Source organism: Pseudomonas sp. GD04158 (assembly GCF_029834875.1).
Lineage (GTDB): Bacteria > Pseudomonadota > Gammaproteobacteria > Pseudomonadales > Pseudomonadaceae > Aquipseudomonas > Aquipseudomonas hydrolytica.
Map to the genome: position 1 here is coordinate 1 of NZ_JAODYT010000041.1, position 42,067 is coordinate 42,067.

Annotated in this window: 34 protein-coding genes, 1 pseudogene and 1 riboswitch; of the genes and pseudogenes, 13 read left to right on the forward strand and 22 right to left on the reverse strand. The window is 65.8% G+C overall.

The window, feature by feature from the left end:
- The 7 genes from N7333_RS15625 to gshB form a co-directional block, all read right to left on the reverse strand.
- The coding region (locus tag N7333_RS15625; protein ID WP_279859061.1) for a dihydroorotase at positions 1–1,038 on the reverse strand (1,038 nt) is incomplete at its 3' end.
- Positions 1,038–2,045, reverse strand: a complete 1,008-nt coding sequence (locus N7333_RS15630) for an aspartate carbamoyltransferase catalytic subunit (protein ID WP_129481948.1) — start codon at positions 2,043–2,045, stop codon at positions 1,038–1,040. The genes N7333_RS15625 and N7333_RS15630, both read right to left, overlap by 1 nt.
- A gap of 11 nt (positions 2,046–2,056) precedes the next feature.
- The gene (pyrR, locus tag N7333_RS15635; RefSeq protein ID WP_129481947.1) at positions 2,057–2,560 is read right to left on the reverse strand and encodes a bifunctional pyr operon transcriptional regulator/uracil phosphoribosyltransferase PyrR; all 504 of its coding nucleotides are present in this window, start codon (positions 2,558–2,560) and stop codon (positions 2,057–2,059) included.
- Between the two features lie 30 nt (positions 2,561–2,590).
- Positions 2,591–3,028, reverse strand: coding sequence for a Holliday junction resolvase RuvX (gene ruvX / locus N7333_RS15640; RefSeq protein ID WP_129481946.1), 438 nt, complete (start codon positions 3,026–3,028; stop codon positions 2,591–2,593).
- Positions 3,025–3,594 (reverse strand): YqgE/AlgH family protein, encoded by a 570-nt coding sequence (locus N7333_RS15645; protein WP_004373137.1) that lies wholly within the window; start codon positions 3,592–3,594, stop codon positions 3,025–3,027. The genes ruvX and N7333_RS15645 overlap by 4 nt, the downstream gene beginning before the upstream one ends.
- 131 nt (positions 3,595–3,725) lie before the next feature.
- Positions 3,726–4,622, reverse strand: coding sequence for an energy transducer TonB (locus tag N7333_RS15650; RefSeq protein ID WP_096827606.1), 897 nt, complete (start codon positions 4,620–4,622; stop codon positions 3,726–3,728).
- An 88-nt stretch (positions 4,623–4,710) separates the two neighbouring features.
- On the reverse strand, positions 4,711–5,667 hold the full coding sequence (gene gshB, locus N7333_RS15655; RefSeq protein WP_129481945.1) for a glutathione synthase: 957 nt from the start codon (positions 5,665–5,667) through the stop codon (positions 4,711–4,713).
- A gap of 242 nt (positions 5,668–5,909) precedes the next feature.
- Between gshB and pilG the strand changes: the two genes are divergently transcribed.
- From pilG to N7333_RS15695, 8 genes are all read left to right on the forward strand, one after another.
- Entirely contained in the window at positions 5,910–6,317 is a 408-nt protein-coding gene (gene pilG, locus N7333_RS15660) for a twitching motility response regulator PilG (protein WP_004373132.1), read from the forward strand.
- Between the two features lie 46 nt (positions 6,318–6,363).
- Positions 6,364–6,729 carry a twitching motility response regulator PilH gene (gene pilH / locus N7333_RS15665; RefSeq protein WP_004373130.1) on the forward strand — a complete coding sequence of 122 codons (366 nt, stop codon included), beginning with the start codon at positions 6,364–6,366 and terminating at the stop codon, positions 6,727–6,729.
- Positions 6,730–6,774: 45 nt separating this feature from the next.
- Positions 6,775–7,308, forward strand: coding sequence for a chemotaxis protein CheW (locus N7333_RS15670; RefSeq protein ID WP_004373128.1), 534 nt, complete (start codon positions 6,775–6,777; stop codon positions 7,306–7,308).
- A gap of 84 nt (positions 7,309–7,392) precedes the next feature.
- Positions 7,393–9,429 carry a methyl-accepting chemotaxis protein gene (locus N7333_RS15675; protein ID WP_004373125.1) on the forward strand — a complete coding sequence of 679 codons (2,037 nt, stop codon included), beginning with the start codon at positions 7,393–7,395 and terminating at the stop codon, positions 9,427–9,429.
- Between the two features lie 60 nt (positions 9,430–9,489).
- Positions 9,490–10,350: a protein-glutamate O-methyltransferase gene (locus tag N7333_RS15680; RefSeq protein WP_129482042.1), complete on the forward strand. Its 861-nt coding sequence runs from the start codon at positions 9,490–9,492 to the stop codon at positions 10,348–10,350.
- 25 nt (positions 10,351–10,375) lie between these two features.
- Positions 10,376–17,734 (forward strand): Hpt domain-containing protein, encoded by a 7,359-nt coding sequence (locus N7333_RS15685; protein ID WP_279859062.1) that lies wholly within the window; start codon positions 10,376–10,378, stop codon positions 17,732–17,734.
- Positions 17,731–18,750 (forward strand): chemotaxis protein CheB, encoded by a 1,020-nt coding sequence (locus tag N7333_RS15690; RefSeq protein WP_129481943.1) that lies wholly within the window; start codon positions 17,731–17,733, stop codon positions 18,748–18,750. The genes N7333_RS15685 and N7333_RS15690 overlap by 4 nt, the downstream gene beginning before the upstream one ends.
- Positions 18,751–18,778: 28 nt before the next feature.
- The gene (locus N7333_RS15695; RefSeq protein WP_004373117.1) at positions 18,779–19,249 is read left to right on the forward strand and encodes a chemotaxis protein CheW; all 471 of its coding nucleotides are present in this window, start codon (positions 18,779–18,781) and stop codon (positions 19,247–19,249) included.
- Positions 19,250–19,319: 70 nt separating this feature from the next.
- On the opposite strand, the gene N7333_RS15700 is transcribed toward N7333_RS15695, so the two are convergent.
- The 3 genes from N7333_RS15700 to N7333_RS15710 all read right to left on the reverse strand — a co-directional run bounded on the left by N7333_RS15700 (position 19,320) and on the right by N7333_RS15710 (position 23,267).
- Positions 19,320–20,801, reverse strand: a complete 1,482-nt coding sequence (locus N7333_RS15700) for an alanine/glycine:cation symporter family protein (RefSeq protein WP_096827601.1) — start codon at positions 20,799–20,801, stop codon at positions 19,320–19,322.
- Between the two features lie 207 nt (positions 20,802–21,008).
- On the reverse strand, positions 21,009–21,734 hold the full coding sequence (locus tag N7333_RS15705) for a 16S rRNA (uracil(1498)-N(3))-methyltransferase (RefSeq protein ID WP_096827600.1): 726 nt from the start codon (positions 21,732–21,734) through the stop codon (positions 21,009–21,011).
- Between the two features lie 129 nt (positions 21,735–21,863).
- Complete coding sequence (locus N7333_RS15710; protein WP_129481942.1) at positions 21,864–23,267, reverse strand: adenosylmethionine--8-amino-7-oxononanoate transaminase; 1,404 nt, start codon at positions 23,265–23,267, stop codon at positions 21,864–21,866.
- A 238-nt stretch (positions 23,268–23,505) separates the two neighbouring features.
- On the opposite strand from N7333_RS15710, the gene N7333_RS15715 reads away from it, so the two are divergent.
- Together N7333_RS15715 and N7333_RS15720 are read left to right on the forward strand one after the other, a co-directional pair.
- The gene (locus N7333_RS15715; RefSeq protein ID WP_004373107.1) at positions 23,506–24,051 is read left to right on the forward strand and encodes a cytochrome b; all 546 of its coding nucleotides are present in this window, start codon (positions 23,506–23,508) and stop codon (positions 24,049–24,051) included.
- A 59-nt stretch (positions 24,052–24,110) separates the two neighbouring features.
- Positions 24,111–24,686 (forward strand): YceI family protein, encoded by a 576-nt coding sequence (locus tag N7333_RS15720; RefSeq protein WP_129481941.1) that lies wholly within the window; start codon positions 24,111–24,113, stop codon positions 24,684–24,686.
- A gap of 149 nt (positions 24,687–24,835) precedes the next feature.
- Here N7333_RS15720 and N7333_RS15725 read toward each other — a convergent pair whose 3' ends face one another.
- The 7 genes from N7333_RS15725 to ahcY form a co-directional block, all read right to left on the reverse strand.
- Entirely contained in the window at positions 24,836–26,722 is a 1,887-nt protein-coding gene (locus N7333_RS15725; RefSeq protein WP_177491052.1) for a DEAD/DEAH box helicase, read from the reverse strand.
- A gap of 189 nt (positions 26,723–26,911) precedes the next feature.
- Complete coding sequence (locus N7333_RS15730) at positions 26,912–27,670, reverse strand: transporter substrate-binding domain-containing protein (protein ID WP_129481940.1); 759 nt, start codon at positions 27,668–27,670, stop codon at positions 26,912–26,914.
- A gap of 50 nt (positions 27,671–27,720) precedes the next feature.
- Complete coding sequence (gene ppnN, locus N7333_RS15735; RefSeq protein WP_004373099.1) at positions 27,721–29,094, reverse strand: nucleotide 5'-monophosphate nucleosidase PpnN; 1,374 nt, start codon at positions 29,092–29,094, stop codon at positions 27,721–27,723.
- A 98-nt stretch (positions 29,095–29,192) separates the two neighbouring features.
- The gene (locus N7333_RS15740) at positions 29,193–29,957 is read right to left on the reverse strand and encodes a DUF3142 domain-containing protein (protein ID WP_129481939.1); all 765 of its coding nucleotides are present in this window, start codon (positions 29,955–29,957) and stop codon (positions 29,193–29,195) included.
- Positions 29,927–32,089: a hypothetical protein gene (locus N7333_RS15745; protein WP_129481938.1), complete on the reverse strand. Its 2,163-nt coding sequence runs from the start codon at positions 32,087–32,089 to the stop codon at positions 29,927–29,929. Before N7333_RS15745 ends, N7333_RS15740 begins: the two co-directional genes overlap by 31 nt.
- Positions 32,090–32,134: 45 nt before the next feature.
- Positions 32,135–32,980, reverse strand: coding sequence for a methylenetetrahydrofolate reductase [NAD(P)H] (gene metF / locus N7333_RS15750; protein WP_129481937.1), 846 nt, complete (start codon positions 32,978–32,980; stop codon positions 32,135–32,137).
- Between the two features lie 98 nt (positions 32,981–33,078).
- Complete coding sequence (ahcY, locus tag N7333_RS15755) at positions 33,079–34,488, reverse strand: adenosylhomocysteinase (protein WP_129481936.1); 1,410 nt, start codon at positions 34,486–34,488, stop codon at positions 33,079–33,081.
- Positions 34,489–34,510: 22 nt separating this feature from the next.
- A riboswitch (S-adenosyl-L-homocysteine riboswitch) is annotated at positions 34,511–34,602 on the reverse strand.
- 217 nt (positions 34,603–34,819) lie between these two features.
- Here ahcY and N7333_RS15760 point away from each other — a divergent pair.
- Both N7333_RS15760 and N7333_RS15765 read left to right on the forward strand, forming a co-directional pair.
- Positions 34,820–35,206: an MAPEG family protein gene (locus N7333_RS15760; RefSeq protein WP_004373092.1), complete on the forward strand. Its 387-nt coding sequence runs from the start codon at positions 34,820–34,822 to the stop codon at positions 35,204–35,206.
- Between the two features lie 156 nt (positions 35,207–35,362).
- Positions 35,363–35,809: a cytochrome c gene (locus N7333_RS15765; RefSeq protein WP_004373090.1), complete on the forward strand. Its 447-nt coding sequence runs from the start codon at positions 35,363–35,365 to the stop codon at positions 35,807–35,809.
- Here N7333_RS15765 and N7333_RS15770 read toward each other — a convergent pair.
- The 5 genes from N7333_RS15770 to N7333_RS15790 form a co-directional block, all read right to left on the reverse strand.
- Positions 35,803–36,210, reverse strand: a complete 408-nt coding sequence (locus N7333_RS15770) for a DUF1090 domain-containing protein (protein ID WP_129481935.1) — start codon at positions 36,208–36,210, stop codon at positions 35,803–35,805. The genes N7333_RS15765 and N7333_RS15770 overlap by 7 nt on opposite strands.
- Before the next feature lie 83 nt (positions 36,211–36,293).
- Entirely contained in the window at positions 36,294–37,973 is a 1,680-nt protein-coding gene (ligB, locus tag N7333_RS15775; protein ID WP_129481934.1) for an NAD-dependent DNA ligase LigB, read from the reverse strand.
- A 149-nt stretch (positions 37,974–38,122) separates the two neighbouring features.
- Positions 38,123–39,313: a methionine adenosyltransferase gene (gene metK, locus N7333_RS15780; RefSeq protein ID WP_004373084.1), complete on the reverse strand. Its 1,191-nt coding sequence runs from the start codon at positions 39,311–39,313 to the stop codon at positions 38,123–38,125.
- A complete protein-coding gene (locus N7333_RS15785; RefSeq protein WP_129481933.1) occupies positions 39,310–40,314 on the reverse strand; it encodes a metalloregulator ArsR/SmtB family transcription factor in 1,005 nt (334 codons plus the stop codon). The genes metK and N7333_RS15785 overlap by 4 nt, the downstream gene beginning before the upstream one ends.
- A gap of 72 nt (positions 40,315–40,386) precedes the next feature.
- The gene (locus N7333_RS15790; protein WP_129481932.1) at positions 40,387–41,271 is read right to left on the reverse strand and encodes a LysR substrate-binding domain-containing protein; all 885 of its coding nucleotides are present in this window, start codon (positions 41,269–41,271) and stop codon (positions 40,387–40,389) included.
- A gap of 109 nt (positions 41,272–41,380) precedes the next feature.
- Between N7333_RS15790 and N7333_RS15795 the strand changes: the two are divergent.
- Positions 41,381–42,067 (forward strand): annotated as a pseudogene (locus N7333_RS15795) (C4-dicarboxylate ABC transporter); the annotation flags it as partial.

Genomic DNA, 42,067 nt, shown 5'->3' on the forward strand with positions numbered 1-42,067 from the left:
ATCGAGCAGGCCGTCCTGTACCAGGCTCATGGCCAGCGGCAGCAGCAACTGCACGCTGCTGATGCCCGGCTCGGTGGCGGCGAAGGGCGCCAGCTTGGCGTCGCGCTCGTGCGGCTGGTGGTGGCTGGCGATGGCCGAGATCACCCCGGCCTTCACCGCCTCGCGCAGGCCGTCGCGATCAAAGCGCGAGCGCAGCGGCGGCTGCACGTGGTAGAGGCTGGAGAAATCGATCAGCGCCTCGTCGGTGAGGATCAGCTGGTACAGCGCCACATCGGCGGTCACCGGCAGGCCGCGGGCCTGAGCATTGGCGATCAGCTCGGCGCCACGGGCGCTGGTGATCTGGCTGAAGTGCGCGCGCACGCCGCTCTGTTCCACCAGCAGCAGGTCGCGGGCCAGGGCCACGGTCTCGGCGGTTTCCGGGATGCCGGCCAGGCCGAGGAAGCTGGCGGTCGGGCCTTCATGCGCCAGGCCGCCTTCGGCCAGGTCGGCATCCTGCGAGTGGAAGATCACCTGCAGGTCGAAGGTGGCCGCGTATTCCAGCGCGCGGCGCAGGGTGCGGGCGCTGCGGAAGTTGTCCAGGCCGTTGCCGAAAGCCACGCAGCCGGCATCGCGCAGGGCGACCAGCTCGGCCAGCTGCTCGCCGGCGAGATTCTTGCTCAGTGCGCCGATTGGGAAGACCTTGGTGTGCCCGGCTTCGCGGGCGCGATCGAGGATCAGTTCGGCCACCGCCGGGGTGTCCAGCACCGGCTTGGTCAGCGGCGGGCAGCACAGGCTGGTGACGCCGCCGGCCGCGGCGGCCAGGGTCTCGCTGGCAATGCTGCCCTTGCGGCTGTAGCCCGGCTCGCGCAGGGCCACCGACAGGTCGACCAGGCCGGGGGCGGCGATCAGGCCCTGGGCGTCGAGAGTCTTGTCGGCAGTGAAACCGGCCGGGGCCTGGCCGATGGCGGCCAGCTTGCCGCCGTCGATATAGAGGTCGGCGACCCGGTCCAGACCGCTGGCCGGGTCGATCACGCGTGCGCCGAGGATTGCGGTACGCATCAGTTGGCCTCCTCGGCGTTGAGTTGACGTTGGGCGTTCTGCCCGCTCATGGCCATCGACAGCACGGCCATGCGGATGGCGATGCCGTATGTGACCTGGTTGAGGATCACCGACTGCGGGCCGTCAGCCACCGCCGACTCGATCTCCACGCCGCGGTTGATCGGCCCCGGGTGCATCACCAGGGCATCGGGCTTGGCCAGCTTCAGGCGCTGCTCGGTGAGGCCGAACAGGCGGTAGAACTCGCCCTCGCTGGGCAGCAGGCCGCCCTGCATGCGCTCACGCTGCAGGCGCAGCATGATCACCACGTCGACGTCCTTGAGGCCTTCGTTGGCGTCGGTGAACACGCGCACGCCGTAGCTTTCCTCCAGGCCGATGGGTAGCAGGGTCTTTGGCGCGATCACGCGGATATCCGGGCAACCCAGGGTCTTCAAGGCCAGCATGTTCGAGCGCGCCACCCGCGAGTGCAGGATGTCGCCGACGATGGCCACCGAGAGGTTCTCGAAGTCGCCCTTGTGGCGGCGAATGGTGAGCATGTCGAGCATGCCCTGGGTCGGGTGCGCGTGACGGCCGTCGCCGCCGTTGATGATCGCCAGGTTCGGGCACACGTGCTCGGCGATGAAGTGCGCGGCGCCGGAGTCGGCATGGCGCACGACGAAGATGTCGGCGGCCATGGCCTCGAGGTTGCGCAGGGTGTCGAACAGCGTCTCGCCCTTGCTGGTGGAGCTGGTCGACACGTTGAGGCTGATGACGTCGGCCGACAGGCGCTGGGCTGCCAGTTCGAAGGTGGTACGGGTGCGCGTGGAGTTCTCGAAGAACACGTTGCACACGGTCTTGCCGCGCAGCAGCGGGACCTTCTTCACTGCGCGTGCGCCGACTTCGAGGAAGGAGTCGGCGGTGTCGAGAATTTCCGTCAACAGCTCGCGGGGCAGGCCGTCGAGTGAGAGGAAGTGACGCAGCTGACCTTGGTCGTTCAGCTGCAGCGGGCGCTTGGCGGCGAGTGGCGTCATCGCGGGGAGTCTCAGTTGGCGAGCGTCTGGAGTTCGAGGGTCAGCGGCGTGGGGCCGGACAATTTTACCCGCTCGTTGGCCGCCAGCGACAGGCAGGCGCCGACCACGTCGGGGCGGATCGGCAGTTCGCGGGCGCCCAGGTCGAGCAGGCTGACCAGGGTCACGCTGGCCGGGCGACCGTAGTCGAACAGCTCGTTCAGCGCGGCGCGGATGGTGCGCCCGCTCATCAGTACATCGTCGATCAGCACCAGGTGCTGGCCTTCTATCTCGAACGGCAGTTCGGACGGTTGCACCTGCGGGTGCAGGCCGTTCTGGGTGAAGTCGTCGCGGTAGAAGGACACGTCGAGCACGCCCAGCGCATCGTCGCGACCCAGGGCGGCAAGCAGGGCCTGAGCGACCCAGACGCCGCCGGTGCGAATGCCGATGAAACGCGGCTCAGCGATCTGGCGCTGGTTCAGGTGCTGGGTCAGGGCGCTGGCCATGGCCGGCAGCAGGTCGTTGGGGTTGGGTAGCATGGCGAAACTCCATGTGGCGGGCCGAGTCGCTCAGCCCGGACAGTTTTCCTCGAGCCAGCCCTGCAGCAGCAGAGCGGCGGCAATGGCATCGACGGGGCGCTCGCGGTAGCCGCCACTCTGGCCCTCGCGCAGGCGCTGGCCCTTGGCCTCGAAGGTGGTCAGGCGTTCGTCGTGGGTGTAGGCGGGCAGGTTGTAGCGGCCATTGAGGCGGCGGGCGAATTTCTCGGCGCGGGCGCTCATCTCGCTGGATGTGCCGTCCATGTTCAGCGGCAGGCCGACCACCACGGCGTCCGGCTGCCACTCCTTGATCAGCGCCTCGACGCGGTTCCAGTCCGGTACGCCGTTCTGCGCCTTGAGCACGCACAGCTCGCGGGCCTGGCCGGTGATCACCTGGCCGACGGCGACGCCGATCTGCTTGGTACCGTAGTCGAAGCCCAGCAGCAGGCGTAGCGGCTTGTCGCTCATCAGGCGTGCCCGGCCTGCGAGGTGAGCAGGCTGAGGTTGACCCCCAGGCGCGCCGCCGCCGCGTTGAGGCGTTGATCGTAGGGCAGGTCGAAGAGGATGCTGTTGTCGGCGGGGCAGGTCAGCCAGGCGTTGTCGGCCAGCTCCGCCTCCAGCTGTCCGGCTTCCCAGCCGGCGTAGCCGAGGGTGATCAGGTAACGGTCCGGGCCGATGCCGTCGGCGATGGCGAACAGCACGTCCTGCGAGGTGGACAGGCCCAGCTCACCCAGCTCCAGGGTGGCCTGGAACTGCATGCCGGCCGGATGCAGGACGAAGCCGCGATCGGTCTGCACCGGGCCGCCGGCGAAGATCGGCAGGCTGTGGCACAGCGCCGCCGGCTCTTCCTCGGGGCGCAGTTGCTCCATCACATCGGCCAGGTTGAGGCCGTTGGGCTTGTTGATCACCAGGCCCATGGCGCCCTGTTCGTTGTGTTCGACCAGGTAGGTGACGGTCTGCGCAAAATTCGGATCGGCCATGTGCGGCATGGCGATCAGGAAGTGGTGCTTGAGCGAGATGGGGGCTGAATTCTTCATGGCGCCTAGTTTGGAACGACAAGCCTCGGGCTACAAGCCATCCCGTAGGGTGCGCCGTGCGCACCGGCCACTGCTGTCGTTTGAAAAATGGTGCGCACAGCGCACCCTGCGTCGGGCCAGTGCCGTTGTCGCTAGTTGCTTGAAAGTCGATCGCCGCGCTCGAAGCGCCAGGTGCGGATGATTTCCAGACGGTCGATATCGGCCAGGTCGCCGGTGAAGGGGGCGTAGGGCGCGGCCAGGCGCACGATGCGCTGCGCGGCCTGGTCGAGTACCGCCTGGCCCGAGGACTCCAGCACCTGCACTTCATACAGCGAGCCATCGCGGTTGATCGACACCAGCAGGCGCAGGCTGCCGTAGATGCGCTGGCGACGGGCATCGTCCGGGTAGTTGAGGTTGCCGATGCGCTCGACCTTCTTGCGCCACTCGTCCTTGTACCAGGCGCCCTTGTCGCGCATGGTCGAGGCGGCGTTGAGGCGGTGGATCTTCGGGCGCTTGGCGTAGGCCTGAACTTCCTGCGCCAGCTCGGCTTCCAGGCTGGCGATTTCTGCCGACAGCTGGGCAGCGTCGAACACTGGCGCCGGGCGCGTTTCCGCAACCGGCTTGGCTTCCTCGCGCTTGACCGGTGTCTTCTGTTGCTGCGGTGCGCGCGTGGCGACGGCGGCCTTGGGCGCTTCCTGCCTGGTGGCCGGCTGCTGCGGGGTGGCGGGCGGCGTGACCTTGCGCACCTCGCTGTCCTGGAAGGGTGCCTGCTCGGTGGTCTTCGGTGCGGCGGCATGTTCCAGCGTGCCGCTACCCTGCTGGTTGTCCTGCGCGAGGAAGTCGGCCTCCTTGGGCTTTTCTTCGCTCTTGAAGGTGGAGAGGGTGATTTCCAGCGTCTTGCTGATTTCCGGCGGCGATTCCAGGGTGAATCCGACGCCCAGAATCAGCGCCACGTGCAACGCAGCAGCGAGAAACAGGGTGAACCCCAGGCGATCCGCCGGACGGACGGTGGCGGAGGACATGGTCGGTGGGGTGGCTGCTGCGTTCATCGCGTATCGGGTCTGCTTTCGAATGGGGCGCAGTCTGCCGGGTAGCGGTGGGCGCCGGCAAGTTGCAGGCGCCAGGCTGCCACCTGCGTCAAGCTTTTAGCCCGCGCTTGCTGGCAATGCAGTCCATCAGGCGTTCGCCGATGCGGGTGTTGAAGGCGGTATCGATCTCGCGGATGCAGGTCGGGCTGGTGACGTTGATTTCCGTCAGATGGTCGCCGATCACGTCCAGGCCGACGAAGATGAGCCCTTTTTCGCGTAGAGTCGGGCCGACTCCGGCGGCGATCTCGCGATCGCGTTCGGTCAGTGGGCGGGCCTCGCCGCGCCCGCCGGCGGCCAGGTTGCCGCGCGTTTCACCCATGGCCGGGATGCGTGCCAGGCAATAGGGCACCGGTTCGCCGTCTATCATCAGGATACGTTTGTCGCCATCCTTGATGGCGGGCAGGTAACCCTGTGCCATGATCTGTTGCCGGCCGTGTTGCGTGAGGGCCTCGAGAATCACCGACAGGTTCGGGTCGCCATCGCGGTGGCGAAATATCATCGATCCGCCCATGCCATCCAGGGGTTTGAGAATGATGTCACGGTGCTCATCGGCAAACTGGCGCAGAATGTCGGGACGCCGACTGACCAGGGTCGGTGGTGTGTATTGGGGAAACTGGGTGGCGAACAACTTTTCATTGCAGTCGCGCAGACTCTGCGGCCGATTGACCACCAGTACGCCGTCGCGCTCAGCCTGCTCGAGCAGGTAGGTGGAGTAGACGAATTCGTTATCGAAGGGCGGATCCTTGCGCATCAGGATCACGTCGAGTTCGGCGAGCGGCGTGTCCTGCTCAGCGCCCAGGGCGAACCAGCGTTGAGGATCATTGAACACTTCCACGGGGCGCATACGGGCATGAGCCACGCCGCGGGCCTGGTAGAGATCCTGCTGTTCCATGTAGAACAGCGACCAGCCGCGTGCTTGAGCGGCCAGCAACATGGCCAGCGAGCTGTCCTTCTTGAAGGAAATGCTGGCAATCGGATCCATGACGATTCCGAGACGAAGGCTCATGGGGGTAGAACTCCGCGAGATAGAGGGCGAAGGCCGGGCTGGCCGTGCCGAACGATAGCTGTCAGGGTGGCGCCGGCCGGGGCCTCGGTCAAGGGCTGGAGCTGCTCTGGCAGGCTTATAGATTGCATCTGGAGAGTGTGCTAAAAAGGCCCGACGATTGGGTCAAGCCCCATCGAAGACTGGGCCTCAGGCATACTGATAACGCGAATATAACGACTCACCGAGGCGATGGTAGGGCGAACATGGAACAGCATTCCGACGGTTTGAAAGTTATGGTGATCGACGATTCGAAAACGATTCGTCGCACCGCGGAAACTCTGCTGAAAAAAGTGGGTTGTGACGTCATCACCGCGGTCGATGGCTTCGATGCCCTGGCCAAGATTGCCGACACTCACCCCAGCATCATCTTTGTCGACATCATGATGCCGCGTCTCGATGGGTATCAGACCTGTGCCCTGATCAAGAACAACAGTGCTTTCAAGTCCACGCCAGTGATCATGCTGTCCTCCAAGGACGGCCTGTTCGACAAGGCCAAGGGGCGTATCGTCGGCTCCGATCAATATCTGACCAAGCCTTTCAGCAAGGAAGAGCTGCTCGGTGCGATCAAGGCTCACGTGCCTGACTTCACCCCGGTGGAACAAGCCTCCTGACGTTCCGGCCTGACGGCCGCACGCCACTTCTGTATTGGGAAACACCATGGCTCGAATTCTGATTGTTGATGACTCCCCGACCGAGATGTACAAGCTGACCGCCATGCTGGAAAAGCATGGTCATCAGGTGCTCAAGGCGGAAAACGGCGCCGACGGCGTGGCCCTGGCGCGCCAGGAAAAGCCCGATGCGGTGCTGATGGATATCGTCATGCCCGGCCTCAATGGCTTCCAGGCGACCCGTCAGCTGACCAAGGACGCCGAGACCAGCCATATTCCGGTGATCATCGTCACCACCAAGGATCAGGAAACCGACAAGGTCTGGGGCAAGCGCCAGGGTGCCAAGGATTACCTGACCAAGCCGGTCGACGAAGAAACCTTGCTGAAAACCCTCAATGCTGTGCTGGCCGGCTGATGCCGTGCTGGCCGCTAACTAAATAAAAAGAAGGCCAAGGCTGGCATGTCCGTGCAGACTCCTTTCCAGATTCTCCTCGAGATCGACCAGCGTTGTCGCGCCCTGGCGGCCGGCTTGCCGTCGCAACAGGCGGCGGTGCAGACCTGGAGCGGTATCGGTTTTCGCATGGGCGAGCGACTGTTCGTCGCTCCCATGGGGGAGGTGGGCGAAGTCCTGCACGAGCCGCGTTACACCCTGCTGCCGGGTGTGAAAAGCTGGGTCAAGGGGGTGGCCAACGTGCGTGGCCGCCTGTTGCCGGTGATGGACCTGTGCGGGTTCTTCGGCAATGAACTGTCGCCGCTGCGCAAGCTGCGGCGGGTGCTGGTGGTCGACCACCAGGAAATCTTCGCCGGCCTCACGGTCGACGAGGTTTTCGGTATGCAGCATTTCCCCGTGGATGCCTTTTCAGAACAACTGCCGCCCCTCGAGGCGAGCATTGCGCCGTTCATCCACGGTGTCTTTCAGCGGGAACAGCCCTGGTTGGTGTTCAGCCCTCGTGCGCTGGCTACCGATCCGGGCTTTCTCGATGTGGCTTACTAACAGATTTTCGGTTGGGTCGGTTCTGCCGACCCTTTGGCGTTACATGGGAACCGTAGTGCGGTCGGTCCAGGCGGGGGCCAGATAATGAAAAAACTCAATGCAGGCAATTTGTTGGCGGGGGCGCGCAGCAGTACGCTGATTGCAGCGCTGTTCGTCGTGCTCATCGTTTCCATCGTGTTGTTGTTCGCGAACTTCGCCTACATCAACACCCAGTCCAGCTACGATACCGAGTACATCAGCCACTCCGGTGAGCTGCGCGTACTGTCCCAGCGTATCGCCAAGGACGCCACCGAAGCGGCAGCGGGTACCGCCGCGGCCTTCGGGCTGTTGCGCGAAGCCCGTAACGACTTCCAGCAGCGCTGGGGCTATCTGACCGATGGCGATGCCAGCACCGGCCTGCCGCCGGCGCCGGCAGCCGTGCAGGCGCAGATGGCTGCGGTGCAGCAGGACTGGGATGCGCTGCGGCAGAACACCGACGCCATTCTTGCCAGTGAGCAGACCGTACTGTCTCTGCACCAGGTAGCCGCCACCCTGGCGGAAACCATTCCGCAGCTGCAGGTCGAGTACGAAGAGGTGGTCGACATCCTGCTGGAGAGTGGTGCACCGGCAGCCCAGGTTTCCGTGGCCCAGCGTCAGTCGCTGCTGGCCGAACGTATTCTCGGCTCGGTGAACAAGGTACTGGCCGGTGACGAAGACTCGGTCCAGGCCGCCGACATGTTCGGTCGCGACGCCAGCCTGTTCGGCCGCGTACTGGCCGCCATGCTCGAAGGCAATGCGGCGATGGAAATCAGCCAGGTGACCGACGAGGAAGCCCTCGAGCGTCTGGCGGAGATTTCCGAGCTGTTCGAATTCGTATCCGGTTCGGTGGACGAGATTCTCGAAACCTCGCCGGAACTGTTCCAGGTGCGTGAATCGGCGAACGCGATCTTTACCGTGTCGCAGACCCTGCTGGACAAGGCCTCGCAACTGGCTACCGGTTTTGACGACCTGGCCTCGGGGCGTGCCCTCAATACCCTGTTCGGCTACCTGCTGGGCGCCCTGGCGCTGGGCTCGATCATTCTCATCGGTCTGGTGATGGTGCGTGAGACCAACCGTCGTCTGGCCGAAACCGCCGAGAAGAACGAACGTAACCAGGCGGCGATTCTGCGTCTGCTCGACGAAATCGCCGACCTCGCCGACGGTGACCTGACCGTGGCCGCGACGGTAACCGAAGACTTCACCGGTGCCATCGCCGACTCCATCAACTACTCCATCGACCAGCTGCGCGACCTGGTGGCCACCATCAACCTGACCGCCGTTCAGGTAGCCGGTGCGGCCCAGGAAACCCAGGCCACGGCGATGCACCTGGCCGAGGCTTCCGAGCACCAGGCGCAGGAAATTGCCGGTGCCTCCGCGGCGATCAACGAAATGGCCGTGTCGATTGACCAGGTATCGGCGAACGCCTCGGAATCTTCCGCGGTAGCGGAACGTTCCGTAGCGATCGCCAACAAGGGCAACGAAGTCGTACACAACACCATCACCGGCATGGACAACATCCGTGAGCAGATTCAGGACACCTCGAAGCGGATCAAACGCCTCGGTGAATCGTCCCAGGAGATCGGTGACATCGTTAGCCTGATTAACGACATTGCCGACCAGACCAACATCCTCGCACTGAACGCCGCGATCCAGGCGTCCATGGCCGGTGATGCGGGCCGCGGCTTCGCCGTGGTAGCGGACGAAGTACAACGCCTCGCGGAACGTTCCTCGGCGGCGACCAAGCAGATCGAGGCGCTGGTAAAGACCATTCAAACCGACACCAACGAAGCCGTTATCTCCATGGAGCAGACGACTTCCGAAGTGGTGCGCGGTGCCCGCCTGGCGCAGGACGCCGGTGTGGCACTGGAAGAGATCGAGAAGGTATCGAAGACCCTCGCGGCCCTCATCCAGAACATTTCCAACGCCGCACGTCAGCAGGCCTCTTCGGCCGGCCATATTTCCAACACCATGAATGTAATCCAGGAAATCACCTCGCAGACGTCCTCGGGTACCACCGCCACCGCCAAGAGCATTGGTAACCTGGCCAAGATGGCCAGTGAGATGCGCAAGTCGGTGTCCGGCTTTACCCTCCCGGACGCCTGATAAAGGAGTGCGCTGGCTGCCGGCAGTCAGCGCAACACAGCCATGACCCAGGGCGAAGGTATGCAGTCAGCGGGCGTGTGGGCTTTGCGCCCGGTGACCGATATGTCGCAGGCCGATTTCCACGACTGGCAGGCGCTGCTCGAGGCGCGCACCGGCGTGGTGATCAGCGAGCAGCGGCGCGCCTTCCTGCAGACCAACCTGACCGCGCGCATGCGCGAACTGGGCGTGGCGGATTACGCCAGCTACTACCGCCAGGTAACCGATGGCCCGCGTGGCGCGGTGGAGTGGTCGACCCTGCTGGACCGTCTGACCGTACAGGAAACCCGCTTCTTCCGCCATCCGCCGTCCTTCGAAGTGCTGTCGCAGTATCTGCAGGAACGGTTGGCGACTGGTCTGGATAAACCCTGGGAACTGTGGAGCGTGGGTTGCTCCAGTGGTGAAGAACCTTACTCGTTGGCGATTCTGGCCGCCGAGGCTCTGCAAGGCACCGAGTCGCCCGAGCATTTCGCGGTGACCGGTACCGATATCAGTCAGGGCGCACTGAGCAAGGCCCGCGAGGGCTGCTACTCGGCACGGCGTCTGGAGCAGGTGAGCAGTGAGCTGCGCGAGCGCTACTTTTTCGCCCAGGCCGATGGACGTTTCAAGGTGGTACCGAGCCTGGCGGCGCGCGTGTGCTGCGCCAAGCTCAATGTGCTGGAACTGGCCAAGGCGCCAATGTCCGGCATGGATGTGATTTTCTGTCAGAACTTGCTGATCTATTTCCGCCGCTGGCGTCGCCGCGACATCCTCAACCGCCTGGCCGAGAGCCTGGCGCCGGGTGGCCTGCTGGTCGTGGGCGTGGGCGAAGTAGCCGGTTGGCAGCACCCGCAGTTGGTGCCGGTGGCCGACGAGCGAGTTCTGGCGTTTACCCGCAAGGGATAAGGCCAAGTTTATGAGTGGAGTGGCTATGGGTGATCGGCATGATTATGTCGCCCTGGAGTGGGTCAAAGGCGAGATAGGGGAAACCCTGAAGCAGGCGCGGCAGGCCCTGGAGGCGTTCGTCGAGAACCCGCAGGACCCCACGCGCATGCGTTTCTGCCTGACCTACGTGCACCAGGTTCACGGCACCTTGCAGATGGTCGAGTTCTACGGCGCCGCATTGCTCGCCGAGGAAATGGAGCAACTGGCCAAGGCGTTGATGGAAGGTCGCGTGGCCAACCAGGGCGAAGCCCTGGAAGTGCTGATGCAGGCCATCCTGCAGTTGCCGGTGTACCTCGACCGCATCCAGACCGCCCGCCGCGACCTGCCCATGGTGGTGTTGCCGCTGCTCAACGACCTGCGCGCCGCCCGCGGCGAGAAGCTGCTGTCGGAAACCAGCCTGTTCTCCCCGGACATGTCCGCGCGCCTGCCCGCGCTGCCCTCGGACAGCCTGGCGCGCCTGCGCACCGCCGAATTGCCGGTGCTGCTGCGCAAGCTGCGGCAGATGCTGCAGATGGCACTGGTCGGCGTGATCCGCAATCAGGATCTGGCCACCAACCTCGGCTACATGGCGCGTGTTTTCGCACGCCTGGAAACCCTGTGCAAGGACGCTCCGCTGGGCAGCCTGTGGCAGATCGCCTCCGGTATGGTCGAAGGCCTGGCCAACGGCAGCGTGGTCAACGGCACCTCCGTGCGCACCCTGCTGCGTCAGGTCGACAAGGAACTCAAGCGCCTGGTCGAACAGGGCGCCGATGGCATCAACCAGTCTGCGCCGGATGAACTGACCAAGAACCTGCTGTTCTACGTGGCCAAGGCGCCGGCGCAGTCGCCGCGTATCCGCGCCCTCAAGGAACAGTACCGTCTCGACGAAGCGCTGCCGGACACCGAAGTGGTGGACGAAGAGCGTGCCCGTCTGGCCGGCCCCGACCGCGACGCCATGCGCTCGGTGGTCGCCGCGCTGTGCGAGGAGCTGGTACGGGTCAAGGACAGCCTGGACCTGTTCGTGCGCAGCGATCGCAGCCAACCCGGCGAGCTGGACGCCCTGCTGGCGCCGCTCAAGCAGATCGCCGATACCCTGGCGGTGCTGGGCTTCGGTCAGCCGCGCAAGGTCATCCTCGATCAGATCGACGTGGTCCACAGCCTGTCCCTGGGTCAGCGCGAGCCCAACGACGCGGTGCTGATGGACGTCGCCGGTGCGCTGCTCTACGTCGAGGCGACCCTGGCCGGTATGGTCGGTCCGAGCGACGACAGCCAGAACGAACAGAGCCACCTGCCGACCACCGACGTGGCGCAGATCCACCAGCTGGTGATCAAGGAAGCGCGCAATGGCCTGGAGCAGGCCAAGGACGCGATCATCGAGTTCATTGCCTCGCAGTGGAACCACGAGCACCTGGCGCGCGTACCCGAGCTGCTGACTCAGGTCCGTGGCGGCCTGGCGATGATTCCGCTGCAGCGCGCTGCCGACCTGCTCAACGCCTGCAACCGCTATATCCAGGAACAGCTGCTGGCGCGCAAGGCCGTGCCCAACTGGCAGAGCCTGGACACCCTGGCCGATGCCATCACCAGCGTCGAGTACTACCTCGAGCGTCTGGCCGAAGACCATGGCACCCAGGGCGATCTGATTCTCGACGTGGCCGAGGAGAGCCTGGAGGCCCTGGGTTACCCGCTCAAGGAGAAGCCTTCGATCCTCGACCGCGTCGAACCGCAGGCAGAACCCCTGGCACCGCTGGCCGACCCGCTACAGGAGATCGAGCTGCTGAGTGCCGAGGACGAGCATCTCGAAGAGCCCCTCGCCGAGATCGAGCCGCTGGCCTTTGAGCCGGGCGAGACGTCCGGCGAAGCCGTTGCCGATCTCGCACTGCCCGATGCCGAGCCCGAACTGCCGGCCGCCAGCGAGACGGCCGATACCTTCACCTTCGAGCTGGAAGAGCTCGAGGAGCTGCCGGCGCTGCAGGCTGAGGAGAGCGTTGCCGCGCCCTTGCTCGATGCCGAGTCCGAGCCTGCGCTGGAACTCGAAGAACTGAGCCTGGATCAGCTGGCTGCAACGCCACAGTGGGACGAGCTTGAGCTGGCGGAGCTGGAATTGCCGGAAGTCGAACTGCCCAGCGCCCCCGAGCCCGAGGTCGAGGCGCCGGCCGCAGAGAAGCCGCTGTCGATGGCCGATGTGATGGCCGCGCCGGTGCAGGCGATCAACCCGCCTGCCGCCGATGTGCCGCCGAGCCTGCTGCCGCCGCCGGCGGACGAAGAGCCGGTGGATGAAGAGCTGCTGGAAGTCTTTATCGAAGAAGTTGGCGAGGTGCTGGAAACCATCGCCGAATACCTGCCGCAGTGGCAGGCCGATACCGACAACAAGGATGCGCTGATCGAAGTCCGTCGCGCCTTCCACACCCTCAAGGGCAGCGGGCGCATGGTGCGTGCGCTGATCATCGGCGAGCTGGCCTGGTCCATCGAGAACCTGCTCAATCGCGTGCTGGATCGCAGCATCGCTGCAAGCGAGCCGGTGCAGCAGGTGGTGCTCGACGTGGTGGCGTTGATGCCGGCGCTGGTCGAAGAGTTCGCCGCCAAGGCGCAGCGCCAGCGCGACGACGTCGACCTGTTGGCCGCCACCGCGCATGCCTTGGCCAAGGGCCTGACGCCCCCAAAATCTGACGCCCCGGCCGCCGAGCAGGTAGCCGAGCCCGCGGGCGTTGCCGAGGCTACCGCTGCCGTCGAGGAGGGCGAAAGCCTCGTCGACGAACTCACCGACGTCGGGCTTCACGGGGGTGAGACCCTCGATGGCGAATCCCTCGAGGGTGAGCCCCTCGACCCGCAGTTGCTGGAGATCTTCCGCAACGAAGCGGAAACCCATCTGGACACCCTGGTGGGCTTTCTCGCCGACTGCGCGCAGGAATTGCCGCAACCGGTGACCGATGACCTGCAGCGCGCCCTGCATACGCTCAAGGGCAGCGCTTACATGGCCGGCATCCTGCCGGTGGCGGAAATTGCCGCGCCGCTGGAGAAGCTGGTCAAGGAGTTCAAGACCAACCTGATTCAGGTGGACCTGTCCGCTGCCGAGCTGCTCAGCAGCGCCGAGCGGCTGTTCCGCGCCGGTCTGGAGAATCTGGAAAGCCAGCCATTGGCTGCCATCCCCGGCGCCAGCGAGTTTCTCGCCCGCGTCCAAGCGCTGCATCAGGAGCGGCTCGCCAACCTCGAAGACGAGCGCATGGCGCAGCACGGCGAAAGCCGTGACCCGCAACTGATCAGCATCTTCCTCGCCGAAGGCATGGATATCCTGCTGGACGCCGAGGACCTGCTGCGCAAATGGCGCGAGCATCCGTCCGAGCGCCAGGAACTGTCCGCGCTGCTGGAGGAACTGACTACCCTCGGCCGTGGCGCCGAGATGGCCGAGCTGCCGCAGATCGACGAGCTGTGCGAGGCTCTGCTGGACCTCTACGGCGCCGTCGAAGAGGGCAGTCTGGCGGTCAGCGAGCGCTTCTTCGACGAGGCGGAAAAGGCCCATGAAGCGCTGATCGGCATGATGGATCAGGTCGCTGCCGCGCTGCAGGTCAGCGCCCAGCCCGAGCGCGTTCAGGCGCTGCGCGACCTGCTTGCCGAAGCCATCGACCCGGCGACCCTGGCGTTGCTTGCCCCTGGCTCGGAAGGCTTCGAGGTCATCGAGCTGGACCAGGCCACCGCCGCGCTGGAGCACAGCGAGGCGATGCCGGAGGCGCAGGAGCCGACGCTGGAGCTTGTCTCGTTCGAGCAGGCGCAGGACAGCATTGCCGAGCCCGAGCCCGAGCCCGAGCCCGAGCTGGAAGCGGGTTTCGATCCCGTCGAGTCCGACCTCGATGAGGAAATGGTGGAAATCTTCCTCGAAGAGGCGGTGGATATCCTCGAGAGCGCCGGCCAGGCCCTGGAGCGCTGGCTAGGCGAGCCCGACAACACCTTGCCGCTGTCGTCGCTGCAGCGCGACCTGCACACCCTCAAGGGCGGTGCGCGGATGGCGGCGATTCGTCCGATCGGCGATCTCGGGCACGAGCTGGAGTCGCTTTACGAAGGGCTGGTCGACCGTCGTTACAACTATTCTGCTGCGCTGGGTGACCTGCTGCAGCGTAGCCATGACCGCCTGGCGCAGATGCTCGATCAGTTGCAGGCGCGTCAGCCACTGGTTTCCGGTGATGACCTGATTCAACAGATCCGCACGTTCCGTCAGGGCGGTTCGGCCGCCGTGGTCGAGCCTGTTCACGAAGCGCCAGCGGCGCCGGCGGTTGTCGAGCTGGACGAGTTCGAAGTAGAAGAGCTGCCACCTCTGGCTCTGGTCGAGGATGAAGACGTACTCGACGAGATTGCCGAGGTGCCGCTCGACGACGAGCCGACGCCAGCCGAGCCTGTTGCGGAGCTGCCGCTTGACGCATGGGTGGTGGAAGAACTGCCAGCGCTGGAGGACGCTTCCGTCGAACCCGAACCCGAACCCGAACCCGAACCCGAACCCGAACCCGAACCCGAGCCCGAGCCCGAGCCCGAGCCTGCGGCGCCGGCCAGCTGGCACGAGGAGCGCGACCCGGAGCTGGTGGAGATCTTCCTCGAGGAAGGTTTCGACATCATCGACAGCGCCGGCGGTGCCCTGCAGCGCTGGATGGCCGACGTCGACAACAGCCTGGAGCTGGAAGCCCTGCAGCGTGACCTGCACACCCTCAAGGGTGGTGCGCGCATGGCCGAGATTCGCGAGATCGGTGATCTGGCGCACGAACTGGAGTTCCTCTACGAAGGCCTCTGCGGCGGTCGCCTGCGCGCCAGCCCCGAGCTGTTCGCCCTGCTGCAGACCTGCCACGACCGCCTGGCTGAGATGCTCGATGCCGTGCGCGGCCAGCGCGCGGTGCCCTCCGGCGATGCGCTGATCGAGACCATCAAGCGTTTCCGCGCCAACCCCGACGAGCAACTGAGCATGCCTTCGGCCGTGCAGCTGAAGGCCGTGGTCGAGAGCGACGACGCGGAAGAGGCCGACAGCGATATCCTCGATATCTTCCTCGAGGAGGGCGACGACCTGCTCGAGGCGATGGAAGCCGCCATGGGCCGCTGGGAAGCTCAGCGCGACGATAGCGCGGCGGTCGATGAAATGCTGCGCATCCTGCACACCCTCAAGGGCGGGGCGCGACTGGCCGGGCAGAAGCGCCTGGGCGACATGAGCCATGACCTGGAGCAGCACCTGAGCGAAGCGCTGCAACAGGGCGCTCCCTGGCCGGAAAGCCTGTTCCTCGACGTGCAGTCCGGCTTCGAGGGCCTGCAGAAGGAGCTCGATCAGCTGCGTCAGCGTCTGAGCACCAGCCTCAACGAAGCGGCGCCAGCGCCTGAGCTGCCCGTCGAGCCGCAGCCGGCAACGATGCCGACATTGGTCAACCCGATCATCGCGGCCAGCGAACAGCCTGCCCAGGTACAGTCGCCCAAGGTGTTGCCGTTCGTACGGCGCGCCGAAGAGGCGGCTGCCGAGGCCGCGTCCCGTCGTGCTCCGCAGGAGCTGGTCAAGGTTCCGGCCGAGCTGCTCGAAGGCCTGGTCAACCTGGCGGGTGAAACCTCGATCTTCCGGGGCCGCGTCGAACAGCAGGTCAGCGACGTCAGCTTCACCCTGAGCGAGATGGAAGCCACCATCGACCGGGTGCGCGATCAGCTGCGCCGCCTCGATACCGAGACCCAGGCGCAGATCCTCAGCCGCTATCAGGCCGAGGCCGAGCGCGCCGGCTATGAGGACTTCGACCCGCTGGAAATGGACCGCCATTCGCAACTGCAGCAGCTGTCGCGCGCGCTGTTCGAATCGGCTTCCGACTTGCTCGACCTGAAGGAAACCCTGGCGGCGAAGAACCGCGATGCCGAGACCCTGCTGCTGCAACAGGCGCGGGTCAACACCGAGCTGCAGGAAGGCCTGATGCGCACCCGCATGGTGCCGTTCGACCGCCTGGTGCCGCGTCTGCGTCGCATCGTGCGGCAGGTGGCCGGCGAGCTGGGCAAGCAGGTCGAGTTCGTCGTCGGCAACGCCGAAGGCGAGATGGACCGTACCGTGCTCGAGCGCATCGTCGCGCCGCTGGAACACATGCTGCGTAACGCCGTCGACCATGGCATCGAGCCGACCGAGGTGCGTCGCGCGGCCGGCAAGCCCGATAGCGGCACCATCCGCCTCGATCTCGGCCGCGAGGGCGGCGACATCGTTCTCACCCTGGTCGACGACGGCGGCGGTATCCGCCTGGAGGCCGTGCGGCGCAAGGCCATCGAACGTGGCCTGATGGATGCCGACAGCGACCTGAGCGATCACGAGGTGCTGCAGTTCATTCTCGAGGCTGGGTTCTCCACCGCCGAGAAGGTCACGCAGATTTCCGGGCGCGGCGTCGGCATGGACGTGGTGCATTCGGAGGTCAAGCAGCTCGGCGGCTCGATGAGCATCGACTCGACGGTCGGCCAGGGCACCCGCTTCACCATTCGCCTGCCGTTCACCGTGTCGGTCAACCGCGCGCTGATGGTCTACTCCGGTGAGGATCTGTACGCCATCCCGCTGAACACCATCGAAGGTATCGTGCGCGTGTCTCCGTACGAGCTGGAGGCCTACTACGCGCCGGATGCGCCGCGTTTCGAGTATGCCGGGCAGGCCTACGAACTGAAGTACCTGGGCGACCTGCTGAACAACGGTCAGCAGCCCAAGCTGGTGGGGCAGAGCCTGCCGCTGCCGGTGATTCTGGTGCGTTCCAGCGAGCACGCGGTGGCGGTCCAGGTGGACAGCCTGGCCGGCTCGCGCGAAATCGTGGTGAAGAGCCTCGGTCCGCAGTTCGCCGGGGTGCACGGCATTTCCGGTGCGACCATCCTCGGTGACGGCCGCGTGGTGGTGATTCTCGACCTGCTGGCGACCATCCGCGTGCTGCATGCGCACCTGCAGAACCAGCTGACCCCGCGCCTGGCTTCGCGCCAGCTGGCGATCAGCGAGGAAGTCGAGGTCGACCGGCCGCCGCTGGTCATGGTGGTGGACGATTCGGTCACCGTGCGCAAAGTCACCAGTCGTCTGCTCGAGCGTAACGGCATGAACGTGATGACTGCCAAGGACGGGGTGGATGCCATCGCCCAGCTGCAGGAGCACAAGCCCGACATCATGCTGCTGGATATCGAGATGCCGCGCATGGACGGCTTCGAGGTGGCCACCCTGGTGCGCCACGACGAGCGCCTCAAGGATCTGCCGATCATCATGATCACCTCGCGTACCGGTGAGAAGCACCGTGAGCGGGCCATGACCATCGGCGTCAACCAGTACCTCGGCAAGCCCTATCAGGAATCCTTGCTGCTCGAAACCATCGCGCAGTTGGTCGATAGTCAGCGGGGCAAACGGACATGACAGACAAATCCGCGGCACGTATCGCCGTAATCGCCGACACCTCGCTGCAGCGCCATGTGCTGCAGCAGGCATTGGCCGGTGGCGGTTACCAGGTGGTGCTCAACAGTGACCCGGCGCGCCTCGACGAGGACGCGCTGGCGGCCTGCGACACCGACCTGTGGCTGGTGGACCTGGCCCAGTCGGAAGACTCGCCGCTGGTCGACAGCCTGCTGGAGCGCGCCAGCGCCCCGGTGCTGTTCGGCGAAGGCCACGCGCCGGAGCGTCATTCGGAAAACTATCCGCGCTGGGAGCGCAGCCTGTTCGGCAAGCTCAAGCGCCTGGTCGGTGACCCGACCCAGGCGGTCGGCCCGAGCCTGCAGGCGCTGCTCGACGAGACGCAACGTCCGGCGCGTTTGGAGTTGCCGCAGGCATTGGCCGACACGCCTTTCAAGGCGGGTGAGCCGGCGCGCCAGGTCTGGCTGCTGGCCGCCTCGCTGGGCGGTCCGGCGGCGGTCAAGGCATTCCTCGATGCGCTGCCGGGCGGGCTGCCGATCGGCTTCCTCTATGCCCAGCATATCGATGCCAGTTTCGAGGCGGCGCTGCCGCAGGCCGTGGGCCGGCACAGCCAGTGGCACGTCAATACCGCGCGCCACGGCGATCCGGTGCGTTGCGGCGAGGTGGTGGTGGTGCCGATCGCCCATGAGATGGGCTTTGCCGACGACTGCGCGATGCAGATCAGCGAGCGCGGCTGGCCCGAGCCCTACAGTCCTTCCATCGACCAGATGATGCTCAACCTGGCGCAGCAGTTCGGCGCCCAGTGCGGGGTCATCGCCTTCAGCGGCATGGGCAGCGACGGCAGCGCGGCCGCGGCCTACGTCAAGCGCCAGGGCGGGATCATCTGGACCCAGCGCGGCGACAGCTGCGCCTGCCCGAGCATGCCCGACAGCCTGCGCGAGGGTGGTTACAGCAGTTTCAGTGCCGATCCGCGCGAGCTGGCCGTGGCTCTGGTCAATCACCTGGCCGAACATTGCAGTTGATCGGGCCCTGCCCGCCTAGGACGTTTTCATGAGTCAAACCGTCGCTACCCAGAACAGCGCTGCCAGCCTGACCGGCTTGCTGGTTCCCCTGGCCGACCGCACCCTGCTGCTGCCCAACGTGGCGGTGGCCGAGCTGATCCCCTACCGCGCGCCGCAGACCAGCGATGGCGCGCCTGACTGGTTTCTCGGTCAGATCGCCTGGCGTGACCTGCGTCTGCCGCTGCTCTCGTTCGAGGCCGCCAGCGGCGGCCAGGCGCAGATCGCCAGCGGCGCGCGGGTGGCGGTGATCAACGCCCTGGGCGGACGGCCCAAGGTCAAGTTCCTCGCCTTGCTGGTGCAGGGCATTCCGCGTTCGTTCAAGGTGGCCAGCGATCTGCCCGCCGCCGACGTCGAGCTGGCGCCGCTGGAGCTGGGCGCGGCACGTGTCGGCGACGAAGTGGTGCGCATCCCCGATCTGGCCGGGCTGGAACAACTGCTCGCCGATGCCGGCCTGATCTGAGCCCGCTTTCGACAGGAGAATAAAAAAGCCCCGGCATTGGCCGGGGCTTTTTCATGTCAGCGATGGGGTATCAACGCTGCGAGGTTTCACCTGAGAGCTTCTCGACTTCCAGATTGTCCTCGGAGGTGTGGCCGCCCCAGTAGTCGGCATTCTTGATGCCGAGCTTCTCCGGGTGGAAGACCGGGTCCTTGCCCTCGTCCTGCTGCTGCTCGTAGTCCTTCAGGCACTTGTAGGCGACCTTGTGCATCAGCACGATGGCGATGATGTTCAGCCAGGCCATCAGGCCCACGCCGAGGTCACCCAGGTCCCAGGCGAAGGTGGCAGTGTGCACGGTGCCGTAGACGGTAGCCGCGATGATGCCGAACTTCAGCAGCAGGGTGAGAATGGGGCGCTTCACCTTGCGGTTGATGTAGGCAATGTTGGTCTCGGCGATGTAGTAGTACGCCAGGATGGTGGTGAAGGCGAAGAAGAACAGGGCGATGGCGACGAAGGCGTTGCCGAAGCCGGGCATCATGTTCTCCATCGCGGTCTGCACGTAGCCCGGGCCTGCGGCGACACCGGCGATACCGGTGAACATCGCGCTGCCGTCAGGCGCCTGCACGTTGTACTGACCGGTGATCAGCAGCATGAAGGCGGTGGCAGAGCAGACGAACAGGGTGTCGATGTACACCGAGAAGCCCTGTACCAGGCCCTGCTTGGCCGGGTGGCTGACGGCGGCAGCGGACGACGCGTGCGGGCCGGTACCCTGACCTGCTTCGTTGGAGTACACGCCACGCTTGACGCCCCACTGGATGGCCATGCCGACGATGGCGCCGAAACCGGCCTCGAGGCCGAAGGCGCTCTTGACGATCAGCAGCACGACTTCCGGCAGCTTCTCGATGTTCAGCAGGATGATCACCAGCGCCACCATGATGTAGCCCAGCGCCATGAACGGCACCACTACCTGGGTGAAATGCGCGATACGCTTGACGCCACCGAAGATGATCAGACCGATCAGTACGGCCAGTACGGCGGCCGTCACGTTCGGGTCGATACCGAAGGCGGTGTTGACGCTGGAGGCGATGGAGTTGGCCTGTACGCCCGGCAGCAGCAGGCCGCAGGCGAACACGGTGACCACGGCGAACAGCCAGGCGTACCACTTCAGACCCAGGCCCTTCTCGATGTAGAAGGCCGGACCGCCGCGGTATTCACCGTTGAGCTTTTCCTTGTAGACCTGACCGAGGGTGGACTCGACGAAGGCCGAGCTGGCGCCGAGGAAGGCCACCATCCACATCCAGAACACGGCGCCCGGGCCACCGAAGGTGATGGCGGTGGCCACACCGGCGATGTTGCCGGTACCGACGCGACCGGCGAGGGTCATGGTCAGGGCCTGGAAGGAGGTGATGCCGTGTTCATCGGTACGCCCTTTGAACATCAGGCGAATCATTTCTTTGAAGTGGCGAACCTGGAGAAAGCGGCCGCGCACAGAGAAGTAAAGACCGACGCCGAGACAGAGGTAGATCAGCGCCGGGCTCCAGACCAGACCGTTTAGGGTCGAGACCAGTTCGTTCATGCAATGCTCCTGGGCACACGGCCGCCTTTTGGGCGGGACCGAAGCCCGTTGATTTGTTATTGGAAGAGAACGACGCAGCGGGGCGCCGGCCTCGGCCGGACGCGGGTTGCTGGTAGAGCGGGTCGCGCACGCGGCGCGCAGAGCATGACAAAGACTGCCCGTCTTGCAATCTCTTGAGGTCACATTTTGTTACGTCAAGGCGACATTTTACGCCTGAAGATCGCCCCACAGCTGCTGGGCGACGCTCAGGGCGACCACGGGAGCCGTTTCCGTGCGCAACACGCGGGGGCCCAGGCGGGCCGCATGAAAGCCGGCCAGCTTCGCCTGAGCGACTTCACCCTCGTTCAGGCCGCCCTCCGGACCGATCAGAAAGGCCAGGCTGTTCGGTTTGTCGTGGCTCTGCAGGGCTTCGGCGACCGGGTGCAGCACCAGCTTCAGGTCGGCTTCGATCTGCTGCAGCCAGGCGGACAGTTCCAGCGGCGGGTGAATGACTGGCAGCACCGAGCGACCGCATTGCTCGCAGGCGCTGATCGCCACCTGGCGCCAGTGGGCCAGGCGCTTGTCGGCGCGCTCGTCCTTCAAACGCACCTCGCAGCGCTCGCTGACGATCGGGGTGATCTCGCTGGCGCCCAGCTCGGTGGCCTTCTGGATCGCCCAGTCCATGCGCTCGCCGCGTGACAGGCCCTGGCCCAGGTGAATGCGTAGCGGCGATTCGGCCAGGCCGTCGAGCGCTTCACGCAGCTCCACGCGTACCGTCTTCTTGCCCACTTCGATCAGCTCGCCGAGAAACTCGCGGCCGCTGCCGTCGAACAGCTGCACCGCGTCGCCCGCGGCGTGTCGCAGCACGCGGCCGATGTAGTGGGCCTGGGCTTCGGGCAGCTCATGCTGGCCGAGAGAGAGCGGGGCGTCGATGAAGAAACGGGAAAGGCGCATAGGGAGGGCTGCAGGCGGCAAGTTCGAAGCGGCAAGTGTAAAGGGGTGGTGCGCGCGGCGCACCCTACTGCGATGGCGCCGCTTCTTCGTAGGGTGCGCCGTGCGCACCGGGCTTCGTTTATGGCTCGCTCAACCCGGATCGCGATGATCGGGATAGCGATTGTCCACGGCCACGCTGACAGTGTCGCGGGTGGCGATATCGATGCCTTCGCTGGCCACCTCGGCGAGGAAATCGATCTCCTCCGGGGTGATCACGTAAGGCGGCAGGAAGTACACCACGCTGCCCAGCGGGCGCAGCAGCGCACCGCGCGTTAGTGCGTGCTGATACACCGCCAGGCCGCGCCGCTCCTGCCAGGGGTAGGCGGCTTTGCTGGCCTTGTCCTGCACCATCTCCACCGCCAGGGCCATGCCGGTCTGGCGCACTTCGGCGACATGCGGATGATCCTTGAGATGCTCGGTGGCGCTGGCCATGCGCGCGCTCAGCGCCTTGTTGCGTTCGATCACATCGTCATCGCGGAAGATGTCCAGAGTCGCCAGGGCGGCGGCGCAGGCCAGCGGGTTGCCGGTGTAGGTGTGCGAGTGAAGGAAGGCGCGCAGGGTGGCGTAGTCGTCGTAGAAGGCGCCGTATACCTCGTCGGTGGTCAGCACCGCGGCCATCGGCAGATAGCCGCCGGTCAGCGCCTTGGACAGCACCAGGAAATCGGGAGTGATGCCGGCCTGCTCGCAGGCGAACATCGTGCCGGTGCGGCCGAAGCCCACGGCGATCTCGTCATGGATCAGGTGCACGCCATAACGGTCGCAGGCTTCGCGCAGCAGCTTGAGGTAGATCGGGTGGTACATGCGCATGCCGCCCGCACCCTGGATCAGCGGCTCGACGATCACCGCGGCTACTTCATGGTGGTGCTCGGCCAGCGTCTGCTCCATATGAGCGAACATGACGCGCGAATGCTCCTCCCAGCTCACGCCCTCGGGACGCAGGTAGCAGTCCGGGCTGGGTACCTTGAGGGTGTCGAGCAGCAGCGCCTTGTAGGTATCGGTGAACAGCGACACGTCGCCCACCGACATCGCCGCCACGGTTTCGCCGTGGTAGCTGTTGCTCAGGGTCACGAAGCGCTTCTTGCCGGCCTGGCCGTTGTTGAGCCAGTAGTGGAAGCTCATCTTCAGCGCCACCTCGATGCCCGAGGAGCCGTTGTCGGCGTAGAACACCTTGTTCAGGCCAGGCGGGGTGATCTGCACCAGGCGCTCGGACAGTTCGATGACCGGCTGGTGGGTGAAGCCGGCGAGCATCACGTGCTCGAGGCTTTCCAGCTGCTCGCGGATGCGGGCATTGATGCGCGGGTTGGCATGGCCGAAGACGTTGACCCACCAGGAGCTGACCGCATCCAGATAGCGCTTGCCGTCGAAGTCCTCCAGCCATACGCCGGAGGCCTTGCGAATCGCCACCAGCGGCAGGCGCTCGTGATCCTTCATCTGGGTACAGGGATGCCACAGGACCTCGAGGTCGCGCTGCATCCAGTGGTCGTTCAAGCTCATGGTGCGTCTCCCAATCATCAGCGCAACAGCCTACCAGAAGGCGCGCCCGCCGATCCGCCGGATACGGCCGTCCGGCCCCGTATGACGAACTTCCCCGGCGCTGCGCTGGACTAAGCTGGCGGGTTGGAATCACGCCTTTTTAATATCGTATTTCTCGATATTTCATAGCGAAATTTTCCGCTTTAAATCGATAGATTTGCCGTTAGTCTTGCTCGGAAACTGGATTAGGGAAGCCCCCATGCAATGGCGTAACACCTCTGCTCGTTATGGTCTGGTCAGCGTGCTGTTGCACTGGCTGGTGGCGCTGGTCGTGTTCGGCCTGTTCGCCCTGGGGTATTGGATGGTGGGCCTGAGTTATTACGACCCCTGGCGGCAGAGCGCGCCCGATCTGCACAAGAGCATTGGCATCCTGCTGTTCGCCGTGATGCTGCTGCGCCTGCTGTGGCGTCTGTTCAGCCCGGCTCCCGCAGCGCTGGCCAGTCACGGCCGGCTCACTCGCCTGGCCTCCAGACTGGGCCACGGCCTGCTCTATCTGGGCCTGTTCGGCGTGATGATCTCCGGCTATCTGATCTCGACCGCCGATGGCCGTGGCATCAACGTATTCGGGCTGTTCAGTGTGCCGGCAACCCTGACCGGTATCCCACAACAGGAAGACATCGCTGGCGCCATCCACGAATACCTGGCCTGGGGGCTGGTGATCTTCGCCGGGCTGCATGGCCTGGCGGCACTCAAGCACCATTTCATCGACCGTGACAGCACCCTGCTGCGGATGTTCGGGCGCTGAAGTCATTCACAACCGGGCCAAGGCCCATCTAGATCGACAACCTCGCAAGGAGAACACCCATGTTGAAGAACGCCCTCGCTGCACTGGTTCTGGGTTCCGCGCTGATCGGCGGCCAGGCCATGGCGGCCGACTACGCCATCGACAAGCAAGGCCAGCATGCCTTCGTCAACTTCAAGATCAGCCACCTGGGTTACAGCTGGCTGTACGGCACCTTCAAGGACTTCGATGGCAAGTTCAGCTTCGATGCCGCCAACCCGGAAGCCAGCAAGGTCAGCGTCACCCTCAACACCGCCAGCGTCGACACCAACCACGCCGAGCGTGACAAGCACATCCGCAGCGCCGACTTCCTCAACGTTTCCAAGCACGGCACCGCTACCTTCGAGTCGACTTCGGTCAAGTCCACCGGCGAAGGCACTGCCGACATCACTGGCGACCTGACCCTTAACGGGGTGACCAAGCCCGTGGTCATCGCCGCCAAGTTCATCGGCGAAGGCAAGGATCCGTGGGGCGGCTACCGTGCCGGTTTCGAAGGCACCACCACGCTGAAGCTGAAGGATTTCGACATCACCAAGGATCTCGGCCCGGCTTCGGAAACCGTCGAGCTGATCATCTCGGTCGAAGGTATTCGTCAGTAAAGAAAGCGGCCGCTTGCGGCCCAGCTGATGACCCTCTCCCATTTATGGGAGAGGGTGCCCGAAGGGCGGGAGAGGGCTGGTTCTCCACTGGCCTCTCCCCCTAAACAAAAACGCCGCCCATCGGGCGGCGTTTTCGTTTGCGCGTCAGCTTACTCGTCGCGATTGCGCGTGAGCAGTGCCGGCTTCTCGCCGCGCGGGCGCGTGCTGTTGCTCAGCTCGTCGAGTTGCTCGGCGGTGGGGAAGCGATCCAGGCGCGAACCCTTGTGCACGATGACGGGCTGCTTCTCACGCGGATTGCGCACGGCGGCCTCTGTGCGAGGCAGTTCGTCGCGGTCGAGCGAGGTGATGCGACCGTCATGGGCGGGACGGCCACGACCACGATTGCTGCCGTTGCGGCCCTGGCCGGGTTGTCCGCCCTGGCCGCTGCCCTGGCGACGGTTCTTGCCCGCACCATTGCCGCCGCCATTGTTGTTGCGCGGGCCCTTGCCGTTCTGACGCTGGCCCTGCGGCGCGCCATTGGCGGGTGCGGCGCCGGGACGACGCCCGCGGCCCTGCTGCTTGTTCTGGTTGGGACTGACGTAGTCGACACGGTTGCCGAAGTTGTCGATCTCGTCGTCGAGAAATTCTTCCGGATCGCGATCCGGAGGCAACGGTGGAATCGCTGCGGCGGGCTGGCTCGGGCCATCGTTGCGCGGGCCCTGGCCACGGCGCTTCTGCCCTTGCGGCTTGGCCTTCTGCTCCTTGCCGCTGTCCTTGCCCTTATCCTTGCGGCCGCTGCCGTGGCGCTCGCCCTTGGGCTTGTCGCCGCCTTCGGCCTTCTGCTTCTTCTGCCCGGCATTGCGTGGTTGACGCGGTTCGCGCACTTCCGGGCGCTCCGCTTCCACGGCGCTGGCATCGAAACCCATCAGATCGCCATCGGGGATCTTCTGCTTGGTCATGCGCTCGATGCTTTTCAGCAGCTTCTCTTCATCCGGGGCGACCAGCGAGATGGCCTCGCCGCTACGGCCGGCGCGACCGGTACGGCCGATACGGTGGACGTAGTCTTCCTCGACGTTGGGCAGCTCGAAGTTGACCACGTGCGGCAGCTGGTCGATGTCCAGACCACGGGCGGCGATATCGGTGGCGACCAGGATGCGTACCTTGTTCGCCTTGAAGTCGGCCAGGGCCTTGGTGCGCGCGTTCTGGCTCTTGTTGCCGTGGATCGCGACAGCCGGCAGACCGTGCTTGTCGAGGTACTCGGCCAGACGGTTGGCGCCGTGCTTGGTGCGGGTGAATACCAGCACCTGTTCCCAGGCACCCTGGGTGATCAGGTGGGCGAGCAGGGCGCGCTTGTGGCTGGCGGCCAGGCGGAATACGCGCTGCTCGATGCGCTCGACCGTGGTGTTCGGCGGCGTGACCTCGATGCGCTCCGGGTTGTGCAGCAGCTTGCCGGCCAGGTCGGTGATGTCCTTGGAGAAGGTCGCCGAGAACAGCAGGTTCTGGCGTTGCGCCGGCAGGCGGGCGAGGACCTTCTTCACGTCATGGATGAAGCCCATGTCGAGCATGCGGTCGGCTTCGTCCAGTACCAGGATTTCCACGTGGGACAGATCGACGCTGCCCTGGCCGGCCAGGTCGAGCAGGCGGCCCGGGCAGGCGACGAGTACGTCGACGCCCTTGGCCAGGGCCTGGACCTGCGGGTTCATGCCGACGCCGCCGAAGATGCAGGCGCTGACGAATTTCAGGTCACGCGCATAGATCTTGAAGCTGTCGTGCACCTGGGCGGCCAGTTCGCGGGTGGGGGTCAGCACCAGCACGCGCGGCTGTTTCGGGCCGTGGCGCTGTTCGCGGTCCGGGTGACCGGCGGGGAACAGACGCTCGAGAATCGGCAGGGCGAAGCCTGCGGTCTTACCCGTGCCCGTCTGGGCCGCCACCATGAGATCGCGACCTTGCAACACGGCGGGAATGGCCCGCTGTTGCACCGGAGTGGGCTGGGTGTAGCCGGCGGATTCGATCGCACGGACTAGAGCCTCGGAGAGACCGAGGGAAGCAAAGGACATGGGCAATCCTGTACGTAGTGAGGGCGTGGCCCTATGGGGTGATATTGCCTGGCTTGAATCATGCGTGGGGCGCGTGATCCCGTCCGGTACTGCTGGCTTCTGGGAGCTAGCATCCGGGCGCAAGCCTGGCGGGAAGGCCCGAGTATAACAGAGCTGATGGCCTGCGCAGCTACCAGCCTGTCGGTTGGTTCACGGCCTGGAATCTTCGGGCCTGGCGTAGCGCGCCTGCAGGCGTGCGTAGGCGGGTTCGCGCTTGAAGCGGCGCAGCTCGCGAGCGAAGTCGGTCGCCAGCTGCTGCAGCGCCGGGTCGCGGCGCAGCGCCAGGTACATGCGGTCGTGGCCGATGGCCTTGCGGTTGTAGTCGACCTGATCCAGCAGGCCCAGCTGCGCGCTGAGAAAGAGGCCCGCACGGCGGTCATTGACCACCAGGTCGACACGGTGACGCACCAGCTTGCCCAGGTTGGCTTCGTGAGTTGGCGCCTCCTCGCGGCTGAACAGCGTCGAGTTACGGAAGGCTTCGTTGTTGTACCAGTAGCCGGGCGAGATGCCGATCACCAGATCGCGCAGGTCTTCCAGGCGCTCATAGGGGTAGGGGCGATTGCGTGCGTGGAACAGCACGAACTCGACTTCGCTCAGCGGCTCTTCGACGAAGAGCATGCTCGCCTCGCGTTCGGGCAGATGGAAGATGTCCAGAATGCCGTCGGCATGTCCCTGTTCCAGCGCCAGCAGGCAGCGCTTCCAGGGCATGAACTGCAGGTCCAGTTCGATACCCAGCCGGTGCAGCACCTCGCGGCTGATCTCGTAGTCGAGACCGGCCGGCTGGCCGTTCTCCTCGAAGACGTAGGGCGGCCAGGCTTCGGTGACCACGCGCAAGGTCTCGCCGCGTGCGGCGAAGGCGAGGCCGCACAGCAGGAAGATGGCGATAATCTGGCGCTTGAATAATGGCATAGCGCCAGATTAGCGATTTTGCCCGCGCGGTGAAAGCACAGGCGATCTGCCTATTCCACCACCCGATAGCAGGGCTCATAGGCGCTGCCGCCGGGCAGTTTCATCCGATGCTGTTCGACGAAGGCCTGCAGCAGGCGATCCAGCGGACGCATGATGCTTGCCTCGCCGCGGATCTCGTACGGGCCGTGCTCCTCGATCAGGCGAATGCCGTTCTCCTTGACGTTGCCCGCGACGATGCCGGAGAAGGCGCGACGCAGATTGGCAGCCAGTTCATGCAGCGGTTGTTCGCGGGTCAGCTGCAGGCCGGCCATGGCTGCGTGGGTCGGCTCGAACGGATGCTGGAAGCTTTCGTCGATCTTCAGCAGCCAATTGAAGTGGAAGGCGTCGTTGCGCTCGCGGCGGAACTGGCGCACGGCCTTGATGCCGACAGCCATCTCGCGGGCCACTTCGGCCGGGTCGTTGAGGATCATGCGGTAGCGCTGCTGCGCCGCCTCGCCCAGGGTGGCGCCGATGAAGTCGTGCAGCTGCTGCAGGTAGGTGCTGGCGCTCTTCGGGCCGGTGAGGATGACCGGGAAGGGCAGGTCCTTGTTGTCCGGGTGGGTGAGGATGCCCAGCAGGTAGAGAAATTCCTCGGCGGTACCGGCGCCGCCCGGGAAGATGATGATGCCATGGCCGACGCGGACGAAGGCCTCCAGACGCTTCTCGATGTCCGGCAGGATCACCAGCTCGTTGACGATCGGGTTGGGCGCCTCGGCGGCGATGATGCCCGGCTCGGTCAGGCCCAGGTAGCGGCCGGTGAGGTTGCGCTGCTTGGCATGGCTGATGGTGGCGCCCTTCATCGGCCCCTTCATCACGCCCGGGCCGCAGCCGGTGCAGATGTCCAGGCCACGCAGGCCCAGCTCGTGGCCGACCCTCTTGGTGTACTTGTATTCCTCGGTGCTGATCGAGTGGCCGCCCCAGCACACCACCATCTTCGGCTCGACGCCGCTGCGCAGGGTCTGCGCGTTGCGCAGCAGGTGAAAGACGTAATCGGTGATGCCTTCGGAGCTTTCCAGATCGATGCGTTTGTTCTCCAGCTCGCTCTGCGTGTAGACGATGTCGCGCAGGGCGCTGAACAGCATCTCGCGGGTGCTGGCGATCATCTCGCCGTCGACGAAGGCATCGGCCGGCGCATTGATCAGCTCCAGGCGGATGCCGCGATCCTGCTGGTGGATCTTCACTTCGAAGTCCGGGTAGGCCTCGAGAATGGTCTTGGCGTTGTCGCTGTGCGAGCCGGTGTTGAGGATCGCCAGGGCGCACTGGCGGAACAGGCGGTAGACGCTGCCGGAGCCGGTTTCGCGCAGTTGCTGCACTTCGCGCTGGGAGAGGGTTTCCAGGCTGCCCTTGGGGCTGACGGAGGCGTTGATGCGGGGGCGTTTGAGCATGAAGTGGTCCTGGTGGCAAGGTCGCGACGAAGGCCGGCGCGGAGGGGAGTTCGAATGCGTTGTCGGAAGCAGGTGTTGTGTTTGTCGGTGGCTGGCGGTCAGTGTCTGGCGGATGGCGTGTCGGTTGCGGGTTCGCTCGGGTTCAGCAGAAATACCACATAGCCGCGGAACCAGGGACTGCTTTGCAGGTAATCCGGCGCCTGCCATTCGCCGTTTTGTATCAGGCCGATGCGAAACGGCAACTGCAGCCGTGCGATGCTCGGCAGGTAGCGCTGGTGGTCGGCGATGCTGCTGCGGCCCTGGTAGGTCTGCATCACCACTTCGTCGACCACCCCGGCCAGGCGGTTCAGCGCCGCCGGGTCGGCATTGCCGGCCCAGTCCAGCAGGCCGGTGATGCTCAGGCGGTACTGCCTAGGCAGACGCTGGCGCAGGTCTTCGAGGAAGACGGCGTAGCGGCTCAGGTGCAGCGTTTGCGCATCGAAGTCGATCTGCACCCCGCTGACCCGGTTGCCGGCACGCTGCCAGCGTTGCAACTGGCTGAGCAGCAGGGCGAATACCTCGTCGTTCCAGTCCAGGGTATGCGCGCGATACACCACCCAGAGCTCGACGTCTTTCGACAGCCTGGGCGTGGCCGGGTTCTGTGCCAGCATGCGCGCCGCGGGATCGCCGGCGCGGCGCGGGCCGTCGATCTGCCCCTGCAGCACGTACAGCGTACGGGCCTGGGCCAGCACCGGCTGTGGCGTCACGCCCGCCCACAGCCAGAACGCCTGATGCTCGCCGGCGTCGACGCGCGTGGCCTGCGCCGGCAGGCCGGCTGCCAGCAGGAGCAGGCCTACCAGTAGTACTTGAGTCGCTGCGCCCACTGGGTGTCCGCGTAGCTGCGCTTGAGGGTCTGGAACCACTGCTTGCGTTGGTCCTTGCTGATGTCCTGGCCGTCGCAGCTGTTATAGCCGCTGGGCGCATAGCAGTTGATTGCGCGGAACAGGGCGTAGGCCTTGTCCTCGCGGCTGACCTGCGGCCCAGTCAGCAGCAGCTGGTAGGCGGCCAGGCGGGAAAAGGATGCGCCCTGGAACTGGCTCGGTGCGCTGCCCAGTTCGCCGGCGGCCGGCGGGCGGTTCAGCCAGTGCTCGTCGAGGCCGTGGATGCGGATGAAGTCGCCCAGGCACAGCATGCCCTGGGCGTCCTCGGCATTGGCGGCGAGGCGTTCGGCGATCCTGACCAGGCTCGGGCAGGCATAGCCGGCATCGCTGCCACCGCTCCAGGCGAACAGGCCAGGATCCAGGCGCTGCGCTGGCTGTGTCGGCTTGTACGGGAACTGCGCGAAATCGCGGAGAAAGTCGGCGTAGCGACCGTAATCCAGATCGCGATAGAGCAGGGTGTACAGCGCGGTTGCGCGCTCGCCTGCCGGAGTCTGCTCGTTTCCCGCCTGCTGGCGCAGCAGCTCGGGGCCGGCGCCATAGGCCAGCAGGCGCTCGCGGATCGGCGCGGTGCTGATCGGCGAGTCGGTGGCGAACACCTTCTCCAGTGCGCCACTGCGCTCATGGTTCAAGGCCAGGGCCAGTTGCAGTTGGGCGCGCTGCAGCGGGTCTTGGCTGCGCGCCAGCAGTGCCTGCCAGTGCTGCAAGGCTGCGGCGTTCTCACCCTTGGCTTCCAGCGCCAGGCCGCGCAGGGTTTCCTGGCTGAAGGCGAGGGCGTTCATCGGCTCGGAACCGGCATCCGGCAGGGCGGCGAGCGCCTGCTGGGCATCGCCGCCGCGGTAGAAATGCCAGGCAGCGACCAGGTAGGCGTGCAGGCCGGGCTGGCTGGCGAAGCGCGGCTGCTGCGCCTGCAGTTGTTCGAGGCTGAGGCGCGGCTCGCGGTTGCTGCCGGGATCGCGCAGCTGGATCAGGTCGAGCATGGCCAGCAGCAGCGGGTCTTCGATGGCATCCGGGGCGAGGCTGGGCAGCAGCTTGGCGTCCAGCTCCTCGATCAGTGCGGGCATGTCGACCTGCTGCGCGCCACGCTCGAATTGCCGGGCAAAGGCCTCGGCAAAGCGCCGGGTGTCCCCGGCAAGCCAGTACACGCGACGTTGCAGGCCGCGCGCCGAGTCGCTGTAGAGGCCCTGCGGATAGTTGCTCAGGTACTGCTTGAAGGCCTTCGCGCTGGCGTCGAGGCTGGGTTTATCCACCTGCTCCGGACTGAAGAAACCGTACTCGTCGAAGGCGTTCAGCTGCGCCTGGTTCAGCGCGACGCGACCGAGCAGGTATTGGGCGGTTTCGCGTAGCCAGGGCTGTTCGCTGCTCGCGAGCTGGGCGAAGCGCTCATGGGCGTGGTCGAAGTCGCCGCGATAGAAGGCGTCGGCGCCGCGCAGGTAGTCGCCGAAGGCCCGGGCCGCGGGCGATTGCAGCTGCGTCGGCGGCGGCAGGATGTCCTCTGCTTGCGGATCGCCCTCTCCGCACAGGCTCAGCAGGCTGCGCCGCGAGCGGGCCAGTGCCTGCGCTTCGCTCGCGGCCAGATCCGGCGTGGCGCCGAGTGCATCGACGAAGCCGCGCATGGCCTGCAGGTCGTTGCTGCGGCAGCGATTGCCTTCGCCTTCGGCGAAGCGCTGTACAGCCAAGGCATCCGCTTCGCTGTCGATGCCCAGGCGCTGCAAAGCCTGGGTCAGGTACGCCAGGTCCGGGTCGACGCCTTGCTCGTCGGCCTCGGTCGCCTCGCTACGGGCGCGGCTCGCATCGAGCATGCCGAGGCTGAAGGGCACCAGGCCGTAGCCGTACTCGTAACCGTCGAGTGCCAGCGGTTCGCGCGTCAGCTTCAGGTGGCCGGCATCGTCGAGCAGCAGCTGCAGGTTGACCCGGCTGTCGTTGCCGGGGCTGAGAAAGGCGAGGTTGTTGCACGCCGAGAGCTGGTCCGAGATCAGTTTCCAGCTCGGTGCGCAGGTCATGTCGGAGCTGGCCAGGGCAGGGGCAGCGTGCAGCCCCGTGAGCAGGGCGAGGGGAAGGAGGCGCTTGAATGTCATGGGCTCATCCTTGAGCGCGGGAGCCGCTGCGCGGCTCCCTGCCCGTCAGCGTTTCAGATCGAGGTTGTTCCAGATGGCCAGGCTGGGGCCGGCCAGGTTCATGCTGTAGAAGTGCAGGCCCGGCGCGCCGCCTTGCAGCAGGCGTTCGCACATCTCGGTGATCACCTGCTCGCCGAAGGCGCGAATGCTCTCGGCGTCGTCGCCATAGGCTTCCAGCTGCTTGCGTATCCAGCGCGGGATTTCCGCGCCGCAGGCGTCGGAGAAGCGCGCCAGCTTGCTGTAGTTGGTGATCGGCATGATGCCCGGTACCACCGGGATGTCCACGCCCAGCTTGCGCACGCGCTCGACGAAGTAGAAGTAACTGTCGGCGTTGAAGAAGTACTGGGTGATGGCGCTGTCGGCACCGGCCTTGGCCTTGCGCACGAAGTTGGCGATGTCGTCTTCGAAGTTGCGCGCCTGCGGATGCATCTCCGGGTAGGCGGCCACCTCGATGTGGAAATGATCGCCGGTTTCGCTGCGGATGAACTCGACCAGTTCGTTGGCGTAGCGCAGCTCGCCACTGGCCATGCCCATACCCGACGGCAGGTCGCCGCGCAGGGCGACGATGCGCTTGATGCCGGCATTCTTGTACAGGTTGAGCAGTTCGAGCAGCTCGGCCTTGCTGTCGCCGACGCAGGACAGGTGCGGCGCGGTCGGCACCTTCACCTCGCCATCGAGTTGCAGCACGGTGTTGAGCGTGCGGTCGCGGGTCGAACCGCCGGCGCCATAGGTGCAGGAGAAGAAATCGGGTTTGTAGGCCGCCAGTTGGCGCGCCACGTCCATCAGTTTTTCATGCCCGGCTTCGGTCTTGGTGGGGAAGAACTCGAAGCTGTAGCGGCGTTCTTGGCTCATAGGTTTCTAGCCTTGGAGACGTAGGGTGGATGGCGTTTTTCCATCCACCTTGCGGGAAGTCGGCGGTGGATAAGCCAGAGGCTTATCCACCCTACGCATTAGTAGCGGTAAGCGTCCGGCTTGAATGGGCCTTCCACGGACACGCCGATGTACTCGGCCTGCTGCTTGGTCAGCCGAGTGACTACGCCACCGAAGCCCTTGACCATTTCCAGTGCCACTTCTTCGTCCAGCTTCTTCGGCAGCACTTCGACAGTCAGACGCTCGGCTTTCTTCTCGGCGGAGAGGTCAGCGAACTTCTGCTCGAACAGGAAGATCTGCGCCAGTACCTGGTTGGCGAAGGAGCCGTCCATGATGCGGCTCGGGTGGCCGGTTGCGTTACCCAGGTTCACCAGACGGCCTTCGGCCAGCAGGATCAGGTAGTCATCGTTGGCCGGATCGAAGCTGCCGGCACCGGTGCGGTGGATCTTGTGCACCTGCGGCTTGACCTCTTCCCATGCCCAGTTCTTGCGCATGAAGGCGGTGTCGATCTCGTTGTCGAAGTGACCGATGTTGCATACCACGGCGCGCTTCTTCAGGGCCTTGAGCATGTTGGCATCGCAGACGTTGACGTTACCGGTGGTGGTGACGATCAGGTCGATCTTGCCCAGCAGCGCCTTGTCAATGCTGGCTTCGCTGCCATCGTTGATGCCGTCGATGTACGGCGATACCAGCTCGAAGCCGTCCATGCAGGCCTGCATGGCGCAGATCGGGTCGACTTCCGAGACCTTGACGATCATGCCTTCTTGACGCAGCGACTGCGCCGAGCCCTTGCCCACGTCACCGTAGCCGATGACCAGCGCCTGCTTGCCCGACAACAGGTGGTCGGTGCCGCGCTTGATGGCGTCGTTGAGGCTGTGACGGCAGCCGTACTTGTTGTCGTTCTTGCTCTTGGTCACGGCGTCGTTGACGTTGATCGCCGGGACTTTCAGGGTGCCGGCCTTGAGCATGTCGAGCAGGCGGTGCACACCGGTGGTGGTTTCTTCGGTGATGCCGTGAATGCGCTCGAGCATCTGCGGGTATTTCTTGTGCAGGATCTCGGTCAGGTCACCGCCGTCGTCCAGCACCATGTTGGCGTCCCACGGCTTGCCGTCCTTGAGGATGGTCTGCTCGATGCACCACTCGTACTCTTCCTCGGTCTCGCCCTTCCAGGCGAATACCGGGATGCCGGCTGCGGCGATGGCGGCAGCGGCCTGATCCTGGGTGGAGAAGATGTTGCAGGACGACCAGCGCACTTCCGCGCCCAGGGCGGTCAGCGTCTCGATCAGCACGCCGGTCTGGATGGTCATGTGGATGCAGCCGAGAATCTTCGCACCCTTCAGCGGCTGGCTGGCAGCGTACTTGCGGCGCAGGCCCATCAGTGCCGGCATCTCGGATTCGGCGATGATCAGTTCCTTGCGGCCCCAGTCGGCCAGGGAGATGTCGGCGACCTTGTAGTCGGTGAAGCCGGCAGGCGTCAGTACAGCGCTCATAATGAGTTCTCCATTCGTTGTCTGCGAATGGGCGCCGTTGATGCGTATGGTTAACGCCCCATCCGAGCCTGACAAACCGGTGTCGACCGACCTGCTGCAGCGCCCCTCGGACGGGTGGCGGGAACGACCGGAGCGGTGCCGGCCGTGTGAAACTCGCGGATTATAGCTGCCAGCGAGGCGCAGCCCAAGGTTTTCCGTCGCCCCACGCGCTGCTGGCACCTGCCACCGAGGGATTGGCCGGATCGCCGCTCACATACCCCGCTTCGGGCCATGGACGCCAGCCGGGTCACGGCTCAGGCTGCGCATTCCATCATCCGAATGCGGAGCTTCCATGACCCTTGCCTACTGGTGCGTGCTGATCGCCATCCTCCTGCCCTATCTGGCCACCACAACCGCCAAGTTCTTCGGGCCCGGTTACGGGCCGCGGGCCAACAGCGACCCGCGCGCCTTCCTCGCCGGCCTCGAGGGCTGGCGCAAGCGCGCCAACAATGCCCAGCTCAATGGCTTCGAGGTGACTCCGGCCTTCGCCGCGGCAGTGATCATCGCCCATCAGGCGGGTGGCGCCGAGCAGGGGCTGCTCGATCAGCTGGCCATGGCGTTCATCGTCAGCCGCGTGCTGTATCTCATCTGCTACCTGGCCGACTGGGGGCCGGTGCGCTCGCTGGTATGGTTCGCCGGCATGGGGCTGATTGTCGCGCTGTTCGTGGTCTCTGCCTGAGTCGCGGCGCCATGGGGTGGGGCCAGGCTGGCGCTGCCTGGTCGCCCTATGCCCTGCGTCAGGGACATCGGGACACCCGCGGTAAAACAGTGCGCTTGGCCTGATGGGGATCAGTGGCGATACTGGCGGACCGTTTTTCAAGCCGGACGCGTCACGATGAAATTCAAAGCCCTGCTGCTGGCCTGCGCCTGCCTGTTTCTGGTTGCCTGCGGTGGCGTCGATCCCGACTCGCCGCTGGGCCAGCGTCAGGCGCTGTTCAAGCAGATGCTCAAGGTCAGCGAGGATCTCGGTGGCATGCTGCGCGGGCGCATCGCCTATGACGAGGCCCGCTTCGTTGCCGGTGCGGCCGAGCTCGATCGCCTGTCGCGCGAGCCCTGGCAGCACTTTCCCGACGTCCGTGACGACGAGCGCAGCAAGGCCAATCCCGAGCTCTGGCAGCGCCAGGAGCAGTTCCAGCAGATGGCGCGCGACCTGGAACAGGCCACTGCCGCGCTGGTGCAGGCTACCGTCTCGCCGCCGCTAAGGCGTTCCCGGCTGGAGCCGGCGGTACGTGAGGTCGAGGACAGTTGCGAGGCCTGCCACAAGGCATTCCGCGCTTACTGATCGGCCCGCGCTTCGGCTTCGGCCTGCTCCAGCTCGGAGCGCGCCTCGGCCAGTTTGGCCTGACGCTTGGCGATCTTCTCCTGGTCGCCCTTGCCCATGGCGTCGCGCAGGTCCATCTCCCGCCGCTGCACCTCCTGACGTGCTTCTTCCACGCCGGCCAGGCGCTGACGGTGCAGCGAGGCTTCATCGCAATGGGCTTCGACATTGCCCAGGGCCCGGTGCAAGCCATCCAGTTCCTGCGAGTTGCCCTGCGCGCGGGCGGTCTCGATCTTCTCCTGCAGGATCTGGCGCTTGGTCGGGCAGTCGACGTCGACGTCGGCGTCGGCCTCGGCGGCCAGGAGAGGGGTGGCGTGCAGCCCGGCGGCCAGCAGCAGGCCGAGCAAGGTGGCTTGACGAATCATGGTGTTTCCTCGTGGGTGCCTATTTCGAGTGACCGTGGCAGATGCACGAGGTTCGGCCCAGGTGACCGATCACCTGGCCTGGTTCAGCTGCGTGGCGGGCCTGCTTGGGGCTGGAAACCGGCGACACCGGCCTGCTGCAGTTGCCTGCCCAGGCGCTGAACTTCGGGGTGGCTGAAGAACGCCAGCAGGCGATCGGCACCCTTGGGGCCGATTCCGGGGCGACGCAGCCAGTCGTCTCGCTGGCGCTCGATCAGGCTGGGCCAGTCGTCGAGCCCGCCGGCGTCGAAACCCGGAGGTGCGCCGAGGGCACGCAGCCATTGCCGCAGCGGTCGGTCCCTGGCCTGAGCGAAGGCCTGCTGCAGCTGTGCAGCGCGGTGCGGGCCGATGCCGGGCAGGCTCTGCAGCTGGGCCTGGTCCAGCTCCAGCCAGTCGAGCAGCCCCTGCAAGGGCAGACTGCTCCAGGTGCCCGGGCCCACCCCGCTCAGCGCCAGCCCCTGCTTGCTGCTCAGCCAGGCCAGACGGGCCTGGAACTGTTGCTGGCAGGACGGGCTGCTGCGCCAGCAGCTGAGGGCATGGTAGTCCGCGCTGCGCGGTACCTCGACCGGCGCCCGGTGCGGGCTGCGCCAGATCACGCTGTCCAGACGTGGGATGGTCAGGCCGGCCAGGCGGATCGCCACCTGGTCGCCGGGGCGGACGTCGAGGCTCTTCCAGGTCGGGACCGAGCCGAGGGCCACGCGGCTGATGCGCCTGTCGTCGAGATCGACCGGCTGCAGGCGTAGCACCGGCGTGATGCGCCCACTGCGGCCGATGCGAAAGTCCACGGCCTGCACCACCGCCAGCGCCTGACTGGCCGGGTACTTCCAGGCCACCGCCCAGTGCGGGGCCTCCGCCTGCCAGCGCGCGCCGGCGGGGCGCGTGCCCTGGCGCAGCACCACGCCATCGCTGGCGAAGGGCAGGCGATGGCGATACCAATGCTGACGCCATTGCCTGGCTTCTTCGACGCTGCGGATCGGCTTGCTGTAGTGCTGGCTGTCGGCGAAACCCAGCGCCTGCAGCTGGCTCAGGCGTTCGTCCATGCTCGCCGGGCCGTCCGGCCAGTCCCACACGAACAGGCCGATGGCGGCGCCGTCCGGGTCGCTCAGCTCGTGCCTGGCCATCATTCCGGCCACCTTGCCGCGCGCTCCGGCGCCGCCATCGCGCGCCTGCAGGTGATCCTCGAGGCGCCAGTACAGCTCGCCCTGCAGTACCAGGTCGAGCGGCTCGGGCAGCCGCGTCGGGACAGCAGGCAACTGTCGGGCGCGTGCGCTCCAGTCCTGGCCGTGGCGGCCGTCGCCACGGCTGATGGCCTGGTGCAGGCGGCCTTGCCGATAGACCAGGGTGACGGCCACGCCATCGACCTTGGGCTGGATCCACAGGTCGTCGCGACTGCCGATCCATTCGCCGATCGCCGCGTCGTTGAGCTTGCGCAGACCGGTTTGCGGGACGGGATGGGCGATTGGCCCTGCGCTGCCTGTGAGGGGGGCCGGCAGGGGCTGTCGTGCAGGCGCGAAGCATTGCTGCCAGCGCTGCAGGCGCTCGCGGGCCTGGTCGTAGAGCTCGTCGGCTATCGGCGAGCGGCCCTGGTTGTGGTAGGCGTCATCCCACTGCGCGATCTGTTGGCTGAGCGCCGCGAATTCCACCTGGGCGCGGCTGTCCGGCCAGTCGGGGCAGGGTTCGGCCAGGGCGATGAGGGGCAGGAGGAGCGGAGCGATCCAGCGCTTCATGGCAAGCATCCATGCTTGGGAGGTGGGATTGAGCCTAGACGAAACGGGTCTGAGGCGCGAATGGCGCAGGGCTCAGGAAGCGGTGTGCCGCCTGCCCGGCGCCCAACAAAAAGCCCCGCATGGCGGGGCTTCTGGGTTGTGCCGATGCCTTACAGGCCGGCCGCGGCGCGCAGGTCGGCAGCCTTGTCGGTGCGCTCCCAGGTGAAGGTGGTGAAGCTGTCTTCGCCCACGGTCTTCTGCTGCGGGGTACGGCCGAAGTGACCGTAGGCCGCGGTGTCCTGGTACATCGGGTGCAGCAGGTCGAGCATGCGGGTGATGGCGTAGGGACGCAGGTCGAACACCTCGCGCACCAGCTTGATGATGGTCTCTTCGCTGACCTTGTTGGTGCCGAAGGTGTTCACCGAAATCGAGGTCGGCTGGGCCACGCCGATGGCGTAGGACACCTGGATCTCGCAGCGCTCGGCCAGGCCGGCGGCAACGATGTTCTTGGCCACGTAGCGACCGGCGTAGGCCGCCGAGCGGTCGACCTTGGACGGGTCCTTGCCGGAGAAGGCGCCGCCGCCGTGGCGAGCCATGCCGCCGTAGCTGTCGACGATGATCTTGCGCCCGGTCAGGCCGCAGTCGCCGACCGGACCGCCGATGACGAACTTGCCGGTGGGGTTGATGTGGTACTGGGTGTCCTTGTGCAGCAGTTCGGCCGGCAGGGTGTGCTTGACGATCAGCTCCATCACCGCTTCCTGCAGGTCGGCCTGGCTGATTTCCGGGTTGTGCTGGGTGGACAGCACCACGGCGTCGATGCCGACCACCTTGCCGTTCTCGTAGCGGCAGGTGACCTGGGACTTCGCATCCGGGCGCAGCCACGGCAGCAGGCCGGACTTGCGCGCCTCTGCCTGGCGCTCGACCAGGCGGTGCGACAGCACGATGGGCGCCGGCATCAGCACGTCGGTCTCGTTGCTGGCGTAGCCGAACATCAGGCCCTGGTCACCGGCGCCCTGGTCTTCCGGCTTGGCGCGGTCGACGCCCTGGTTGATGTCCGGGGACTGCTTGCCAATGATGTTGATGATGCCGCAGGTGTTGCCGTCGAAGCCGACGTCGCTGCTGGTGTAGCCGATGTTGCAGATCACGTCGCGGACGATCTGTTCCAGATCGACCCAGGCGCTGGTGGTGACTTCGCCGGCGACGATGGCCACGCCGGTCTTCACCAGGGTTTCCACGGCCACGCGGGCGTGCTTGTCCTGGACGATGATGGCGTCGAGCACGGCATCGGAAATCTGATCGGCGATCTTGTCCGGATGCCCCTCGGACACGGACTCGGAGGTGAACAGGGAGTATTCGCTCATGGGTGGGTTCCTTGTGTGCCGTAACGGGTGGCAGGTCGCATGATGGGTTTGGCGAAGTGCCGTAACTGAATCTGAAAGCCGTTCTTCAGGCCGATGTAGAGGCTTTCGCCAGGGACCAGGCCGGCGGCCGTCGCCCAGCGCGCCAGATCGTCCTGTTCGAAGCCGAGCCAGAGATCGCCGCAGGCTTCCCTGGCCCAGCTCTGGTCATGGCTGCACAGCTCGCTGAGCAGCAGGCTGCCGCCGGGAGCGACCAGTCGCGCCAGTTGGCGAAACGCCTCGGCCGGCGTGGCGAGATGGTGCAGCACCATGTTCAGCACCACGCAATCGGCCGGCGGCTGCTCATCCTGCAGGGCGTCGGCCAGCTTCAGCTCGACGTTGGCCAGGCCTTCGGCGGCGCAGCGCTGGCTGGCCAGCTCGAGCATAGCCGGGCTGTTGTCCAGTGCGGTGACGCGGGTGAAACGGCGGGCCAGCTCGGGCAGGAAGGCGCCGTCGCCGGGGCCGATCTCCAGGGCACTGGCATCGGGCGTGAACTGCAGCGCATCGAGCAGCGCCAGCAGGCTGTCGCGGTATTGCGGCAGGCCGGCGATCAGGTCCTGCTGGGCCTGGAAACTGGCGGCCATGCGGGCGAAGAAGTCGCGGCTGACGGTGGCGCGCTGCTGATGCACGGTGGCGATGCGTGCCTGCACCTCGCCTGGCAGCGGCAGCTCGTCGATGTCGTCCAGCAGCGCCGCATGCAGGCGGCCGCCGGGTAGGGCGCGGCGGTAGAAGATGGCGTTGCCTTCGCGCCGCGTGGCCACCAGGCCGGCCTGGGCCAGCACCTTGAGGTGGTGGCTCATGCCGGATTGGCCGATGGCGAAGATCTGCGCCAGCTCCAGCACGCCGAACGAGTCGTTGCTCAGCGCGCGCAGAACGTTCAGGCGCAGCGCATCGCCGCCGGCCTTGCACAGGGCGGCGAGCTCGTCGCAGGGGTCGAAGTCCAGCTGGGGGGCGCGCAGGGTCATGGTGGCGCAGTCTAGTCGGTCATTTTTCATACAGCAACAGCAATATCAAAAAGTTTTGATATTGCTGTGTGGCTAGTGCGGCGGCTCGCTCAGCGCCAGAAAGGCCGCCGGCGCCGGGCTCAGGCTGGCACCGGGGCGCCACAGCACGTGCAGCTCGCGCTCGATCTGCAGGTCCAGCACGGTCAGGCGCTGCAGTTCGCCGCTGGCCAGTTCGCGCTCGACCACCCGCTGCGACAGCCAGGCGATGCCCTGGCCGTCGGCAAGCAGGCGCTTGAGCGCTTCGGTGCTGCCGATGGCCATGCCGGCGCGAGGCTCCAGACCATGGACGCGATAGGCCTGCTCGACGCTGGCGCGCGCGCCGGAGCCGGGTTCGCGCATGTACAGCGGGTAGGCCTGCAGCTCGCTGGCCTGCAAGGGCGCGGCTGTTCTGGCCAGCGGATGCCGGGGCGCCACCACCGGCAGCAAGGCGTCGCGAGCCAGCAGGCGATGGTCGTAATCGGCCTGGGCGAAAGGCCCTTCGACGAAGCCGAGGCTGATGCGCCCGTCATCCAGTTGGCGGGTCACCGCCTCGGTATTGCTCACCTCCAGGCTGACGAAGATCTGCGGATGCAGGGCGCGGAAGCGGCTGATCAGCGGCGGCAGCAGGTAGGCGCCGAGCGTGGCGCTGGCGCCCAGGTGCAGCTCGCCCTGCTCCAGCTGGGCGAAATCGCGCAGGTCGCGCTCGGCCGCCTGTTCCAGGACGAAGATGCGCCGCGCGTAATCGAGCAGACGCTGGCCGCCTTCGGTCAGCTGCACGCCGCGCGGCAGACGGTCGAACAGGCGCAGGTCGAGGCTGGCCTCCAGCTCCCGAATCTCCCGAGTCACTGCCGGCTGGCTGATATGCAGGCGCTCGGCACCGGCGCTGATGCTGCCGGCCTCGGCGACGGCGAGAAAGACCTTGAGGTGGTGAAGGTTCATGGCTTTGCATAAATAGAAGGCATGTTTTAGATGCTGAATATGTATTTTTCATATGGCAAGTCGATTCTTACCCTGTGCTCGTCATTCATGCCACGGGACCACCCGACTCATGCCGCGCCCCTTCAGCCGTCTGCCCGAGCCATTGGCCGTCATCCGCCACTTCACCCCCAGCTGGTTCGCCGTGACCATGGGCACCGGCGTACTGGCGCTGGTGGTCGCCCATCTGCCGTGGCAGCTGCCCGGCCTGCTGCTGTTGGCCGAAGGCCTGTGGTTGTTCGGCGTGGCGCTGTTCGCCCTGTTCAGCCTGCTGTTCATGCTGCGTGTGGCGCTGTTTCGCGAGACCATCGCGCCGATGCTGCTGCACCCGGTGCAGTCGATGTTCCTCGGCGCGATTCCCATGGGCCTGGCGGTGCTGATCAAGGGCCTGCTGCTGTTCGGTGCGCCGCGCTGGGGCGAGGGTGTCTACGCCCTGGCGCATGCGCTGTGGTGGCTGGATGCGGCGCTGGCGTTGCTCGGCGCGCTGCTGGTGCCCTACCTGATGTTCACCCGCCAGCACCATGCGCTGGAAAAGCTCACCGCGGTCTGGCTGCTGCCGATCGTCGCGCCGGAGGTGGCCGCCAGCACCGCGGGTTCGCTGGCGCCGCACCTGGCGGCGACTGACGCCCAGTTGTTGCTGGTGGCCGGCTTCGTCCTCTGGGGCGTGTCGCTGTCGCTGGCCTTCTCGCTGATTACTCTGGTGCTGCTGCGCCTGGCCCTGCACAAGCTGCCGGACACCGATTTCGCCGCCACCAGCTGG

Excerpts from the sequence above, each read along its gene's own strand:
- N7333_RS15725 (WP_177491052.1), bottom strand. The coding sequence starts at position 26,722 with ATGTCCTTTGCTTCCCTCGGTCTCTCCGAGGCTCTAGTCCGTGCGATC.
- pyrR (WP_129481947.1), bottom strand. The coding sequence starts at position 2,560 with ATGCTACCCAACCCCAACGACCTGCTGCCGGCCATGGCCAGCGCCCTG.
- gshB (WP_129481945.1), bottom strand. The coding sequence starts at position 5,667 with ATGAGCCTTCGTCTCGGAATCGTCATGGATCCGATTGCCAGCATTTCC.
- N7333_RS15790 (WP_129481932.1), bottom strand. The coding sequence starts at position 41,271 with ATGAACCTTCACCACCTCAAGGTCTTTCTCGCCGTCGCCGAGGCCGGC.
- N7333_RS15685 (WP_279859062.1), top strand. The coding sequence starts at position 10,376 with ATGGGTGATCGGCATGATTATGTCGCCCTGGAGTGGGTCAAAGGCGAG.
- N7333_RS15670 (WP_004373128.1), top strand. The coding sequence starts at position 6,775 with ATGTCCGTGCAGACTCCTTTCCAGATTCTCCTCGAGATCGACCAGCGT.
- N7333_RS15715 (WP_004373107.1), top strand. The coding sequence starts at position 23,506 with ATGCAATGGCGTAACACCTCTGCTCGTTATGGTCTGGTCAGCGTGCTG.
- pilH (WP_004373130.1), top strand. The coding sequence starts at position 6,364 with ATGGCTCGAATTCTGATTGTTGATGACTCCCCGACCGAGATGTACAAG.
- metF (WP_129481937.1), bottom strand. The coding sequence starts at position 32,980 with ATGAGCCAAGAACGCCGCTACAGCTTCGAGTTCTTCCCCACCAAGACC.
- N7333_RS15695 (WP_004373117.1), top strand. The coding sequence starts at position 18,779 with ATGAGTCAAACCGTCGCTACCCAGAACAGCGCTGCCAGCCTGACCGGC.
- N7333_RS15650 (WP_096827606.1), bottom strand. The coding sequence starts at position 4,622 with ATGAACGCAGCAGCCACCCCACCGACCATGTCCTCCGCCACCGTCCGT.
- ppnN (WP_004373099.1), bottom strand. The coding sequence starts at position 29,094 with ATGCTCAAACGCCCCCGCATCAACGCCTCCGTCAGCCCCAAGGGCAGC.
- N7333_RS15710 (WP_129481942.1), bottom strand. The coding sequence starts at position 23,267 with ATGAGCTTGAACGACCACTGGATGCAGCGCGACCTCGAGGTCCTGTGG.
- pilG (WP_004373132.1), top strand. The coding sequence starts at position 5,910 with ATGGAACAGCATTCCGACGGTTTGAAAGTTATGGTGATCGACGATTCG.
- metK (WP_004373084.1), bottom strand. The coding sequence starts at position 39,313 with ATGAGCGAATACTCCCTGTTCACCTCCGAGTCCGTGTCCGAGGGGCAT.
- N7333_RS15765 (WP_004373090.1), top strand. The coding sequence starts at position 35,363 with ATGAAATTCAAAGCCCTGCTGCTGGCCTGCGCCTGCCTGTTTCTGGTT.
- N7333_RS15720 (WP_129481941.1), top strand. The coding sequence starts at position 24,111 with ATGTTGAAGAACGCCCTCGCTGCACTGGTTCTGGGTTCCGCGCTGATC.
- N7333_RS15730 (WP_129481940.1), bottom strand. The coding sequence starts at position 27,670 with ATGCCATTATTCAAGCGCCAGATTATCGCCATCTTCCTGCTGTGCGGC.
- N7333_RS15745 (WP_129481938.1), bottom strand. The coding sequence starts at position 32,089 with ATGACATTCAAGCGCCTCCTTCCCCTCGCCCTGCTCACGGGGCTGCAC.
- N7333_RS15645 (WP_004373137.1), bottom strand. The coding sequence starts at position 3,594 with ATGAAGAATTCAGCCCCCATCTCGCTCAAGCACCACTTCCTGATCGCC.
- N7333_RS15675 (WP_004373125.1), top strand. The coding sequence starts at position 7,393 with ATGAAAAAACTCAATGCAGGCAATTTGTTGGCGGGGGCGCGCAGCAGT.
- N7333_RS15680 (WP_129482042.1), top strand. The coding sequence starts at position 9,490 with ATGCAGTCAGCGGGCGTGTGGGCTTTGCGCCCGGTGACCGATATGTCG.
- N7333_RS15760 (WP_004373092.1), top strand. The coding sequence starts at position 34,820 with ATGACCCTTGCCTACTGGTGCGTGCTGATCGCCATCCTCCTGCCCTAT.
- ligB (WP_129481934.1), bottom strand. The coding sequence starts at position 37,973 with ATGAAGCGCTGGATCGCTCCGCTCCTCCTGCCCCTCATCGCCCTGGCC.
- N7333_RS15785 (WP_129481933.1), bottom strand. The coding sequence starts at position 40,314 with ATGACCCTGCGCGCCCCCCAGCTGGACTTCGACCCCTGCGACGAGCTC.
- N7333_RS15630 (WP_129481948.1), bottom strand. The coding sequence starts at position 2,045 with ATGACGCCACTCGCCGCCAAGCGCCCGCTGCAGCTGAACGACCAAGGT.
- N7333_RS15700 (WP_096827601.1), bottom strand. The coding sequence starts at position 20,801 with ATGAACGAACTGGTCTCGACCCTAAACGGTCTGGTCTGGAGCCCGGCG.
- N7333_RS15770 (WP_129481935.1), bottom strand. The coding sequence starts at position 36,210 with ATGATTCGTCAAGCCACCTTGCTCGGCCTGCTGCTGGCCGCCGGGCTG.
- N7333_RS15705 (WP_096827600.1), bottom strand. The coding sequence starts at position 21,734 with ATGCGCCTTTCCCGTTTCTTCATCGACGCCCCGCTCTCTCTCGGCCAG.
- ahcY (WP_129481936.1), bottom strand. The coding sequence starts at position 34,488 with ATGAGCGCTGTACTGACGCCTGCCGGCTTCACCGACTACAAGGTCGCC.
- N7333_RS15690 (WP_129481943.1), top strand. The coding sequence starts at position 17,731 with ATGACAGACAAATCCGCGGCACGTATCGCCGTAATCGCCGACACCTCG.